Below are 57,671 nucleotides of genomic sequence, written 5' to 3'. Positions count from 1 at the left end.
TGTCTAGTACAGATACAGAAAAGTTCCAGGAAGTTATTGCAAGTATTCAGTCTAGCTTTAGTATTTTTTCTCAAGGCGGTACCTCGATTGGTGAGGGCCAGATGATATCATCAGGTATCAGTCAGCTTGAGATGTTTGACGACTATTTCAATAGTGTTCATGATGGTGATGATGAACAGTATGAAAAAGAAGGCGCAAGTGAAAATGAAAACGAGGGAGAACAATCAGAGGACGGCTCCGCTACAAATGAAGGGGATGTTAGTTCTAATGGAGTTTCTGTAGAGGAAGCTCAGGAAGCCCTTGAACAAGCTGGTGCAGGCGAAAGCGAATCAATCGCAGAAGAAATCGAGGCTCAGCTTAGTGAATATGGTCTTCAAGACCAGGTAGAAGTAGATTTTAATGCAAACTATGTAATGATTACCATTAATGGTGCATTACTGTTTGATTCAGGTAAGGCAGTTCTTACAGATGATGCCCTTACTATTGTAGATAATCTTTCAAAGATACTTGCTCAGTATGATAACAATATCATCGAGATAGAAGGTCATACAGATAATGTTCCAATGTCATCTGGAACTTATGAAAACAATGATGTGCTTTCAATGTATCGTGCACTTTATGTTGCAGATAGAATCAGAGAAGTCACAGATTTGAATCCAGCTTACATTAAATCGGCTGGACGAGGAGAGTATGTACCTATTGCTGACAATAGTACAGCAGAAGGACGCGCTAGAAATAGACGCGTTGAAATCAAAATATATAATTCATACTCGTCAGATATAGCCGAGTAGAAAGGCAAATCATGAAAAAGAATTTGATTACAGTAATTATACTGGCACTGGTTGTTGTGAATCTTGTTCTTACAGCGGTTCTTACAATTACTATTATTCCTGAGACACAAAAGGCCAACGAGCTGATCACAAAGGTGTGCTCTGCAATCGATTTGGATTTGCAAGCAGGAGATACAGCTGGATCTCTTAGTATTGATGTGGCTGATATGGTGGATTATCCTGTTAATGGTGGTGAGACACTTACAATCAACCTTGTTGATGGATATGCAGTGCTTGGTATATCATTATCACTTGATAGCACAAATGAAGATTACGCTACATATGCATCTGATGGAACTTTAACGGCTCAGGACAATATCATTAGTGATAAAATAAACTCAGTTATTAAAAAGCATACAGTTCAGGAAATGATAGATAATGAAGATGAAATCAAAGAAGAGATTCTTGAAGAGCTTCAGACCCTATTCAAATCTTCATTTATCGTTAGAGTGAACTTCTCTAGTGCTACTTATCAGAAACAGTAATCTGTAAGTAGAAATTATTGGGACGAATGGTGGTGAGAAAGCTTGGGAGACGTTCTTTCACAAAACGAAATAGATAATCTGCTTAATGCGTTAACCAGCGGTGAGCTTGACGCCGAGGAGATTAAAAACAATAAAGAAAAGCCTGTAAAGAACTACGATTTTGCTAGACCTTCTAAGTTTTCTAAGGAACACCTTAGAACAATGGAAATTATTTTTGAGCATTATGGCAGATTGTTATCAACAAACTTGCCTATATTCCTCAGAAAGAATATACAGGTAGAGGTTATGAACTCGGAAGCTGTTACATACATGGAGTTTTCAAACTCTCTATCAAATCCAGTTCTTTTAGGTATTGTAGATTTTTCTCCCCTTGAGGGAAATATTATCGTAGAAATGGCTTCTAATCTTGGCTTTGCCATGGTAGACAGAATGCTTGGCGGAGAGGGCGAACCTCTTGATAAGATTAGAGACTTTTCAGAAATAGAGCTTCTCATTATTGAGAGAGTAATGACATCATGCGTAGACTTGCTTAGGGAACCATGGGAAAACGTTTTGGATGTACATCCAAGACTTGAGCGAATTGAAACAAACTCACAGTTTGCTCAGATTATATCCCCTTCAGAGATGATTGCTATTGTTACAGTCAATATTAAAATTGGCGATGTAGAAGGTCTTATGAATATTTGTTTGCCTTTTATTACATTAGAGCCAGTTATGGACAAATTGAACACAAAGTTCTGGTATAGTAGTCAGAAGGAGAAAACAGGTGAAAGCTATTCAGATGCTGTGGAAGCTTTAATTAATCATGCTAAGATACCCGTAAAGGCAGTTCTTGGCAACAGCACAATTACCGTTGCGGATTTTTCACAGCTTCAGGTTGGAGATATAGTCAGACTTGATACAAAAGTCGACGATGAGTTGGATGTTTTCGTGGGAGATATTAAGAAGTTCCAAGCCCTTCCAGGAGCATCAGGCAAAGATTATGCGGTTAGAGTGACACAAATTATAAGGGAGGAACAGTAGAATGGGCGATGGTGTATTATCACAGGATGAGATAAATGCACTACTTAGTGGCGGAATCCCCGATGCCCCTGCCGGCGAGCCATCATCTGGTGGCGGAGAGCTTTCAGAGCAGGAAATCGATACAATCGGTGAAGTTGCCAACATAAGCATGGGAAGTGCGGCCACAACTTTATTTTCTCTTGTTAATCAAAAGGTTGAGATTTCAACACCAGTTGTTAGTGAAACAAACTGGCAGGAATTAGCAGCTGGTTACGACAACTCTTGTGTAGTTGTTCGTATTGGATATACAAAAGGTATTGATGGAAGCAACGTTCTTGTTTTAAAAGAAAATGATGTTAAGGTCATTACCGACCTAATGATGGGCGGAGATGGAACCAATACAGACGGTGAAATTTCTGATCTTCATTTATCAGCTATTTCAGAGGCGATGAATCAGATGATGGGAGCTAGTGCAACCTCACTTTCATCCATGCTGAATAAAATGGTAGATATTTCACCACCAACAGCGCAGCTTACAGACTTGGCTACAATAGACGGTGGAGAGATAGATGAATTCTTGAAAGGCAACTTCGTAAGAATTGCTTTCAAGATGGAAATTGGAACATTGGTAGACAGTGAGATGATGCAGTTGTATCCAATCTCACTTGCCAAGGAAATGTGTGGTTCTGTTCTGAATAACATGGAATCTGATTCCAATTCGACAGTTGATGACGGTGTTGCAGAAGCTGCACCTGCACCTGCTCCAGAACCAGCACCTGCACCACAGGCTGCTCCCCAAATGCAAGCTCCACCTCAAATGGACCCAAATATGATGCAAGGTCAGCCAATGCAGGGACAACCAATGATGCCATATATGTACGCACCTGGACCACAGGTAAATGTACAGCCGGCACAATTTACTCCGTTTGGACCAGGCTTCGCAGCTCAGTTCGCTCAGGAGAATATCGACTTGATTCTTGACGTGCCTTTGGAAGTTACAGTAGAATTAGGTCGTACAAACAAAACTATCCAAGATATTTTGGATTTTGCACCTGGTACCATCATCGAGCTAAATAAAATAGCCGGTGAACCAATAGATGTACTTGTTAATGGCAAGTATGTGGCAAAAGGCGAGGTAGTAGTTATCGAAGAGTCTTTTGGCGTACGAATAACAGAAATTATCAAAGAATAAATATATTTAAGGAGATGAAGACATGGCAAAAAACATTTTAATCTGTGATGACGCTGCTTTCATGAGAATGATGATTAAGGACATTCTCACAAAGAATGGCTACAACGTAGTCGGAGAGGCTGAGAACGGAAAGATTGCTGTTGAAAAGTATGCAGAACTTTCTCCAGATCTCGTTCTTCTTGACATCACAATGCCAGAAATGGATGGCATCGGGGCTCTTAAGGCAATCAAAGAAAAGGATCCTAATGCATGCGTTATCATGTGCTCTGCAATGGGACAGCAGGCTATGGTTATCGAGGCTATTCAGTCTGGTGCCAAGGATTTCATCGTTAAGCCATTCCAGGCTGAGCGTGTTCTTGAGGCTGTTAAGAAGGTTATCGGTTAATCATGCTATTTCTTTCAGCGGTTGGAGAGAGCATCTTTCAATTGATTTTTGCTTTAGTGGTATTCGTAGGAGTGCTTGCACTTACTGCGTTTGTCACTAAGTGGATTGCAGGCTATCAAAAGTCCCAGGGTCTCAATAGAAATCTTGAGATTGTAGAGGGCATCAGACTTGCAACCAATAAATATGTTCAGATTATTAGGGCAGGTGAGGATAGATACTTCGTCGTTGCAGTTGGCAAAGACGAAGTTACCCTTTTAGGGGAATTATCCTCATCTGAACTTAAAGAACTGGATACTACTGATACATCTGTACAGATGCCGGTAGATTTCAAATCGATTTTAGATAATCTTTCAAGAAAGAAAAATTAACTGATTGGGCAGAATGTTATGAGTAAATTCAAGAAGGCGTACGTAATCTTTAGCTTGGTCATCACAGCTATGATTGGTTGTTACGCCCTTTTTATGAGTAGTACAACTGTACATGCAACTGAATATAGTGCAGAATATGGGGCAGACAATGAGGATTACGGTGCAACAGAGAATGCACCAAATGCTTCAGACGAGGTTGTTGGAGGCGGAGGATTTACGCTTAGCTTTGATGGCGAAGATGGAAACTTTACGGCTACTCTTAGAATGCTGTTAGTTCTTACAATCATTACGTTATCCCCTTCGATTCTGATAATGCTAACATCCTTTACCAGATGCGTAATTGTTTTACATTTTGTCCGCGCTGCTATTGGAACCAATACAGCGCCTCCAAATCAGATATTGATTGGGTTGGCGTTGTTTTTAACTTTGTTCATTATGTCGCCAGTTCTTACACAGATTAAGACAGAAGCGATTGATCCATTTGATGCAGGAGAAATCACTCAGGACGAAGCAATAGACAATGCAATTGCACCTGTTAGGGAATTCATGTATGGTCAGACACAGACAAAGGATTTGGATTTGTTCTGTGATATTGCTGGCATTTCGTATGAAGTAGATGACTACGATTCTGTACCATTTACTATCGTTGTTCCAGCTTTTATTTTATCTGAGCTTAGAACAGCTTTTATAATTGGATTTCTAATTTATGTTCCATTCATTGTTATAGATATGGTTGTTGCATCGGTACTTATGTCAATGGGTATGATGATGCTTCCACCTACCACAATATCCCTACCTTTCAAGATATTGTTGTTTATATTGGTAGATGGATGGAATCTTGTTATTGGCGGGTTAGTCAAGACATTCTATTAGAATTATTAAGGAGAGAATAGGTTATGACTGAAGGACAGGTCTTGGACATTATCAGAAATGCTATATACATTCTTCTGATTACATCATTACCACTTTTACTAGTGTCTCTAGTAATCGGTCTTATAATCAGTATTTTTCAAACGGTCACATCTATTCAAGAGCAGACTCTCACCTTTATTCCAAAGATAGTAGGAGTTTTTGCTGCGCTTATGTTTTTCGGCCCATGGATGCTTACGGTTTTGACGGAATATATCACACAGTTATGGGCTAATTTTAGTATTTACTTAGGCTAGATGGATGTTTAGTATTGATTTTACATTACAAAATTTTGAATACTTTTTATTGCTCCTTACCCGCATATCCATGTTTGTAGTAGTGGCGCCTTTTTTCAACACACGTAATACGCCGGCCAGAGTAAAAATTGGTTTTTCGGCACTCGTATCACTGCTTCTTTATTTCGTAGTTGATTTTAGCGCTTTGGATTATTCTACTGTTACAGGATATGCTTTTTTAGTTGTTCAGGAAGCAATAACAGGGCTATTAATTGGATTCAGTACATATTGTTGCAATTTTATTATCCTGTTGGCTGGTAACATGATAGACATGAATATTGGTCTATCTATGGCTCAGGAGTACGACCCAACACTTCAGACAGAGGTTTCTGTTTCAGGTACCTTATACAACAATTTCATTATGATTTTTCTTGTATTGTCTGGAATGCATAGATATATCTTTAAGACATTTTGTGATGCGTACACACTGATTCCAATTGGTGGAACCATCTTTAGATGGGATTCCCTTCTTAGTTCTACCATTATGTTTATTACAGATATTTTTGTAATAGCATTTAGAATTATTCTTCCGGTATTTGCTGTAATTATGATACTTAATGCAATACTAGGAATTATGGTTAAGGTTGCTCCTCAGATTCATATGTTTTCTGTTGGTGCACAGCTTAAGATTATCGTTGGTTTTGTAGTATTGTTCTTAACAATTTTCCTATTACCAGACGTTGCTGCATTTATTTTCAAAGAAATGAAAAAGATGCAAACTCTATTTATTCAGGGGCTTTATTGATGAGGGATAATTATCAGGTTTTAATTCCATATAATCTTCAATTCTTTGCTCCAGATGGTGAAGGCGGAGAGAAGACTGAACAACCTACCAGTAAAAAGCTTTCTGATGCTAGAAAAGAAGGCAAGGTTGCAAAAAGTAAGGAAATTGTTAATGGTATTGCGTTGCTGGGATTCTTTTTGGGACTTAGATTGTTCCTTGGATTTGCCGGAACTCGTATAGAGGATATATTCGCTTGGATATATGCTATAATACCAGATATAGTATCTATGAATGGTGATGGTATGACTATTTCCACAATAAGTGGAATATTTAGAATCCTTGTAGCGAAGACTTTTATTGTTCTTTTACCATTTTTAGCTATAGGTTTTGTGACAGGATTTGTTGCTAATCTTGTGCAGGTAGGATGGAAGCCTACTATGAAACCATTGGAACCAAAGCTTAATAAATTTAATCCAGTCAGTGGATTTAAACGTATTTTTTCAAAGCAATCAATTGTTAATCTTTTGATGGCATTGGCAAAGATATTTTTAATAGTTTACATTGCTTATACTAGTATTAAGGATCAGGCTAATAACTTATTTATTTTATATGATGTTGCTTTAAAACAAGCGCTGAGCCTTATTTTCCAGATTATCGTGGATACTGGTATGAAGATTAGTATAGTTTATATAGTTCTTGGCTTTGCTGATTATGCATATCAACGTTGGAAATTCAATGATGATATGAAAATGACTAAGCAAGAAGTCAAAGATGAATATAAGAATTCCGAGGGAGATCCTCAGATTAAAGGACAGCAGAGACGTAGGATGATGGAAAGCTCGCAAAGGCGTATGATGCAAAACGTGCCTCAGGCTGATGTAGTTATTACAAACCCTACACACTTGGCTGTTGCAATTTTATATGACAATGAAAAGGATGAAGCTCCGAAAGTTGTTGCTAAAGGTGAAGATTATTTAGCAAAACGAATCAAAGAAGTGGCAGCAGAAAATGATGTCCCAATCATGGAAAACAAGCCGCTTGCCAGAGCATTATATGCAACGGTAGATGTGGATGAGGTTATTCCGCCAGAGCTATATCAGGCTGTTGCTGAAATCCTTGCAGTTGTATATACACAGCGAAATAAAGCTGTTTAGAAATAATTTTTGAGAAAGGGGGATGCTTATGGATTTAACTGCTTCAGTTAAAAAGGCTGACGTTGGTATTGCATTGTATTTGCTAGCTGCAGTTACATTCTTTGTAATTCCTATCCCCAATTTTATCCTTGATATAATGATTGCTTTCAACATTTCAATAGCACTCATTATATTGATGAATGTATTGTTTGTGCAGGAAGTTTTGGATATGTCATTCTTCCCTACACTTTTGCTTTTTACTACTATTTTTAGAATTTCACTTAACGTTTCATCTACCAGATTGATTCTTTCAACAGGTGATCCAGGAAACGTTGTATCAACATTCGGTAGTTTCGTAGGCGGTAATAACCTTGTCATTGGTGCCATCATTTTCCTTATTTTGATTATCATCCAGTTTATGGTTATCAATAAAGGTTCTGAGCGTGTAGCTGAAGTATCAGCACGATTCACTTTGGACGCTATGCCTGGTAAACAGATGGCTATCGATGCGGATTTGAATACCGGAGCCATTGATGATGCAGAGGCCAAAAGACGAAGAGACAAGATTCAAGAAGAATCAGCCTTCTTCGGAGCTATGGACGGTGCTACAAAGTACGTAAAAGGAGATGCTACAGCAGGTCTTATTATTACAGTTATCAACCTTGCTGGAGGTACAGTACTTGGAATTATTAACCAGGGCCTTCCATTTGCTGAGGCGATTCAGCAGTTTGGTATTCTTACAATCGGTGATGGCCTTGTATCGCAGATTCCTTCACTTTTGATATCTCTTTCAACAGGTATTCTTGTTACAAAGGGTTCAAAGGCAGCAGATTTCTCTGGCACTTTGGTAAAGCAGTTATTTGGAATACCAAAGGTTTTATATATCGTTGGTGGAGCTATGGTTTTCTTAGGAATAGCCACACCTCTTAACTGGGTATTGTTCATTGCATTTGGTGCAGTCTTTATTATCACAGGATATTCTATTTCAAAGACTCTCGGCGAGGAGGAGATAGAGCAGGAGGTTGCTGCAGAAGAAACAGAGGCAGAGGAAATTCGAAAGCCGGAAAATGTTGTTTCATTGCTTCAGGTTGATCCAATCGAGCTAGAGTTTGGTTACGGTATTATCCCACTTGCGGATGTTAATCAAGGTGGCGATTTGCTAGACCGAGTTGTTATGATTAGGCGACAGATTGCACTTGAATTAGGTACTGTAGTTCCTATTATTCGATTGCGAGATAATATTCAGCTTAATCCAAATCAATACATTATTAAGATTAAGGGTATACAGGTAACAGAAGGAGAAATCCTTTTTGATCATTACATGGCCATGAATCCAGGCTACGTTGAAGAGGAAATTACAGGTATTCCTACTTTTGAGCCTTCATTCCATCTTCCAGCTATTTGGATTACAGAAAGTCAGCGTGAAAGAGCAGAATCACTTGGATACACAGTAGTAGATCCACCATCAATTATTGCTACACACCTGACCGAAGTTATTAGAAGTCACATTGCAGAATTGCTTACTCGCCAGGATGTTCAAAATCTTATTGATAATCTTAAAGAGAGCAATCCAGTTATTGTTGAAGAGCTTATTCCTAAGCTGCTTGGATTGGGCGATGTTCAGAAGGTATTGCAGAATCTTCTTTCCGAAGGTGTTTCAATCAGAGATTTGCTTTCTATTTTCGAAGTATTGGCGGATCATGCAACAACTACTCATGACACAGACGTACTTACTGAGTATGTTCGTCAGGGATTGAAGCGAGCAATATCAGGCAGATATTTTGCACCTAATGAGGTCACTCAAGTAATTACAGTTGATCCTAAGGTTGAGCAGGATATTATGGCATCAATTAAACAGACGGAACAAGGAGCATATCTTACACTTGATCCAGAACGTATTAAAGCAATTATTGCTTCCCTTGAGGAAGAAATCAAAAAACTTGAGGATATGGGAAAAACACCTATTGTTGTTACATCTCCAATAGTTCGAATGTATTTCAAAGGTTTAACACAAGATTATGTAAAGGATCTTATCGTTGTTTCCTATAATGAAATTGATTCAAATGTTGAACTTTCATCTGTAGGCATGGTAACAGGGTAGAATAAATGACTATTAATAAGTATACGGGAAAAACTGAAGAAGAAGCTATGGAAAAGGTCCGCAAGGAGCTTGGAAGTGCGGCTGTCATAATGAATGTAAAGGTGGTAAAGCCTAAAGGACTAGGTGGTCTTTTTAAGGGAAACACGTATGAGGTTACAGCGGCTGTAGAAGACGATGGATTCTCAAATGAGGCAAAAGCTTTTGCAGTTCCTACTCAGCAAGAACCACAGGCGGAGGCTGCTGCGGAGCCTAAGACAAGTACCTTTGAGGCTGTAGCGGATGATGCAATCAAACTAAAGGATGCTTTTTCCGCGGTAAATGAAGTCCTTGAGAAACAGGAAGCTGCAAGTAAAGATTTTGAGCCACTTTTTGATACTGCACCTAGAGCTCAGGTTTTTGAACCTACTTACTCGAAGCCAGTAGGAGCGCGCCCAGTACAACCTCAACCAAAGCCTGCCGCATCTACTTATAGTGAACCAACTCCAAAGCCAACTGTAAAAAGTGAGGCTCCACAGAGAGCTGCGGTTAATGACTTTGATGATAGCATTCAGGTAAAGCATGGAAATTCAAAGCCATCTATTGATGGTGACAATCATGTATTTGTTAAGATGCTTTACAATGTCCTTCTCGAAAATGAGGTTCAGGAAAAATACATCAATCAAGTTCTTGAGGATATGGACAAGGTGCTACAAACAAGCCATTCTTTGGATAATTTGCTTTCAAATGTATATCAAAAAATGGTTCTGAAGCTTGGCACTCCAACAAAAATCGAGCCAGGAGAGAGAAGACCAAAGGTTGTATTCTTTATTGGTCCAACAGGTGTTGGTAAGACTACAACAATTGCTAAAATAGCTTCAAAGTTTAAGGTTGAAGAAGGCAAAAAGGTTGGACTTATCACAGCTGATACATATCGTATGGCTGCTGCAAATCAGCTTCAGACTTATGCAAATATTCTTGGTGTTCCTTTAAATGTTATTTACTCTGCTGATGAACTTCTTGATACAGTAAAAAAACAGAGCAGAGAATACGAGGACTTGGATGTTATTCTTGTTGATACTATTGGTTTTTCACACAAAAACGAAGAGCAACGACAGGATACAAGGAAGCTTATAAATGCACTTGATGGTTTCTATGATACAGAAGTATATCTTGTGCTTTCAGCCACAACAAAGCATAGAGATTTAATTGATATTGCCGATTCCTACATGGAATTTGCTGATTTTAACTTGATTTTTACTAAGCTTGACGAAACAAAGTGCCTTGGCAATATTTTCAACATGAAACAATATACAAAGGCTCAGTTATCTTATATTACTGTAGGACAAAATGTACCAGACGACATTGAAATCCTTAACACCCAGAAGCTGGTAAAACAGTTATTGGGAGGAAATTAAATGGATCAAGCCGAAAATTTACGAAATGTCATAAAAGCTCAAAACATACGAAGTGTTGAGAGAACTAAGGTTATTACCATCACATCTGGAAAAGGTGGCGTTGGCAAGTCCAATATGGCAGTTAATCTTGCAGTTCACTTTACACGTATGGGTAAGAGAGTAATAATTCTTGATGCAGACTTTGGCCTAGCCAATGTAGAGGTCATGTTTGGAACCTTGCCTAATTACAATCTATCAGATGTAATTTTCAAGGGAATGAGCATCCGAGACATTATAACCACTGGCCCAATGGGGATTGGTTTTGTATCAGGAGGTTCAGGAGTTGTGGGCCTAAACAACCTAAATCGTGAACAAATTGCGTTTTTAGTCCACAACCTATCACTTTTAAATGATTTATGTGATATTCTTATAATAGATACAGGTGCGGGGGTTTCAGATCAAGTTCTAGAATTTGTTCTTGCATCCCCAGAAGTGGTTTTAGTATCTACACCAGAACCAAGTTCACTTACCGATTCTTATTCTTTGATGAAGGCACTATACAAGAGCCCAAAATATTCAAAGGAAGGCACTAATGTTCATTTGGTTGCCAATAAAGTCGAAAGTGAAGCCGAGGCAAATGCGGTCTATACCAAATTGCGTTCAGTGGTTCAAAAGTTCCTGGGGGGAGATTTGGATTATCTAGGATATGTGCCTTACGATAATCAGCTGGAGAAGGCTGTTAGAAATCAAAAGGTGGTATCTCTTGAATATCCATCTTCAAGAGCTGCGAAGAATTTTGAATCATTGGCTGCGAAGCTATTGAAAAAGGATGACAGCACCCACTTTAGATGGGGTGTTTCTCATATATTTAACTCATTGTTGAAGGATAGGGCATAGCTTATGGAAATTATAGATCTAAGACCTGGCACACCTATTGAATTTTCAATTGCCAGCACAAATTCTGACATTGAAAACAATATCGAAGAGGATCGAAGTATTTATATCTCTAGTGTTTTTGGCGTTACTAAAAAAGGAGAAATAATATTTCACATTCCTACTCGAAAGGGACGCACTGTAACAATACCAATGAATGTCCCATTTAATGCAGTTTTCAATACCAAAAAAGGATTATTTCAGCTTTCCGGTGAAATTACAAAACGTGGAAGGCTTGAAAACTTTCCAGTATATGTTTTTGTTCCTAGCACTAAGCTTTCAAAGGTTCAAAGGCGTGACTTCTTCAGATTTCAGTGTCTGATTCCTGTAAAGGTTTTACCAATACCGCAGGATGTGGCAATTCTTCCAAACATGGATTTAGTAGAAGATGATTTGGAAAAATACGGTAATACATATGGAGCTCCAGTATCAGGAAATATTCTTGATTTAAGCGGCGGTGGAGCGAAAATCAGTGCAAAGACCGATATAAATACTGAAAGATATATGTATGTGTCTTTTAAACTTAAAACTCGCACGATAGACCAAACAATTAATGTTATAGCAAGACGCATCAAAACCGAAATAAAAAGCGATTCTGGTATGTACGAACATCGTATAGAATTTTTGTTCAAAGAGCCGGAAGATAGGGAGACTATAATAAAGTACATTTTTGACGAAGACCGACGTTTAAGAAAAAAAGATCAGGGGTAAAGAATGTATAAGATTTTAGTTGTTGATGACTCTGCACTCATGAGAAGGATTATCTGTGATATTATAAACGCGGATAATGATTTTCGTGTAATCGACGTTAGTGCAGACGGCGAGGACGCTTACAACAAAATAAAGAACAATTCTTACGATTTGGTTGTGTTGGATATGGTATTGCCAAAGCTTCCGGGTGTTGCACTACTTGAGAGGCTCTACAATGAAAAAGTAGCATGCAATGCTGTACTTATCAGCTCATCCTTGAAAGAGGATGCTGACAGCACGATGAAAGCAATGGAATATGGTGCTTTAGATTTTGTAGTTAAGCCTATTCGTTCTAGTGGTGAAACAAGAGAAATCTTTGGCAAACAATTAGTAGACTCTCTACATAATGTTATTAAATCTAGAGCTTTCAGACCAACGGCTTCAAAGACTGGGTTTGCATCAGCTACCCAGGCAGTTGGAGAATCAAGAAGGAATACTGTTGAAAGGCTTGCAGGAGTTCGTAGTAGACTAGCAGAGGCAAAAGGAGTTGGTAGTGCGCAAACCAATCCACCAGAGCCTAAAGCTCAGCCTATAGCAAAGCCATTAGTATCTAATGATAGACCAACAGTACCAAAGGGCACCGGAGTTAGAACCAAAAAGATTATAGCTTTGGCTTGCTCAACAGGAGGTCCACAGGCGCTACATACTTTTGTGCCAATGCTTCCTGCAAATCTGTCTGTACCGCTTGTTTTGGTTCAGCATATGCCAGAAGGCTTTACAGCTTCACTAGCTGCGAGACTTGACCAAATCTCCGGCATCAAAGTGAAAGAAGCGGAAGATGGAGAATTCTTTAAACCAGGTGTTGTTTATATCACTCCTGGAGGTAAGCACATGAAAATCTGCGAAGACGGAAGTCGAGCAGCTTATTGTCAGCTTGATGACAGTCCACCTGTAAATAGCTTGAAGCCATGTGCAGATGTAATGTATCAGTCATTGGCAAAATCAAGCTTTGATGAGATTATTTGTGTTGTGCTTACAGGTATGGGCGCAGATGGTTCAGAGGGTATTAGATATTTGAACCAGTACAAAAAGACTTACGTTATTTCGCAAGAAGCTTCCACATGTGTTGTGTATGGAATGCCGAAGGCGGTGGAACAGGGCGGATTATCAAATGAAGTTGTTCCACTGAAATCAGTAGCAAATTCAATAGTAAAGAAACTTGGAGGTTTGTAAGATGGATGTAAGTCAGTATTTAGATATCTTTATCGACGAGACAAGTGGTCATATTCAGAGCCTTTCCGACAATATTATGGAGTTGGAAAAGGAGCCAGATAACAAGGATGTTGTTAATGAAATCTTCCGTGCAGCTCACTCTTTAAAGGGTATGGCTGGTACAATGGGATTCAAGAGGATGCAGCATCTTACCCACGATATGGAAAACGTTTTCCAGGAAGTTAGAAACGATAATGTAAAGGTTAATTCTTCACTTATCGATATTCTTTTCAAGTGCTTGGATGCTATCGAAGCATACTTGGATACAGTTAAAGCAACATCTAATGAGGGTACAGAAGAAAATGAAGCCCTTATTAAGCTTTTAAATGATTACCTTACACAGGCTGAAGGTGGTGAAGCACCAGCAGATGCAGCTCCTGCAGAATCAGCAGAGCCAGCAGCTGAAGCATCATCAGACGCAGCAGATGGCCCATTATTCAAGCAAATTAAGCTTGATCCTGAGGCTATTGAAAAGTTAAAGGGTGAAAAGCAGTTATATGGATTCACAATCCATATCAACAAAGAGTGTTTGCTTAAGGCAGCTAGAGCTTTCCTTGTATTCAAAGCAGTTGAAGACTTTGGTACAATTATGGCCTTTGATCCTAGCTCTTCAGATATTGAAGATGAGAAATTCGAATTTGATTTCTCATTTATCTTATCTACAGAAGCAGAATTAGATCCAATTCTCGAGGCAGTTAAGGCTGTTTCTGAAATTGAATCTGTAGAGGCAGAAAAAGTAACACCTGAAATGTACGAAAAGAAGGAAGAGGAAGCAGCACCTGCAGAAGCAGCTCCAGCAGAGGCAGCAGCACCTGCAGCTCCAGCAGCACCTGCACCAGCACCAGCTGCTAAGCCAGCAGCACCTGCAGCTAAGGCAGGTGGCAAGAATCAGCCTGCTAACAAGCCAGTTACTTCTCGTACAATTCGTGTAGATATTGAAAAGCTTGACGCTTTGATGAACCAGGTATCCGAGCTTATTATTGCAAAGAACTCACTTGCTTCTCAAAGCAATGCATCTGGCGAGATTGATGGCCAGACATTACATGAGAATATCGAATACCTCGAGAGAATTACAACAAACCTTCACGAGTCAGTTATGAAGGTTCGAATGGTTCCAATCGAATCTGTAGTTGCTAAATTCCCTCGTATGATTCGTGACCTTGATAGAAAGCTCAATAAGCCAATGGAGCTTGTTATGACTGGTGAGGACACAGAGCTTGATAGAACTGTTGTTGATCAGCTTGGTGATCCACTTCAGCATTTACTTCGTAACTCTGCTGACCATGGTATTGAGTCTCCAGAGGATAGACGCGCAGCTGGCAAGCCAGAAAAAGGAACAATTTTCCTTAACGCTTTCCAGGAGGGCAACAACGTTATCATCGAAGTTGGTGATGATGGTGGCGGAATTAACACAGATAAGGTTCGTGATAAGGCTGTTGAACGTGGATTAGTTACACCAGAAGAAGCAGAGAACCTTTCACAGAAAGAGATTATCGACTTCCTGTTTATGCCTTCATTCTCTATGGCAAAGCAGATTACAGATATCTCTGGTCGAGGCGTTGGTCTTGACGTTGTTAAGAGTAATATCGAAGCACTTGGCGGTGATGTAACTGTTAAATCAGTTATGGGTGAGGGATCTACATTTACAGTTAGACTTCCACTTACACTTGCTATTATTCAGGCTCTTATGGTTGAAATCAGAGATGAAAAATATGCAATCGCACTTGCTTCAATTATGAACATTGAAAATATACCTAAGTCTGAAATCAAGTACGTTGAATCTAAGGAGGTTATCCACCTTAGAGGACAGGTTATTCCTCTTATTCACTTGGATAATATTCTTGATTTGGAGCCAAAGGAAAGCGACGAAGATACAATGACAGTTGTTATTTGTAAGAAGGGTGATACTCTTGGCGGTATTATCGTTGACAACCTTATTGGCCAGTTAGAAATCGTTATTAAGTCACTTGGTAAGCTTGACAACAATAAGCTCATCAGCGGTGCTACAATCCTTGGTGATGGTGAAATCGCTATGATTCTTGATGTCAATGCAGTTATTTAATAGGAGGTGAGACCATGTCAGATTTAGCTATGTATGATGTAGTTGAAAAAGAAAAAAAGCAATACATTGTAGTAAAAATAGGCGGCGAGCATTATGGTATCGACATTTCCTATATTGATAACATTGTTCGTATGAGTAAAATTACAAGAGTTCCAAAGGCTCCTTCTTACTACAGAGGAGTTATCAATCTTCGAGGCGAAGTTGTTCCTGTTATGAGCCTTCGTAGAAGAATGAATCTTGATGATGATGAGTTTACAGATGCATCTAGAATTATTATCCTTAAGCTTGATGGCGGCGGATTAATGGGTGTTATCGTAGACGAGGTTAAGGAAGTTCTTTCATTATCAGAGGATGATATTGAGGCTCCATCATCTACACTTAAGAGCAAGAACTCATTTATTAACGGTGTAGGAAAGAATGGAGATGAGCTTATTTCTATTTTCGAAATTAGCTCAATTATTGGGGAGAACGATGCTTCTTAAAGGGAGGTAAGTATGCTCACATTAGATGAGGTTAATTCAAAATATTTTGACGTTCTCAAAGAAATAGGTAATATTGGCGCTGGCAATGCAACAACTGCCATCGCCAATATGCTTGGCCTAAGAATCGATATGAGCGTTCCAGAGGTGGCTTTTTTGCCAGTTGAGGATTTAGGCTCAGCGATTGGAGCAGAGGACGAAATTATAGTAGGCATTATGCTTGGTGTTGAACAGGATATCGATGGTTCCATGATGTTCCTTATGGATATGGCATCAGCTCATCATATTGTTAATAAGCTTATGATGAGAGATGATAGCTATGCTGAGCCATTCGACGAGATGGATTTATCAGCTATTAAGGAAATCGGAAACATTATTGCAGGATCTTATTTGTCCGCACTTTCAGGACTTACAAATCTTACAATAGTTCCTTCAGTACCTTTTGTAGCAGTTGATATGGCAGCAGCCATTCTTTCTGTGCCTGCAGTACAATTCGGTATATTCGGAGATAATGCACTGATGATCAATACAGAATTCTCTGATGATTTGGGAATCAAGGGGCATTTTATTTTGATGCCAGAAGAAGATTCTTATGCAAAAATATTAACGGCACTTGGTGTACCAATCTAAGGAGAGTGAGAGTATGGGGCAGATGATTAAAGTCGGCATGGCCGATCTAAAAATATGTAAAGCTCCGGATGCACTGACTACTATTGGTCTCGGTTCGTGTATTGGAATTGCATTATATGATCCATCTACAAAGATTACTGGCTTGGCACATATAATGTTGCCTGATAGCACAGCTATTCGCAACAATTCAAATATTGCGAAGTTTGCAGATACAGGCATACAGAAGCTTTATGATGATATGCTTAAAGCTGGGGCAAATAAAATGAAGCTAGTAGCAAAAATAGCAGGGGGCGCTAAGATGTTTGAAATGCCTGGCGCGTCCGCTGCTGGCATTAATGTCGGGGAGAGAAATGCAGAGGCTTCAAAAGCGAAGCTAAAGGAGCTTGGAGTTAGGCTTGTAGCAGAAGACTGTGGTTTGAATTATGGTCGTACAGTTGAGATTTATAGCGAAACTGGAGAGTACTATATAAAAGCAGTTGGCAAAGAGCTTAAGATTATTTAAAATATATAATAAGTGGTTGGAGGAACAAATGAATACTAAGCCTATTCCTATAATAATTACGCTAGCAGCAGCGCTTATATCTTGTGTTGTTTCAATTGTACAAAGGGCTGGTTTTTCAGTTTTCCTCAGCCGTTTAGTTATTGTAGTTGCCATTTTTTTAGTAATGGGAACTATCATTAAAATTGTGCTTGATTATTCCTTCCGCACATTAGAACCACCGGCTTCCATTGATGATCAATTGGACGGCGTAGTTCCAGACGCAGGGGATATTGAGCAAACAGAAGAAATCGACACCACAGAGGACAACTCGTTAGAATCAGAGGAAGGCTAAATATTTCTGATTAAACGATACTAAAGGGGGCATAAATGAAGGCAGCTGACAAGGAAAAGCTTTGGGATAAATATAAGGTTAGCCCATCCCCAGAGCTTAGAGAGCAGTTAATACTTGAATATGCATCGCTTGTTAAAATTGTTGCAGGACGTCTTTGTATGTACTTGGGTAACACCGTTGAATACGAGGATTTATGCAGCTATGGTATCTTTGGCCTCATTGATGCGATTGATAAGTTTGACTTAGCGAAGGATGTTAAATTCGAAACATATGCAAGTCTTCGTATCAGAGGATCCATTTTAGATCAGATTCGTAAAATGGATTGGATTCCACGTACAATCAGACAGCGTCAGCGTATGATTGATGATGCAATCAAGACAATTGAAGCTCGCACTGGACACAGTGCTTCGGACGAGGAAGTCGCAGCAGAATTAAATATATCTTCTGATGAATTTTTGAAATGGCAATCACAGCTTAATGTTACTAATGTTGTTTCATTGAATGAATTTGTTGAAGCTGGAAATGAACCAGTTATGGAAGCAGAACACAATTCTCATTTTATTCAGCCAGAAGACAACATTTCTAAGCAGGAGCTTACTCAAAAGTTACAAGAGGCATTAGATAAACTTACAGAAAAAGAAAAACAAGTCATTCTTTTGTATTATTACGAAGATATGACTTTAAAAGAAATAAGTGCAGCTCTTGAGGTTTCGGAATCAAGAGTATCACAACTCCATACCAAGGCCCTTCAAAAGATGAGAGGATCTCTTGGAGAATACATGGGGATACTAATAAAATAGTGTTGGCAGTTTAATTGTGTGGTATTCCATAGGGAGGGAATGTTATGTCAATTAGTCCTATTAATTTTAACGGAATGATCCAAAACACCAACGAGATTAGCCATACAAAGGCTACTGAGGATCAAAAGCCAATGCTTCAGCAGGAAGTTTTGACGCAGACCGTCGAAAAGAAGCAGGAGCAGCAAGCCAAACAGGTCAATGATCTTTACAACGCAAAGCGTACTGAGGATAAATATGACCGTGAAGGCAATGGCAAAGGTTATGAAGGAAATAAAAAACGTAAACCCTCTAAGATTAAACAAGAAGAAAAGCTAGAAGGTGATGGAAAGGTATCTGAGAAACCTACACCTTCATTTGATATGAGAGTTTAACAGGGGGACTGAAATGACCGTTCTTGAAATTACACTCCTAATCATAGGCTTAGCCTTTTGTATTGGGAGTTTTTTTGTGTCTGAAAAGTTATCAAACAAAGACAAAGAAAATCTTCAAAAGCTTACAAAAGAGCAAATAGAAGAAATCATAAAGGACAAAATGGCTGATGCAAAGGTAGAAATGGAAGATAAGCTTTCTGCCACAATTGACGAGGCCATTGAAGAAATGGATCGTAAAACAGATAAAGAAACAAACGAGAAGATTATGCAAATCTCTCAGTATTCAGATACAGTTTTGGAATCTGTTGACAAGTCCCATAAAGAAGTTACATTCATGTATTCAATGCTTAATGAAAAGCAGCAGGATACAGTTGATATGACTAAAAAGCTTTCAGATTTAGAAGATACACTTGTTGCTTTGGATTCATCTATTGCTAAGAAGCTTGATTTACTTCGAGATAGAGAAATCGAAATATCCGAAGAAAAGCAAAAGCTAGAGCAGGCCAAAATCGAATTTGAGGCTCAATCTACTGAAAGCAAGGCAACTGAGCCGGTATCCTTTACTGAGGCTTTAGCAGAAAAATTTGCAGACGAAACAGTTCGTCCAAAACAAAATGACAATCTTGAAATCTTAACTCTTCACGACGAAGGTCTTAGCGAAGTTGAGATAGCTAAGAAGCTAGGTAGAGGTTTAGGCGAAGTTAAATTTGTTCTCGGATTATATCAGGAGGGCAAATAATGAGACTTAAATATTACATGAGAGGTATAGGCATAGGTGTTATTTTTGCAACACTTGTGCTTTCCATTAGTTTTTATTTTGGTAGAACTGATTTTTCTTCAAAGGAAATGACTGATGAAGAAATAATTGAAGAAGCTACAGAGCTTGGAATGGTTATGCCGGAGGATGAGGCATCTGAAGAGGAAACTAAGGATGAAACATCTGAAGAAGATGCAGCCGCTCCTGAGGAACAACCAACAGAAGAAGTAGCGCCTGAAGAGACAGAAGAGACTGATGCTGAAAATGAACCTGTTGTAGAAAGCTCTGAGTCTACAGTTAAATACATTCCGTTTACAGTAAACAGCGGAGAGTCATCAGATACAGTTGCAGCTAATCTTTATAAGGCAGGTTTAGTTGATTCTGCATCGGAATTCAACGACTACATGAATACGCTAGGGGTTGATAACAGAATTCAGTCCGGCACATTCTATGTAAGAGCGGATAGTACATACGATGATATTATTGTTTTACTTGTCAACAAAGATCATAGAACAACAACACCACCCACTGAGTAACACCTAATAATAGGTGTTGCATGGTGGGTTTTTTTATGGTAAACTTTTAGAGCTGTTGAAAATACACGCATAAGGACTGACATTGGTTCCCAACCTACAGTAGGCGGGGTGGTTGTCAGGAGGAATTATGCGGAAGAAACAAACCAGGAGGTATTAAAATGAGTGTTATTTCAATGAAGCAGTTACTCGAGGCAGGTGTTCACTTTGGACATCAGACACGTAGATGGAACCCTAAGATGGCTCCATACATCTACACAGAGCGTAATGGTATCCACATTATCGACCTTCAGAAGTCTGTAGGTATGGTAGACGATGCTTACGATGTTATCTTCGACATCGCACAGCAGGGTGGTACAATCCTTTTCGTAGGTACAAAGAAGCAGGCTCAGGATGCTATCGCTACAGAGGCAGAGCGTTGTGGTATGTTCTATGTAAACGAGAGATGGCTCGGTGGTATGCTTACAAACTTTAAGACAGTTCAGACAAGAATCGCTCGTCTTAAGGAAATCGAGAAGATGGAAGCAGACGGAACATTTGACCTTCTTCCAAAGAAGGAAGTTACTCAGCTCAAGAAGGAGCAGGAGAAGCTTACAAAGGTTCTCGGCGGTATCAAGGAAATGAACCGTATTCCAGATGCTATTTTTGTTATTGATCCTAAGAAGGAGCACATTTGTATCCAGGAAGCACACGCACTTGGTATTCCACTTGTAGGTGTTTGTGATACTAACTGTGATCCAGATGAGCTTGATTACGTTATCCCAGGTAACGATGATGCTATCCGTGCAGTTAAGCTTATCGTTGCTAAGATGGCAGACGCTGTTATCGAAGCAAAGCAGGGTGAAATGAATGAGGTTGCTGAGGAGTCAGCAGAAGCAGAAGAGGAGGCATAATTATGGCAGCTATTACAGCAGCAATGGTAAAAGACCTTCGCGAGCAGTCTGGCGCAGGTATGATGGATTGTAAGAAAGCACTCGCTGAGTGTGATGGTGATATGGATGCAGCTTTCGAGCTCCTTCGTAAGAACGGTGCTGCAAAGGCTGAAAAGAAAGCATCTCGTATCGCTGCAGAGGGTATTTGCAAAGTTGTAGTTGAAGGCAATACAGCTGTTGTTCTTGAGGTTAACTCAGAGACAGATTTCGTTGCTAAGAACGAGAAGTTCCAGGCATATGTTGAGAAGGTTGCTAACCAGATTCTTAAGTCTGATGTTACTACAATCGATGAGTTACTTGCTCAGCCATGGGCAGAGGATTCATCAAAGACAGTTAACGACGTACACGTTGAGATGGTAGCTACAATCGGCGAGAAGCTTTCACTTCGTCGTTTCGAGAAGGTAGTATCTGACGGATTCGTTGTTTCTTACACACACGGTGGTGGACGTATCGGCGTTATCGTTGATATGGCTGGCACTGAGAGTGATGCAGCTAAGGAAGCAGCTACAAATCTTGCTATGCAGATTGCAGCTCTTAATCCTAAGTATGTTAGCCGTGATGAAGTATCAGCTGATTACATTGCTCACGAGAAGGAAATCCTTCTTGCTCAGATCATGAACGATCCTAAGGAGTCACAGAAGCCTGAGAAGGTTATCAATGGTATGATTGAAGGTCGTGTATCTAAGGAGCTTAAGGAAATCTGCTTACTTGATCAGGTTTATGTTAAGGCTGAGGATGGAAAGCAGACAGTTGCTAAGTACTTAGAGCAGGTTTCTAAGGAGACAGGTTCTGAGCTCAACGTCAAGAGATTCGTTCGTTTTGAGACAGGCGAAGGTCTTGAGAAGAAGGTTGAGGATTTCGCAGCAGAAGTTGCAGCTCAGCTTTAATTAGTATTCCAAGCTAAGAAAATAATAAAAGAGTCCACATTTAGTGGGCTCTTTATTTTTTACCCCCTTTATATTGAGAAATCGTTGTGATAAAATAAAAGAGAAATTTTTATGGGGAGGATTTTGTTTTGGAGAGTTCATTTGAGGGGCTTGAGAGACAAAGGGCAAAGCGCAGACGCGTTGCCAGAATGAAAAAATTTATTGTCACTACTGTTTTAGTATTTATGCTACTTACAATTTCTGTAATGAGCTTCCTTTTGTTTGAGGTTTTCTCTTTGCAGAGGCAGTTGGATAGCCTTGCTAAGCAGGTTTATGTTACTACTGATGTAGAGAATGAAAACGAAATGGTGGATGACAGTATATTGGATGATGTCTACCAAGTCGATAACGTTGATAATATTGCTGAAGAGGGCGATATACCTATGGTGTATTTGACATTCGATGATGGCCCTAGCAGCAACACAGATGAAATATTAGATATTTTAGACGATTATAATGTAAAGGCTACATTCTTTGTTTGTGGCAAGGATTTAGAGCTTTACGGTGAACAATACAAACGCATCGTGGACGAAGGTCATACTATTGGTATGCACTCATATAGCCATAATTTTGGCGAGATATATGCGTCTGAGGATGCTTTTGCACAAGATTATAACAAAATTCATAATTTAATATTAGAAACTACTGGTGTTGACACTAAATATTATCGTTTCCCAGGAGGAAGCAGTAATAAGGTCAGCACTACAAGCATGTCTACATTCATTAATTACTTAAATAATCAGGGCGTTGTATACTACGATTGGAATGTTGCTTCGGGAGATGCTACATCTTCTGCGTTTACAACAGAACAGCTTATTGATAATGTAATGAAGGATGTGGTAAAATACAAAACGTCTGTAGTATTGTTGCATGACGCTTCAAATAAAAATGCGACAGTTGAGGCTTTACCTGGATTGATTGAATCTTTACAAGAGCAGGGGGCCATGATTTTACCAATCACAGATGAAACAACCGTTATACAGCACGTAAACGTTGTACAATAAAATGTTATGGAGGAATTGTAATGGGCTTTTTTAAGGATTTCAAAGAGGATTTTAATGACGCTTTAGACGAAATGGCTGGCGCAGAAGAGACATCTACAGAAGAAGTTATGGTTAATACCTTAGATGGCGATATTGACGTTGAGTCAGAGCTTAATAAGCTTGATGGTCTTTTAGAGCAGGTCACTAAAAAGGTTGAAACACCAGCTGAAAAGCAGGCAGAGGCTCCTGTTACTACAGAGCCAGTAGAGGAGAAAAAGTCTTTCTTCTCAGAGACAAAGAAAGAAACAAAGATGGAGGCACCAAGAACAATGGATGTTATGGGAAATGCTGCTGATACTAACAGAGCAGTTGCAGATGAGAATGCAGTTATTACAGCAGGAATGAAAGTTACAGGTAATGTAGAATCAATCGGTTCTATCGAAGTACAGGGAGAAATTGTAGGAGATGTTGCATGTAATGGCAAGCTTGTTGTTACAGGTAAGGTTAATGGTAACTCATCATCTTCAGAGTTCTTCGCTGACGCTGCAAAGATCGAAGGCGAAGTAGTTACAACTGGTACAGCAAAGGTTGGCGTTGGTTCAGTTATCATCGGTAACATTACAGCTACATCAGCAGTTATCGCAGGTGCTGTAAAGGGTGATATCGATGTTAATGGTCCAGTAGTTGTTGATACATCAGCTGTTGTTATGGGTAACATTAAGTCTCGTTCAGTACAGATTAACAATGGTGCTGTTATCGAAGGCTTCTGCTCACAGAGCTACTCAGATGTTGATGTAAACAGCGTATTCGCAATCTAATAGATAAAGGATTATTACAAATGAAGAGAGTATTACTTAAGCTTAGTGGAGAGGCACTTTCAGGTGATAAGGGGTTTGGATTTGACGAAGCTACATGTATGATGGTAGCAAAGCAGGTTAAGAAGCTTGTAGATGATGGTGTTCAGGTTGGTGTCGTTATCGGCGGCGGCAATTTCTGGAGAGGCCGTTCATCAGAGAATATTGATCGTACAAAGGCAGACCAGATTGGAATGCTTGCTACAGTTATGAACTGTATCTATGTATCTGAAATCTTCAGAGCAGCTGGTATGCGTACATCAGTACTTACACCTTTTGAGTGTGGCAATTGTTCAAAGCTTTATTCTAAGGACAGAGCAAACAAGTATTTCGAAAGAGGAATGGTTGTATTCTTTGCAGGTGGCACAGGTCATCCATATTTTTCAACAGATACAGCTACAGTTCTTCGTGCAGTAGAAATCGAAGCAGATGTTATTCTTCTTGCTAAGTCAATTGATGGCGTATATGACAGTGACCCAGCTAAGAATCCTGATGCAAAGCGTTATGATAAGGTTAGCATCCAGGAAGTTATTGATAAAAAGCTTCAGGTTGTTGATATGACTGCTTCAGTTATTGCGATGGAGCAGCAGATGCCAATGTATGTATTCTCTCTTAATGAAGAGGATTCTATAGTAAAAGCAATTTCAGGCAAATTTAATGGCACAGTTGTGTGTGTTAAGGAGGATTAATGGATAATATACTTTCAACTTACGAGGAGAAAATGACAAAGAGCTACAACAATCTCGAAAGCGAGTTTACTACTATTCGAGCAGGTAGAGCTAATCCACATATTCTTGACAAGATTACTGTTGATTATTATGGAGCTCCAACTCCACTTCAGCAGGTTGCAAATATCTCTGTTCCTGAGCCTAGACTTATTCAGATTCAGCCTTGGGAGCCATCATTGGTTAAAGAGATTGAAAAGGCAATTAATATGTCTGATATTGGTATCAATCCTACAAACGATGGTAAGCTTATTCGTTTGGTTTTCCCAGAGCTTACAGAAGAGCGTCGTAAGGAAATTGCCAAAGATGTTAAAAAGCATGGCGAAGATGCAAAGGTTGCTATTCGTAACATCCGTAGAGATGCTATCGACCAGTTAAAGAAGCATTCAAAGGTTGAAGGCGTTTCTGAGGATGAGATAAAGGACCTTGAGGATAAGTGCCAAAAGATGACTGACAAGTTCATCGCTGAGGTAGATAAAGCTGTTGAGGCTAAGACAAAAGAGATTATGACAGTTTAAACTAGTCTATTTATGGGGCACAGTTATTGTGCCCTTTTTCATTATATTTTATTTTGGAGGTGCTATGAACGTACCAGAGCATATAGCTATAATACTAGATGGAAATGGCAGATGGGCCAAATCAAAAGGAATGCCTCGTACATACGGACACACTGTAGGGGCAAAAAATGTCGAAACCATTTGTAGAGCGGCACATGATTTAGGAGTAAAATATGTTACTATGTACGCTTTCTCTACTGAAAACTGGTCTAGACCTGACGATGAAGTTAAAGCTCTTATGAAGCTTTTAGGGGAATATATAAAGACTTGTATGAAGACCGCCAAAAAGGATAACTTACGCGTTAGATTTATTGGCGATTTGACAAAGCTGGATGAAAAACTTAGAGCAGCTATTGCTGAGCTTACAGAGTATTCATCACAGTTTACAGGTCTTACACTTACTATTGCTATAAATTATGGTAGTAGAGACGAAATGACTAGAGCAATTCGAAAGGTTGCCGAGGATGTTAAAGCTGGAAATATCAATTCAGAAGATATTACAGAGGATGTATTTTCAGGCTACTTAGACACTAAGGATATCCCTGATCCTGATTTTATGATTAGAACATCTGGCGAGCAGCGTCTTTCAAACTATCTATTATGGCAATTAGCATATTCTGAGTTCTACTTTACACCTGTTCCATGGCCAGAGTTCACACCAGAGGAGCTTAAAAAGGCAGTAGAGGAATATGATAAGAGAAACCGTAGATTCGGTGGTATATAGGAAGGATTATATATGTTTATTACTAGATTAATTAGTGGAATTATTCTTGTAGCTCTTGCACTTTTATTTATTTGCACAGGTGGAGATGTTCTTTTAGCAGTAATGCTAGTTTTGTCTCTTATCGGCATGTTCGAGCTATACAGAATCTTTAAAGTTGAAAAGAGTCTACCTGGAATACTAGGGTATCTCGCTTGTATTACATACTATTTAGATTTAAGATTTCAATTTTGCCAGGATGTTATGGTAATTGTCCTTGCATTTTTGATTCTGCTTTTAGCTGTATTCGTGTTTAGTTATCCAAAGTTCCATAGTCATCAGATTATGGCAGCATTCTTTGGCTTATTCTACGTAGGAGTGATGCTTTCATTCCTCTACCAGACACGAATGCTTACAAATGGCCAGTTTATTGTATGGCTTATTTTCCTTTGTTCTTGGGGATGCGATACATCTGCATACTGTGTAGGCGTATTGTTTGGAAAGCACAAGATGTCTCCAATTCTTTCTCCTAAGAAATCTATCGAAGGAGCAGTTGGTGGAGTAGTTGGTGCAATGTTATTTACAGCGATTTACTGCTACGTTATTTCAGCAGTATTCAAGATGGATGACTTTGCAATCCTTCCACTTGTAATTATTTCTGGAGTTGGCGCTTTAATTTCCATGATAGGCGATTTAGCTGCTTCAGCCATTAAGCGCAATTTCGAAATAAAAGATTATGGAAAATTGATTCCAGGGCATGGTGGAGTGCTTGATAGATTTGATAGCGTAATTATCACAGCACCAATTATTTTCTTCTTGGCTTATTATTTTTACGTATAAAGAGGTAGTAAAATGTCACAGAAGTTAGCTTTACTTGGTTCAACTGGTTCTATTGGAACCCAGACATTGGACATAGTTTCACAAAATCCGGAGGATTTGCAGGTGGTTGCAATGTCCTGCGGAAAGAATCTAGATTTGTTTGAAAAGCAAATCAGAAAGTATCATCCTACACTTGTTTCTGTGGGAACAGAGGAGCTTGCAAAGGATTTAAAGACAAGACTTTCTGATATGGATATAGATATTCATTTTGGAATGGAAGGACTTATTGCTGTTGCCACTTGTGAAGAGGCTGACACTGTAGTTACTGCCGTAGTTGGAATGATTGGAGTTCAGCCTACTATTGCAGCTATCAATGCCAAAAAGACAATTGCTTTAGCAAACAAAGAGACACTTGTTACTGCAGGTCATATCATTATGCCTCTTGCAAAGGAAAAGGGTGTTTCTATTCTCCCGGTTGATAGCGAACACAGTGCTATTTTCCAATCATTAAATGGAGAAAGACATAATAAAATTTCAAAGATTCTTCTTACTGCTTCAGGCGGTCCTTTCAGAGGAAAGACTCTTGAACAGTTAGAGAATGTTAGAGTAGAAGATGCATTGAAGCATCCAAACTGGTCTATGGGCGCAAAAATCACTATCGATTCTGCCACAATGATCAACAAAGGTTTGGAAGTTATGGAAGCTAAGTGGCTATTCGATGTAAATCTTAGCCAGGTTGAGGTTGTGGTGCATCCACAGAGCGTGCTTCATTCTGCTGTTGAATTTATGGATGGAGCGGTAATTGGCCAGATGGGCACACCAGATATGAGATTGCCAATCCTTTATGCTCTATTTTATCCAAACCGTAAGACTCTTTACGCAGAGCCTTTAGATTTATTCAAAGTAGGTTCACTTACATTTGAAAAGCCAGATATGGAAACATTCTATGGCCTTTCTTTGGCTTATGACGCAATGGATGCAGGTGGAAATGTTCCTACTGTCTTCAATGCTGCCAATGAAAGAGCAGTTGCAAAGTTTTTAAATAATAAAATCAAGTTTTTGGAGATACCAGAAATCGTATCAGAAGCAATGATTAATGTTGATTTCATTGAGAATCCTACAATCGAACAGGTTCTTGAAACTGAAAAGATGACTTACGATTTCATTGAGAGCAGGTGGTAAAAATGAAGATTATTCTAGCTATACTAATTTTCAGTTTCATTATTATTTTTCATGAGCTAGGACATTTTCTTTTTGCAAAGAAGTGCGGGGTTAAGGTTAATGAATTTACTTTGGGTCTTGGCCCAACTCTGATTTCTTGGGGTAAAGGCGAAACAAAATATTGTTTAAAGCTTCTTCCATTCGGTGGTTCTTGCGTTATGGAAGGAGAGGATGAAGAAAGCGACAGCGATAGAGCGTTCAATAAGAAATCCCTATGGGAGAGATTCCAAATCGTTTTCGCTGGTCCTTTATTTAACTTTATTTTGGCTTATATACTTTCTGTTGTTTACATAGCAGCTTTAGGTGTAAATGACGCTACCATATCTGATGTTATGGACGGCTATGCAGCCGAGGAAGCAGGCATGGAGGCTGGTGATACAATCATTAGTATTAATGGATATAATGTTCATTTTTACAATGAAATTAGCATCTATACATTCTTACATCCAAACGCAGAAAGTTATGACATTGTTTATTCACGTGATGGTGAAAAGTATGAGACTGAGTTAGTGCCAACATACTCTGAAGAAACCGGCAGAAAAATGATTGGCATTATCAAGAACGCGGAATACAAAAAAGTATCACCAATTGGTGTTTTAAAATACGCAGCTTACGAAATCAAATATCAGATTTACGTTACATTATCTAGCTTAAAGATGTTATTTACAGGTCAGATTTCTGTAAATGAAGTATCAGGTCCTGTGGGAGTTGTTACTACCATTTCTGATGTTTATGATCAATCAATAAGCAGTGGCTTGTTTTACGTATTTATCAATCTATTATCAATCGCAATTCTTCTTACTGCCAACCTTGGCGTTATGAACCTATTGCCATTCCCAGCCCTTGACGGTGGAAGAATTCTTTTGTTTATCATCGAAGGAATTAGAGGCAAGAAGATGAAGCCTGAGATTGAGAACGGTATCAATCTGGTGGGATTTGCATTGTTAATGGTTTTAATGGTTGTTGTTATGTACAACGATATTCTTAAGCTTATGTAGAGGTAATATTATGAAGACTACTGAAGTTAAAATTGGAAATAGAGTTATAGGTGGAGGAAATCCAATTCTTATCCAGTCTATGACAAATACAAAAACACAGGATGTAGAGGCAACAGTTGCACAGATTCTTCAGCTCGAAAAGGCTGGTTGTGATATTATTCGTTGCGCTGTACCTGACATGGAAGCGGCAAAGGCTCTTGGCAAAATCAAAGAGCAGATTCACATCCCTCTTGTTGCAGACATTCACTTTGATTACAGACTTGCTATTGCTGCAATTGAAAATGGAGCTGATAAGATTCGTATTAATCCTGGAAACATTGGAAGCGAAGATCGTATTAAGGCTGTTGTTGATGCTGCAAAAGCAAAGAATATTCCTATTCGAGTTGGTGTTAATTCAGGATCTCTCGAAAAGAATCTTGTTGAAAAATATGGCGGAGTTACAGCTGAAGGCCTTGTAGAATCAGCCCTTGATAAGGTGGCTATTATTGAACGCCTTGGATATTACAATCTTGTAATCAGTATCAAATCGTCTGATGTTATGATGTGTGTTAAGGCTCACGAATTAATTGCAGACAAGACAACACATCCACTTCATGTTGGTATTACAGAAGCTGGCACAATTAAAGCCGGAAATATCAAGAGTGCATGCGGCTTATCAATGATTCTTTCACAGGGAATTGGCGATACTATCCGTGTTTCACTTACAGGTGACCCTATCGAAGAAATTAAGACAGCAAAGCTTATTCTTCGTACACTTGGTCTTAGAAAGGGCGGAATCGAAGTTGTATCATGCCCAACATGCGGACGTACACAGATAGATTTAATTGGACTTGCAAATAAAGTAGAGAATCTTGTTGAAGAGTTCTCAGATTTAGATATAAAAGTAGCTGTTATGGGCTGCGTAGTTAATGGACCAGGAGAGGCTAAGGAAGCTGATTTAGGTGTTGCTGGAGGCATTGGAGAAGGCCTTCTTATAAAGCATGGCGAAGTCGTTCGCAAGATGCCTGAGAGCGAGCTTCTTGATGCATTACGTGAGGAGCTTACAAACTGGCCACGGAGATAATGATATGGATCAAATGAGTTTTTATGAAGTTTTCCCTAATATGGAAGCGGGGAATGATTTGGATACAGCCCTTAGTGACGCCACTGTCACTAAGGTAAGTACCGGTCGTTCGAAGGATGATATTCGTATATACGTTACATTCAATACCCTTATTCCTAAGCGCCGTATCTGGCATTTGGAAAAATCTATTAAAAAACAATTCTTCCCTAATAATGGTGTTACAATTCGAATCCTTGAAGAATTCGATTTATCAAGTCAGTACACACCTGAAAATCTTTTAAATTCATATAATGATAGTATTTTAGAGGAGCTAGAGGATAGAAGTGCTCTTCTTTTTAACATATATAAAAAAGCAGATTTAGACTTTACTGAAGACGGTCATCTTAAAGTAACTATCGAAGATACGATAATTGCCCGCGAGAAAGAGCATGAGCTGTTTGATATTCTTCATTCCATTCTTTGTCGCAGATGTCATCAGAATATTGTTATTGATTTCGATTATAAAGAGCCTGTTAAAAGCAAGTATCTTGAGAATGCAATTCTCGAAATCGAAAACAAAATTGCTGCAATTAATGCGCAGAGCGTTAGTCATGAATCATCTGACGATGATAATTCTGGTTCTGATAATTCCGACAAGAAAAAGGATGCAGATAATAAGAAGCCACAGGAGGCTGAGACAAAGGTTATTAAGCCGCTAACAAAATCTGACGATCCTGATTGTATTTACGGCAATGAAATCTTCGATAATGCAACTCCAATGGAGGATATTAACGGAGAGCTTCTTGGACCAATCATTATACGTGGACAGCTTACAGCTCTTGAGTTTAGAGAGACAAAGAAGGGCGGATATTTTGGAACTGGTGCTATGACTGACTTTACCGACTCTATCTCTATCAAGCTTTTCTTCAGTGATGCAGATCAGGGACGTGAGCTTGAAAAAGCACTTAAAGTTGGAGAGTTCTATAAGATAGCAGGTAAGCTTGATGAAGATATTTATTCAAAGGAGCTTACTGTCGGTCGAATCAATTCTATCAACAGAATTCGTGACTTCAGGGTTACCAGACAGGATACTGCAGTAGATAAGCGTGTTGAGCTCCACTGCCATACAAAGATGTCGGATTTCGATGGTGTATCCGAAATCACCACAATTATCAGTAGGGCAAAGGAGTGGGGACACAAGGCGCTTGCCATTACAGACCATGGTGTTGTGCAGGCATTCTGTGATGCGGATCATATGAAGGGCCTTGGAGATTTCAAGGTTATCTACGGATGCGAAATTTATCTTGTAGATGATACAAAGCTTATTGTTACCAACGATAAGGGCCAGACTTTACGAGATGAGTTTGTTGTTTTTGATATTGAGACTACAGGTTTCAATCCTAAGACATGCAAGATAATTGAAATTGGTGCTGTTAAGTTTGTAAATGGAGAAATCGTTGATAGATTTTCTGAGTTCGTAAACCCACAGGTGCCAATCCCATTCAACATAACAGAGCTCACTTCGATTAAGGACGAAATGGTAGAGGATGCCCCTACAATCGATGTGATTCTTCCAAAGTTTATGGAGTTCTGTAAAGGTTCTGTTTTAGTTGCACACAACGCTGGATTTGACACAAGCTTCATTAGATACAACTGTAAGCAGCTGGGACTTGAATATGACTACACCCATGTAGACACAGTTGAGGTTGCAAGATACTTACATCCAAATATGGCTAGGTTCAACCTTGATGCTGTATGTAAGGCCGAAAATATTGTAAACGAGCATCATCACCGTGCAGTAGATGACGCAGAGGCTACAGCAAAGGTATTTGAAAAGTTCATTACAAAGCTTGAAAATGAAAAGATTTTCACTTTATCAGAGCTTAACGATCATAGTAAACCAGGCCCAGAGCAGATAAAGAAAATGCGTGCAAATCACTGTATTGTTCTTGCAAAGAACGATTTAGGTCGTATTAATCTTTATAGATTGGTTTCAGAATCACACCTTTATTACTTCAGCAGATATCCTAGAGTTCCAAAGAGCTTGCTGATGGAGTGCAGAGAGGGACTGATTATTGGTTCTGCCTGCGAGGCTGGTGAATTATACGACGCCATCGTTGATGGCAGAGATGAATCGGAGATTATGCGTATTGCTAATTTCTATGATTATCTTGAGATACAGCCTGTTGGCAACAACGAATTCATGATTCGTTCTGATAAACGTAAATACGAAAACATCAATTCTGTAAAGGATTTGCAGGAGATTAATAAGCAGATTGTTGCATTAGGAGACGAGCTTAAAAAGCCTGTTGTTGCTACCTGCGATGTGCATTTCCTTGATCCTGAGGACGAAGTATATCGTCGTATTATTATGGCCAATAAGGGCTTTGATGATGCTGACCAGCAGGCACCTCTATATCTTCATACAACTGATGAGATGCTTGAGGAATTTGCTTATCTGGGACTGGCTAAGGCGCATGAAGTAGTTGTAGAAAATACTAATATGATTGCTGATATGGTGGAGCGTATTCACCCGGTTCGTCCTGATAAATGTCCACCTGTAATCGAGCATTCAGAGGAAGATTTGCGTCGTATTTGCGAAACAAGAGCACATGAGGTTTATGGACCTGAGCTTCCTGAAATAGTAGCAGCGCGACTTGAGCGAGAGCTTAATTCTATTATCGGTAATGGATATTCCGTTATGTACATTATCGCTCAGAAGCTGGTTTGGAAGTCAAACGAGGATGGCTATCTGGTAGGCTCCCGTGGTTCCGTAGGTTCTTCCTTTGCAGCTACAATGGCTGGTATTACAGAGGTTAACCCATTGCCACCTCACTACAGATGTCCTAATTGCTATTATGTAGATTTTGATGGTCCAGAGGTGCAGGAGATTGTTAACCAGGGACTTTCTGGAGTAGATATGCCAGATAAAATCTGTCCTAAATGTGGCAAGCCTCTTGCTAAGGATGGATTTGATATTCCATTCGAAACCTTCCTTGGATTCAAGGGTGATAAGGAGCCTGATATCGATTTGAACTTCTCCAACGAATATCAGTCAAAGGCTCATAAATATACAGAAGTTATTTTTGGTGATGGCCAGACCTTCAAGGCCGGTACAGTTTCTACACTTGCGGATAAGAACGCAGTTGGCTATGTTTTAAAATATTTCGAAAAGCGTGATATAAGAAAGCGTCGTGCTGAAAACGAACGTATTGCAAAGGGTGTTGAAGGTGTTAAATCTACAACGGGTCAGCATCCTGGTGGTGTAGTAGTTCTTCCAAACGGTGAGGATATCTATTCCTTTACTCCAGTTCAGCATCCTGCTAATAAAGATACAGATATTGTTACAACCCACTTTGATTACCATAAGATTGATGCCAACCTGCTGAAGCTTGATATCTTAGGACATTTGGATCCTACCATGATTAAGCGACTGGAGGATTTGACTGGCATTAACGCCACAGAAATTCCGCTGGACGACAAGGATGTTATGTCCCTGTTCCAAAGCACAAAGGCTCTTGGTATCACTCCTGATGATATTATGGGCACACCTCTTGGTACACTTGGTATCCCAGAGTTTGGTACTGATTTTGCCATGCAGATGCTTGTTGAGGCTAAGCCTCAATACTTCACTGACTTAGTTCGAATCGCCGGACTTGCCCATGGTACTGACGTATGGTTAGGTAATGCTCAGGACCTTATTCTTAGTGGAACTGCCACTATCACCGAGGCTATTTGTACCCGTGATGATATCATGGTTTACCTTATTCATAAGGGCCTTGACCCAGCGGAATCTTTCACTATCATGGAACGAGTTCGTAAGGGTGTTGTTGCTAAAGGAAAATGTGATGAATGGCCAACCTACAAGCAGCACATGCAAGAGCATGGCGTGCCAGACTGGTACATTGGTTCCTGTGAAAAAATTAAATACATGTTCCCTAAAGCCCATGCTGCCGCTTATGTTATGATGGCTTGGCGTGTTGCTTACTGTAAAATAAATTATCCTTTAGCATACTATGCAGCATTCTTCTCAATCAGAGCCGGTGGTTTTGATTATGAAAAGTGTTGTCAGGGTAAGGCTAGATGTGAGCAGGAGATTAAGTACTACAAATCTCAGCCAGATTTATCAGCTACCGATAAGGATATTTTGATTGCACTTAGATTGTGTCAGGAGATGTATGCCCGTGGATTTGAATTTTTACCTATGGACCTATACCAATCTGACTCAAGATACTTTAAAATAGTAGATGGGAAGCTTCTTCCACCATTCAATGTTATTTCCGGAATGGGTGATAAGGCTGCTGAGCAGCTACAGATTGCTGCCAGCCAAGGAAAGTTCTTATCACAAGACGAGATTCGCGATAGAGGAAAGGTATCACAGACTATTCTTGATAAAATGGTTGAGCTTGGAATCGTAAAAGATCTTCCAAAATCAAATCAGCTTTCACTATCAGACTTTTTTAATTTTTAATTTTGGGGAGGGCAGTTGAATGAAGGTATTAAAAAGAATCATCGTTTTAGTTGTAGCTATTGCCATTGTTGCTGGCCTAGGATTTTACAAGTATATCAATACTGTAACCTACTATAATGACCCAGGGACAAATGGAAATACTATTGGCAACCTATATGGAAATGGATTGTTCTGTGAAACAGATGGAGTAGTTTATTTTTCTAATCCAAATGATAAAGGCAGAATTTATAAAATGAATCCAGATGAATCTGATATAGAAATTGTCGCAGATGATAGCGTTTATTTTATTAACGCCGATTCACATTACCTTTATTACAGTCGTAATCACAACGATAATGCAGATTTCGTGCTTGATGTAAACACAGAAAGCTTGTGTAGAATGACAAAGAAGAATAAAAAGGTCATTATTCTTGATCAGGCAAACTGTAATGCGGCTGCTCTCGCTGGAAATAGAGTTGTATATTTTCACTATGATTCCGAAGATGCCACATCTCTTTACATGGTTGGTATCGACGGTGAAGAAAGAGTCCAGCTTTCAAAAGCTCCAATTGATCCACGATGCATGGTAGGCGAAAAACTTTACTATTCAGGTGTGGAACGTGATCACAATCTCCATAGTATGAATCTTGATACAAAGGATTCTACTTATGTTTCATCTGAGAATTTGTGGCTTCCAATCATCGATGGTAACACTTTGTACTACATGAACCTGGATGAAAACAATCGAGTTTTCAGAAGTACTCTTTCTGGCGACAACAAAACAGGTATAACCACATACGGTACATCAGGATACAATATCTCTGGCAATTACCTGTACTATCAATCCATCAAGGGAAATCCTGATGGTATTTATAGGGTTGATTTGACTACAGGTGCCGAGGTTCTTCTTGCTGAAGGTGAATTTAACAACATCAATGTAACTAGCAAATATGTATATTTTGCTGATTACTATTCAGGTACAACGTTCCATGTGGCAAATGGTAGCACAGAAGTTGGGCTATTCAATCCACCAATTTTAGCATTAGACAAGTAACAGAATAGGAGTAACATGAGAGACTTAGGAGACATCAGGGTAGAAATCGATCAGGTAGACAAGGAGATTCTCAATCTTTTCAACAAGAGAATGGAGCTTGCCTGCCAGGTAGCTGAGTACAAAATTGCTACAGGTAAAAAGGTTTACGACAAAGAGCGTGAGGATGCAAAACTTGAAAAGCTTTCATCCTATGTTGATGATGATTTTAGCGAGCAGGCTGTCAAAGAGCTATACACACAGATAATGTCCATCAGCCGCAAAAAGCAATTTGCTATTTTGCAAGAGCGAGGAGTATCTTTTGATACAGGCTTTACTCAGGTAGATAAATTCGATTTTTCTGATGCAATCGTTTGCTTTCAGGGAGTTCAAGGGGCTTATTCCCAGCTGGCAATGCTGGCGTTTTTTGACGACGAAATGAAAGACAGCTTTCATGTTGATTTATGGCGTGATGCCATGGAGGCAATCAGCACAGGCAAGGCGGACTATGCTGTTCTTCCAATAGAAAATAGCTTGGCTGGTTCTATTGAGGAGAACTTTGATTTACTTTCTGAATACAATGTTGCCATTATTGGCGAGCAGATTCTCAAGGTTGATCATGCTTTGCTTGGTGTAAAAGGTGCCACAATAAATGATATTAAAACAGTATACTCTCATCCTAAGGCGATAGCCCAGTGTGAAAATTACATTCGTAAGTATCACATTGATTGGGATGTTAAAAACCTACGAAATACAGCTATGAGTGCCCAGAAAATCCAGGATGACGGAGACAAGACTCAGGCTGCTATTGGTAGCAAATATAATGCAGTTTTGTATAATCTTGATATTCTCGAAGAGTCTATTCAGGATGATAAAAACAATGAGACACGTTTCATCATTGTTTCAAAGGATAAAAAATATAAAAAATCTGCAGATAAAATTAGTCTTTGCTTAGAGATTTCTCACGAACCAGGAAGTCTTTACAGGATTCTTTCAAACCTTATTTTCAATGGTATCAATATGAATCGAATTGAATCTAGACCAATTAAAGGCGTTAATTGGCAGTATAGATTCTTTATCGACATAGATGGCAATCTCAACGATGAGGCAGTTAGAAATGCACTTACTGGTCTAAAAGAGGAATGCGTAAGCATTAGAGTTTTAGGAAACTATTAATTTCGTATTGGGGGGAACATGAAATTATTTGCAAGCATTTACATTGGCTCTTATGAGACTACAATGAAAGTTTTTGAAGTTAGTAAGCAGAAGGGGATTAAGACTGTCGATACTCTTAAAATCCCTTCTGATATTATCAGAGATGTGCTTGAGCATGGCCGTATCTTACCTCAGACTACGGACAAGCTTTGTCATGTTTTAAATGATATGCGTCGCACTATGGAAGGCTACAAAGTGGACAGCTTTTCTGTAGTGGCAGGTCCTAATATTAGACAGGCTGAAAATGCTATCATCTTTCTTGAGCAAATAAAAATGCATACCGGATTTACGGTAAATGTTCTTTCAAATTCTGAGCAGCGATTCTTAGGATACGAAGCAGTTGCATCCACAGAGGGCTTCGAAGAGCTCATTAACGAATCCGCTGTTCTTGTTGATGTGGGTGGTGTCTCACTTCAAATCACTCTATTCTCAAAAGGGAAAATCGTTACAACTCAACATTTATCAATGGGTACAGTTTCCATAAGTGAGAATCTTAGGAAACTAGGCACTATATCAAATAATTCTTTTGAGCAAACCTACGAGATGATGTACAAGGAACTGGAAGTCTTCAAGACTATGTTCTTGAGAGATATGGTTCCAAAGTACATGATTCTTTTGGGGGTGCAGGTTAGTACCATTGCAGAGAGAATATCTAATTTTTCCTCAAAACAGATTAAAACAAAGGACTACCTTGAATTCTTAAACAAGATTAATAAAAACTATATTAAAGCATTCGAGCTTAAGCATGATGTTTATCTGGATAACGAAAATCTTATCGAGCCAATGGTAATGCTTTATAAAGTATTGGCTGAAACACTGGCTCCTGAAATCGTGTATGCTCCGGGAGTGTCTGTAAGTGAGGGCGTTGCGTATAATTATAGCTATTCCAAGAAATGGCTTACATCATCCCACGATTTTGATAACGATATTATTTCAGCAGCTTGGGCTATTGCCAAACGATATGATAGCTATCAGCCACATTTAAAGGCTTTGTTCAAGCTTTCCAGTGAAATATTTGATGCTATGAAAAAATATCACGGGCTAGGCAAAAGACAGAGAGTTCTTATGCAATGTATAGCTATTCTTCATGACTGTGGAAAGTATATTTCTCTATCAGAAGCATCAAGCTGTTCATATACCATTATTATGTCTTCTGAAATCCTTGGACTTAGTCACAAGGAGAGGGAGATAATTGCCACTACTGTTGAGTTTAACAGAAAGCCTGTTGAACCATATGAGAACCTTTCGGACAAGTTTACCCAGGAAGAGTACGTAACTATTCTGAAGCTACTTGCAATTTTAAAGGTTGCCAATGCTCTTGATAGATCGCATAAGCAGAAGATTAAAAATGTTTCAATGAGAGTAAAAGATAGAGAGCTTGTTATTTCTATAGAGGCTAACAGCTCACTTGCTCTTGAAAAGGGATTATTCAAAAAGAATGCAGATTATTTCGAGGAAATCTTTTCTATAAAACCAGTTCTTAGAGAAAACTAGATTTTTTAGGAGGCGTTATGGGAAGCAAAATCAATATTTCAGACGCAAAATACTATGATAATAGAGAACTTAGCTGGTTAAAGTTCGAGCTAAGAGTATTGAATGAAGCTATGGTTAAAGAGCTTCCTATTTTGGAGCGCATTAAATTCGTAAGTATAACTTCGTCCAATTTGGATGAATTCTTCATGGTTCGTGTAGCTTCTCTTAAAGATATGGAGCATGCAGGCTACACAAAGCCTGACATTGCAGGAATGACACCTACAGAGCAACTCATTGCAATCAACGAAAAGACAAGAGAGCTAGTAGAGCTTCAGTACAACATTTGGGGCAAGCATCTCAACCCGGCATTAAAGGAAAACGGAATCATCCTCTATGATAAATACGAGGATTTAAATGAAGAACAGTTGAAATTCGTGGATTCATTTTTTATGAGCCAGGTTTATCCCGTTCTTACTCCAATGGCCTTTGATGCATCTAGACCATTTCCACTTATAAGAAACAAATCTCTAAATATTGCAGCGTTGATTGAAAAGAAAAAGGGGTCTACAGTAGCAGGTAACGACAGTGATGATGTTGAGTTTGCCACTGTTCAGGTTCCATCAGTTTTACCTCGATTTGTATCCCTTCCATCAGACGAAAAACATCACGATTGCTTTATTCTTTTGGAACAGATTATCGAGCGCAACATGGACAAGCTTTTCTTAAACTACAATGTGGTTGCAGCCTCTCCATATCGAATCATGAGAAATGCCGATTTTTCAATTGATGAAGAGGGCGCAGAAGATTTGCTTTTAGAAATCGAGAAACAAATTAAATCACGACAATGGGGCGAAGTAATTCGTCTCGAGGTGGAATCTACTATTAATAAAAAGCTTCTTTCAATTTTAAAGAAAAATTTAGGTGTAAATGAGATAGATATTTATAAAATCAAGGGACCTATTGATTTAACCTATCTTATGAAGCTTTATGGAATTGAAGGCCATGGCGAGCTTAGAGCTCCAAGCTTTAAGCCTCAGAACAATCCACGCCTTAAACCAGGTGAAAAGCTGTTTGATGAGATTAAAAAGGGAGACATTTTCCTCCATCATCCATATGAAAGCTTTGACCCTGTTGTTGATTTTATTGCGCAGGCAGCCTTTGATCCACAGGTGCTTGCCATTAAGCAGACTTTATACAGAGTTAGCGGTAATTCACCTATCATAGCAAGTCTTGCCCACGCTGCGGAGAATGGAAAGCAGGTTACAGTACTTGTTGAATTAAAGGCTCGTTTTGACGAGGAGAATAATATCATCTGGGCAAAGAAGCTTGAGAAAGCTGGATGTCATGTAATTTATGGTTTAGTGGGATTAAAGACTCACTGCAAGATTGCTCTTGTTGTTAGAAGAGAAGATGATGGCATCCGCCGCTATGTTCATCTTGGTACTGGAAATTACAACGACTCTACAGCTAAGCTATACACCGATTGCGGTATGTTTACCTGTAATGAAAAATATGGCGAAGATGCTACCGCTGTATTTAATATGCTTTCCGGATACTCAGAGCCAGCAAGCTGGAATAAGCTTGTTGTAGCCCCACTTTGGCTAAGGGACACTTTCGTTACTTTGATCAATAGAGAGATTCGTCATGCCAAAGAAGGAAAGGAAGCTCGCATTATTGCTAAGATGAACTCCCTTTGTGACAAAGAAATAATCGAAAAGCTTTACGAGGCAAGCAATGCCGGCGTTAAGATAAATCTTATTGTTCGAGGAATCTGCTGCCTTAGAACTGGTATCCCTGGCGTAAGCGAGAATATTCATGTGTCATCAATTGTTGGCACATACCTTGAGCATGCACGTATTTTCTACTTCTACAACAATGGGTTAGAAGATATATACATGGGTTCAGCGGACTGGATGCCTCGTAATTTGGATAGACGTGTTGAAATTATTTTCCCAGTTGAGGATGTTATTTTAAAGAATAAAGTTAAGCATATTTTGGATGTTCAGCTTGGAGATACCCTAAAGGCTTATGAGATGACAGAGGATGGAAACTATGTTAGAATAAAGCCTGTTCGCGGCAAGAAGCCTGTGGGAGCACAGGAAACCTTCTGTCGAGAGGCAAAGAAAAATAACGAGCCAGAGATTGATTATTTCAAAAAGCGTACCTTTACGCCTATCTTTGGCAATGAGGTTTAAAATGAACAGAAAAATACTTGCAGTTGATTTGGACGACACAACTTTCGATGACAATAAGGACATCTGTAAGGCTAATCTTGATGCTTTAAATGCAATGCTTGATGCAGGACATGTGCTTGCTGTAGATACAGGCCGTCCTATACACGTCATGAAAAAGCTTTTAAAGCGATTTGAAGTTTTTGATAGAGAAAATGTTTATCTTTTAGGTTACCAGGGAACCGTTGGTACTAGAGCCACCGATGATGAAGTATTATTTGGACATTTCCTTGATAATGAAGCAGCAATAAAGCTTATGACTTATTCAAAAAACGCTGGCTTAACCACCATTATTTTTGAATTTGGTCAGATTTATTCTTTTTCGTTAAATGAAGATACAGACAGATATTCTGAGATTTCAAAGGAGCCAATTACTGTAATTGAATCACCTGAGGATCTCAGGGGCCATAATCTTACAAAGATGATGGTAGTTAATTTCGAAGACCATGAAAAGCTGTTCCAGTTTGAGGAAGCTCATAAGGCCGAAATGGAAGATTCATTTGTCAGCATGTTTTCAAATGTTGCTTTTCTTGAGTATGTTGGAAAGGATTCTAGCAAAGGTGCAGGGCTTGCAGAGCTTGCATCTATCCTTGATATAGATATGCAAGATACAGTGGCATGTGGCGATGAAAGAAACGATATCAGTATGGTTCAGGCTGCCGGTGTAGGAGTTGCTGTGGCAAATGCCAGAGATGAGCTTAAGGCAGTTGCAGACTATATTACAGTTTTAGATAATAATAATGGAGCTGTAGCAGAGGCAATCAACAAATTTATTCTTAATTCGTAGAAAATTGTTGACTCTGTGGGGGTTACGTGATATATTATTCATGTTGTGAAAACAAAGTAGAGTATCCACTCTCACCTTAGCACGTATATTTACAGTGACTTGGGTCTTATATTTCACACAAACCTTGTTTGTGATGATTTATGGTGGATATTCTGTATCCACTATTTTTTTTATTATTTGGAGGTAGTACCATTAGCGAATTAATGATTAATGAGCAGATTCGCGACAAAGAAGTTCGTGTAATTGGCTCTGATGGGGAACAGCTTGGCATTATGTCAGCACGAGAGGCACAGAAGCTTGCCGATGATGAAGGATTAGATCTTGTAAAGATTTCACCAAAGGCTAATCCACCAGTGTGCAAGATTGTTGATTACGGTAAATACCGTTATGAGCAGGCACGCCGTGAAAAGGAAGCTAAGAAAAAGCAGCATGTTGTTGAGGTAAAAGAGATTCGTATGTCTCCAAACATTGATGCTAATGATATGAACACAAAGGTAAATGCAGCTAAGAAGTTCATTTCAAAGGGCGATAAGGTTAAGGTAACACTTCGTTTCCGTGGCCGTGAAATGGCTCACATGCAGTCATCAAAGCATATCCTTGATGATTTTGCTGAGGCACTTGCTGATGTTGCAGTAGTGGAAAAGGCACCAAAGATTGAGGGTCGTAGTATGAGCCTGGTGCTTACAGAAAAGAAATCGTAATACAGGAGGAAATTTATCATGCCAAAGATGAAGACAAGAAGAGCAGCTGCAAAGCGCTTTAAGGTAACAGGAACAGGAAAGCTTAAGAGAAACAAGGCATACAAGAGCCACATCTTAACCAAGAAGACTACAAAGAGAAAGAGAAATCTTCGTCAGTCAGCAATCGTTGATTCAACAAACGTAAAGAACATGAAGAAAGTACTTCCATATCTCTAAAATAGATTTGGAAATGTTATTTATTTGGTTAGGAGGAATTTAAAATGGCAAGAGTTAAAGGCGGATTAAACGCTAAGAAAAGACATAATAGAACATTAAAGTTAGCAAAGGGTTACAGAGGCGCTAGAAGCAAGCAGTATCGTGTTGCAAAGCAGTCAGTTATGCGTGCCCTTACATCATCATACGCTGGTAGAAAGCAGAAGAAGAGACAGTTCAGACAGCTTTGGATCGCTCGTATCAACGCTGCTGCACGTATCAATGGACTTTCATATTCTAAGTTCATGTACGGTCTTAAGCTCGCTGGTGTTGAGATGAACAGAAAGATGCTCGCTGAGCTCGCTGTTAACGATGCAGAAGGTTTTGCTAAGCTTGTTGAAGTTGCAAAGTCTAAGGTAGCTTAATTTCAAAACAAACGATTAAAAGTCCTAGGATTATTCCTAGGACTTTTTGTTTGTTATGAAATTAAACTAATATGCAAGAAATATAATAGAAAACTACTTTAACATTTTCTAGTATTCTGTTAATCTATTATGTGGTAACGAACTTTAAGGAGGTGCTTTTATGGCAATATTAGTTACGGGTGGTGCTGGTTTTATTGGTAGCCACACATGTGTAGAGCTTCAGCAGGCAGGCTATGATGTAGTTGTATATGACAATCTTAGCAATGCATCTGAAAAGTCACTTGAGAGAGTAGAAGCTATTACAGGAAAGCCAGTTAAGTTTTACAAAGGCGATATCTTAGATAGAGATAGATTAAACGAAGTATTTGCAAACGAAAAAATCGATTCATGTATTCATTTCGCAGGTCTTAAGGCTGTTGGTGAGTCAGTTCAGAAGCCTTGGGAATACTATGAGAATAATATCGCAGGTACACTTACACTTGTTGATGTAATGAGACAGCACAACTGCAAGAACATTATTTTCTCATCTTCAGCAACTGTTTACGGTGATCCAGCAGAGATACCTATCACAGAAAACTGCCCTAAGGGACAGTGCACAAACCCATACGGATGGACAAAGTCAATGCTTGAGCAGATTCTTTCAGATATGCAGAAGGCTGATAATGAATGGAACGTAGTTCTTCTTCGTTATTTCAATCCAATTGGTGCTCATCAGTCTGGTACAATGGGAGAGAATCCAAACGGTATTCCAAACAACCTTATGCCATACATTACACAGGTTGCAGTTGGAAAACTTCCAGAGCTTGGTGTATTTGGTGATGATTACGATACTCCAGATGGTACTGGTGTACGTGATTACATCCATGTCGTTGATCTTGCAAAGGGACATGTTAAGGCTCTCAAGAAAATCGAGGAGAATGCAGGTCTCAAGATTTACAACCTTGGTACAGGAGTAGGATACTCAGTTCTTGATATTGTAAAGAACTTTGAGGAAGCTACTGGAGTAAAGATTCCATATTCTATTAAGCCACGTCGTGCTGGTGACATTGCTACATGCTACTCAGATGCTTCAAAGGCTAAGGAAGAACTTGGCTGGACAGCAGAGTTTGGCATCAAGGAAATGTGCGCAGATTCATGGAGATGGCAGAAGAATAATCCAAATGGATACGAAGATTAAAAAAAGTGCTTGACTTATGTCTGGCTACATAGTAATATATGTCTTGTCGCTGATAGCGGCAAGGCAATATGGTTCCTTGGTCAAGCGGTTAAGACGTCGCCCTCTCACGGCGAAAACAGCGGTTCGATTCCGCTAGGAACTGCTAAAGAAAGACACCTGATTTCAGGTGTCTTTTTTGTTATTCTTATATATTTACTAAGTCAAATTTACGAGTATATTCCGTAGGATATGCATTGCCTGTTTTTGATGTCAGGATAGTGCGGTAAATATCACTGGAAATAATATCGTATTTATTAATTGTTTCATTTGGTGCTGTAAGTAAAGGAGCAGATGATGCTTCTTTTATTTTACTAAGAAGGATACTTCCGTCTTTACTGAATCCTAACATTCGTATATACGATATATATCCGGCTTCCTTTGCGGTTTTGAAATCTTTTTCTGCAATACCCAATAGGATATGGCATAGCACACGGCTGATTCTGGAATATTCAAAGTTTTTGGTTTTTAAAACTTCGCAGAATTGACTAAAGGAAACAAATTCAGGCAACTTATTTTTGATTCTATCTGAAAGGTCGTTGTTGCAATCTAAATATTGCTCGAAGCTTTCTGTGGTAAGAAGCTTGTAATGAAGCAATTCTGAAATATCATCGGAAGTCACAAATGGACTGCTGTTATATAAATTTATTACTTCTTCAGGTACTGCTTCAAAAGATTTTGATAGCTTGTAATGCTGGCGTATTGAGCTGGCAGAGCTAAGCTGTCCAGATAAGCTTAAATCATTGTATTCGTTGCCCTGTCGCTTCATTACTTCTATATTCATATCCAGGTTATTAGCGAATATATACCTGCAGTATTCAATTCCTAAAATATTATTAGGAGAGGAGATAATATCTTCAGCTAAAAAAGCTTTTAAAGCCTTTGCTCTGGCAGTGGCAAAGCTAATTCCCTGAGATACGAGTGCATTTATTTCGTTGTTGATTTCACCGGAATTTTCAAGCTCCACCAGTTTTTTGCTTTCTTCAATAAACAGGCTTCTGCGGTCGCATTCTGCTGAAAATAGAATAGTGTCAACAACACCAGTGGCATTAAGCAAAGCAACTCCTGCTGACGCATATTCTCTTGCAGAGCTGGTGGCGAAAATGGTAGGGATTTCAAGAACTACATCGGCACCACAAAGAAGAGCGGCCTTGGCTCTTGAATATTTGTCGAAGCATGCGATTTCACCACGCTGAGTAAAACTGCCTGACATAGCTATAATTATTTGATCAGCGCCTAATACATTTCTTGCGTATTCAATCTGAAGCTTGTGGCCATTGTGAAAGGGATTATATTCCGCAACTATACCAATTACCATTTTGTTCCTCCGAAAATACTTTTACATGGGTATTATACATTAAAATTTGGTTGAGAAGACAAATTTTAGTGATATAATTAAAATGTTGTTTAAGAATACAATTATTAAAGAAAGAAAACATATAAAGAAAGGAACTTTATTATTATGAAGATCTTAGTTATCAACTGTGGTAGCTCATCTCTTAAGTATCAGGTTATTGATTCAGAGAGCGAGCAGGTACTTTGCAAGGGACTTTGCGAGAGAATCGGCATTGATGGACGTATCGTTTATCAGAAGGCTGGTCTTGATAAGGAAATCACAGAAATCCCTATGCCTACACACAAGGAGGCTGTTGCAGCTGTAATCAACGCTATTACAAACGAAGCTACAGGTGCTCTTAAGTCTCTTGACGAAATCGATGCAGTAGGTCACAGAGTCGTTCATGGTGGTGAGAAGTTCGCAGCTTCTGCACTTATCACAGACGAGATGATCAAGGTTGTAGAAGAGTGCAACGATCTTGCTCCACTTCACAACCCAGCAAATATCATCGGTATCAATGCATGCCGCGAGCTTATGCCAGGTAAGCCACAGGTTGGTGTATTTGATACAGCATTCCATCAGACAATGCCTAAGGAAGCATACATGTATGCAGTTCCTTACAAATATTATGAGCAGTACGGCGTACGTCGTTACGGTTTCCACGGTACATCACACAGCTATGTTTCAAAGCGTGTAGCTGAGATGGACGGATGCGACCTTAAGAACTCAAAAATCATCGTTTGCCACATTGGTAACGGCGCATCTTGCTGTGCAGTTCTCAATGGTGAGTCAGTAGATACATCAATGGGTCTTTCTCCACTTGAAGGACTTGTTATGGGTACACGTTCAGGAGATATCGATCCTTCAGCTGTTGAATTCATGGCAAAGAAGGAAGGTCTTGATTTTGCAGGCGTTATGAACGTACTTAACAAGGAATCTGGTGCACTTGGTGTTTCTGGTATTTCTTCAGACTTCCGTGATCTTATTGCTGCTTCAGCAGAAGGCAACGAGAGAGCAAAGCTTGCTATGGATATGATTGCATACCGCATCGCTAAGTATGTTGGTGCTTATGCAGCTGCTATGAACGGTGCAGATATCATCTGCTTCACAGCTGGTCTTGGAGAGAACAATGCAGGCCTTAGAAAGGCTGTATGTAGCCATCTTGGTTTCATGGGCGTTGAAATCGATGACGCTAGAAACGACGTAGCTGGCGAGGAGAGACTTGTTTCTTCTGACTCTTCAAAGGTTAAGGTATACGTTGTACCTACAAACGAGGAAGTTATGATTGCAAGAGATACAGCAGCTATCGTATCTGGCAAATAATTTCATCAAATTTTTGTAAAATTAATGCACTTTTTTCTTAAAAGTGTTTGACAAGCATATTAAAGCTTAGTATAATTGGCAAAGTGTGGATAGGAGATTTTATATGAAGATTTCTATTAAGGATATCACTTCATTACCTGATCAAAATAAGAAGTTTACTGGAACTTGCGACATACATGATTTTTCTTATCTTGGCAGTAAGTTTACTATCAATCGCACAGAGCCATTTGATGTAGTTTTGTCTATGATTGGTTCTGGAAAGCTTCATATCACTTTTACTACTAGTGCTAATATCACTGGTTCATGTGACAGATGCTTGACAGATGTTTCATTTGATGTACCTGTGGCTGTTGATGAAACTGTTGAGGTTTCAGAAGGGCAGGTAGTTCCAGATGAAGAAATAGGTCCTTACTCATTTGTTGATGGTGAGGAAATAGTTGTAGATGAACTCATATTAAACGAGATCTTAGTGAATTTCCCGGCAAAGATATTGTGCCAGGACGACTGCAAGGGTATTTGCCCAGTCTGTGGCAAGAATCGTAATATCGAGTCTTGTGGATGTGACGACACAGTCTTAGATCCTAGAATGGCACAATTTTTAGATGTCTTTAATAGCTTTAAGGAGGTGAAATAGCATGTCTATTTGTCCAAAGAACAAATCTTCTAAGGGAAGAAGAGATAAAAGAAGAGCAAACTGGAAAATGAGCAAACCAACACTCGTTAAGTGCAGCAAGTGTGGAGAGCTTATGGTACCACATAGAGTTTGCAAGAACTGTGGATCATACAACAAAAAAGAAATCATCGCAGTTGATTAATTTTAAAAACCTTTCGGAGTTTCCGAAAGGTTTTTTTATTTGAAATAATGCCTAATTTAAAGTATAATCTCTAAAGTATGTATGAAAGGATATTATCATGAGTGATTATACTATAGTTGCACTTGATGCAATGGGCGGAGATAACGCACCATCAGCAATGGTACAGGGCGCTGTTGATGCTGTTAATGCAAACAAAGCTATTAAAGTTATTCTTGTTGGTAAGGAAGATGTTATCAAAACAGAGCTTTCATCTTACACATACCCACAGGACCAGATTGAAATAAAAAATGCTACAGAGGTTATCGAGACAGCTGAGCATCCAGTAGCTGCTATCAAAAGAAAAAAGGATTCTTCCATGGTAGTAGGCCTTCACCTTGTAAAGGATGGTGAGGCAGATGCATTTGTTTCAGCAGGCAATTCCGGAGCTCTTCTTACAGGTGGTCTCGGTATTGTTGGTCGTATTCGTGGCATTGAGCGTGCACCATTTGGCACACTTTTCCCAGTAAAGACCGGCGTTGCTCTTTTGGCAGACAGCGGAGCAAATGTTGATTGTCGTCCTAGCCACTTGGTACAGTTTGCCAAGATGGGTAGCATCTACATGGAAAAGGTTGTAGGAGTTAAAAATCCTCGTGTTGCCATTGTCAATGTTGGTGCCGAAGAAGAAAAGGGTAATGCTCTCGTAAAAGAGACTATGCCACTTTTAAAGGAATGCGAAGATATTAATTTCATCGGTAGCATTGAGGCTAGAAACATTCCTAACGGCGATGCAGATGTTATTATCTGCGATGGATTCGTTGGTAATGTTATTCTTAAATTATACGAAGGTTTGGCAGGTACACTTATCACTGTTATCAAGGGTGGTTTGATGAGTACCCTCAGATCAAAAATTGGCGCTGCACTTGCGCTTCCAGCTTTAAAGAAGACTCTTAAAAAGTTCGATGCCAGTGAATACGGCGGAGCTCCACTCCTTGGATTAAAGGGCCTTGTTGTTAAGACTCACGGTAGTGCAAAGGCCGGAGAGGTTAGAAACACTATTTTCCAGTGTGTAACCTTCAAAGAGCAGCAGATTAACGAGTTTATTAGAGATAATATTGTTATAGAAAAGAAAAAGGAGGACTAGATAATGGAATTCGATTTACTCAAAGAGATTATTGCAGAGGTATTAAACGTTGATGCCGCTGAAATCACAACAGAGACTACTTTTGTTGATGATCTTGGTGCAGATTCACTTGATGTATTCCAGATTATCATGGGTGTTGAGGAAAAGCTTAACATCGAAGTTGATACAGAGGCAGCTGAGAAGCTTTCTACTGTAGGTGATGCAGTTGAGCTTATCAAGAAGACAGTTGCAAATAAGTAATTATATGTGTAAATGCGGCCTATTATAGGGCCGCAACAATTACACGTTTAGTGTCCACTTTCAGTGGACACTATTTTAAACTCAGGAGGTAGTATTTTGAATAGTTTAAAGGAATTTCAAAAGATTATCGGTTATGAGTTTAGAGACGAAAGCTTACTACAACAGGCTTTGACACATAGTTCATATGCAAATGAAAACCATATGCCAAAGCTTAGCGACAACGAGAGACTTGAGTTCCTTGGGGATGCAGTGCTTGAAATCGTTTCGAGTGAGTTTTTGTATCTAAATTATACCGAATTAAATGAAGGTAAATTATCTAGACTTAGAGCTAGCATAGTTTGTGAGCCTACTCTGGCTTACATTTGCAAGGAAATAAACCTTGGAGACTATGTTCGTCTATCTAAAGGTGAGGACATGACAGGCGGTCGAAATAGAAAGTCTATTCTTTCTGACGCCTTTGAGGCTACAATCGGCGCTATCTTTTTGGATGGTGGAATGGAGCCCGCTTCTGAATATATCCACAGGTTTGTCTTAAACGACATAGAACACAAGCAGCTATTTTACGATAGCAAGACCAGATTGCAGGAAGTTGTTCAGGCTAATTTTAAAGAACCACTTACATATCAGCTAATTTCTGAAACTGGTCCAGACCACGCTAAGGAATTTAAGGTTGAAGCCTTAGTTGGGGATAGAGTTCTTGGCTCAGGTGTTGGTAGCACCAAAAAGGCTGCTGAGCAGGAAGCTGCTTATGAAGGCTTGATGCGCCTCCACAAAGAAGACTCTATCAAGATTATATAATTAATTAGGGAGAATTTAATGTATCTTAAAAGTATTGAATTATACGGATTTAAATCTTTTGCACACAAGATGAAATTCGAATTCCATAATGGTATCACAGGTATCGTTGGTCCTAACGGTTCCGGTAAAAGTAACGTTGCTGATGCTGTTCGCTGGGTTCTCGGTGAGCAGTCTGCAAAGCAGCTTCGTGGTGCCAGCATGCAGGATGTTATCTTTGCAGGAACAGAGGCAAGAAAGCCTCTTTCATATGCATATGTAGCACTTACAATGGACAACTCTGACCATGTGCTTCCAGTAGACTACGAGGAAGTTACAATTGCTCGTCGTGTTTATCGTTCAGGCGAAAGCGAGTATCTTCTCAATGGTACACCATGCCGTTTGAAGGATGTGTCAGAGCTTTTCTATGATACTGGTGTCGGTAAGGAAGGATATTCTATCATCGGACAGGGCCAAATCGAAAAGATTTTGTCTGGTAAGCCAGAGGATAGACGTGAGCTTTTCGATGAAGCTGTTGGTATCGTAAAGTACAAAAAGCGTAAGGCAGCATCTGTAAAGAAGCTTGAAAGCGAGAGAGAGAATCTTGTTCGTGTAAATGATATTCTTTCTGAGCAGGAGCGTCGTATCGGACCTTTGGAAAAGCAGTCTGAGGATGCAAAGCAATACTTAAAATACAAAGAAGAGCTTAAGCGTATCGACGTAAACTCTTTCATGCTTGAGGTTGATAGACTTCAGGCTAATTTAGATGAGGTTGAAAAGAATGCAAATCTTGCTAGAGAACACATGGAAGAAAGCAAGACAGCTCAGGAGGAGATTCGTACAAAATACGACTCTTTGGAGCAGCAGATCAACGACCTTGATGTTGAAATCGAAACCTTAAAGAAGAATCAGTCTGATTCTACTCTTATGAAGGGCAAACTGGAAAACGAAATTGCTCTTTTAGAGGAGCAGATTCGTTCTGCTAATGCCACAGATGAAAATATGGCAAGCCGTATCGCTGAAATCGAGACAGATAAGGCAGATAAAGAAAGCCAGTTAGCAGATTTCAAGGCTGAAAAGGAAAATCTTGATAAGACATTGGAGGAAGCTGTAGAACGTCTCAATTCTGTTAAGACTAACTACAGTGAGCTCCAGGTTGCAATCACTTCGAATAACGAAAAAATTGAGCAGGACAACAAAGCTATCATGGAACTGCTCAACAATCGTGCTTCAATCAAGTCTAAGGAGCAGCGTCTTGAGACTATGCTTGAGCAGACAAACATCCGTAAGGCAAAGCTTAATCAGCGTCTCCTTGAAAGAAAGACTCGTGAAGAGGATTTGGATGTTGCTGTTGCCCTTGCAGAGGATGAGTTTAAGAATGCACAGTCACTTCTTCTTGAGCTTCAGGAAAAGGACAAGGAATTCACTGAAAAGGCAGCTGAATGGAAAAAGAAGAGCCGTGAGAATTCTACTGCATTACAGGCAAAGAAAGATGAGTTCGCTCGTGTTCAGACTAGATTAGAGTCAATCAAGAACATTGCAGAGCGCTATGAGGGATACGGTAATTCGACTCGTAAAATCATGGAGCAGAAGGGCAGAATCGATGGTATCGAGGGCGTTATTTCTGACCTTATCCATGTTGAAAAGAAATACGAAATGGCTATCGAGACAGCTCTCGGTGGAAACATTCAAAATATCGTTACAGCAGACGAAGCTTGCGCAAAGAAGCTTATCAGCTACTTAAAGGAAAACAAGCTTGGTCGTGCCACATTCCTTCCTTTGACATCTGTTGATGGAAGAGGCAATTTCAAGAAGACAGAAGTCCTTAATGACAAGGGAGTTCTTGGTCTTGCATCAGAGCTTGTTACATGTGATAGCAAGTTTGATGGTGTTGTAGCTTATCTTCTTGGTAGAGTTGTAGTTGCTGACAATATCGATTCAGCTATCGCTCTTGCAAAGAAAAACAACTACAGCATCCATATCGTTACACTTGATGGTGAATACCTTGCACCAGGTGGTTCAATGGCCGGTGGTCACTTCAAGAACAAATCAAATCTTCTCGGTAGAAATCGTGAGATTGAGGAGCTTGAAGGCAAGCTTGATGTTATCTCTAAGGAGATGGATGAGCTCAAGAACCGTGAGGGTGAGATTGAGACAGCTGTTGCACTTCTTGAAAGCGACAGAGATGACAACACTACAAAGCTGAATGAAGCAGCTATTGCTTTAAATACAGCAAAGCTTGGCTTAGACAGAGCAAATGAGCAGAAGAAGGAAAGCTTAACTGCTTACGAAGGTCTTTCTAAGGAAAGCGAAGAGCTTGAAACACAGCTCACTGAAATCGCTGCAGGCAAGAAGGAAATCGAGTCCGAAAAGCAGGAATCAGAAGATAAAGAAGCAGAGCTCAAAGCTGAGATCCAAAAGCTTTCAGACGAAGTTGATGAGAAGACTTACATGGAGACTTCTGTTAACAGAACAATGTCTGAGGTTCAGATTGAGGAGGCTAATGCTAGACAGAAGGTTGATTTCGTTCAGCAGAACTTAGACCGTATCACATCTGAAATCGAAAAGTGTGTTGCTGATATTGCAGTTATCAAAGAAAATGCTCAGTCTACAAAAGAAGAGACAGAAGCAAAGAAAGCCCGAATCGACGAGATTAAGGCTACAATCTCTGCATCTGACGAATCCTTTGGAAAGCTTGAGGAAGAAATCAAAGAAGCTGTTGCAAGAAAAGAAGAGCTTAATAACTCACACAAGAACTTCTTTGAACAGCGACAGGAAATCACAGATAGAATCTCTGAATTAGACAAGGAAATCTATCGTCTGGATTCACAGAGAGAGAAAATCAGCGATGCTATTTCATATCAAAACAACTACATGTGGAATGAATATGAGCTTACATATCATTCAGCAGAAGAATTAAAGGATCCAGAGTATAACGATTTGGATCAGATGAAGAAGGATGCTTCTAAAATCAAGAATGCTATCCGAGCTATGGGAAATGTTAATGTAAACGCTATCGAGGAATTCAAAGAGCTTTCTGAGCGTTACAACTTCCTTAAGGGACAGCACGATGATTTGGTTGAGGCAGAGGCTTCTCTTGTTCGTATTATCGATGAGCTTGATGAAGGAATGAGAAAGCAGTTTGCTGAAGGATTCAAGGACATCCAGGTGCAGTTCGACAAGGCATTCAAGGAATTGTTCGGTGGTGGACATGGTACACTTGAGCTTGTTGACAGTGAGGACTTACTTGAGACAGGTATTATTATCAATGCCCAGCCACCAGGAAAGAAGCTTATCAATATGATGCAGATGTCCGGTGGTGAGAAATCACTTACTGCAATCGCATTATTGTTTGCTATTCAGAACCTTAAGCCATCTCCATTCTGTCTCTTGGACGAGATTGAGGCGGCTCTTGATGATGCAAACGTAGATAGATTTGCTGGATACTTACACAAGCTTACAAAGAATACACAGTTCATCGTTATCACTCACCGTCGTGGTACTATGAACGCAGCAGACAGATTATTCGGTATCACAATGCAGGAGAAGGGTGTTTCTGCTCTTGTTTCTGTAAATCTTATCGAAGCACAGTTGGATGATTAATCCTTAGCTGGAGGTTATATGGCAGAAAAAATCAGCTTCTGGCAGCGCCTTATAAAGGGCCTGACCAAAACAAGAGACAATTTTATAAAGTCGATGGATTACATTTTCAACGGCTTTTCAAATATCGATGAGGACTTCTACGAGGAGCTTGAAGAAGTCCTTATCATGGGTGACATTGGTGTGCGCACTACAGAGACTATCCTCGACGATTTAAGAGAGGCAGTAAAAAAGGAGCACATCAAGGAGCCTGCCGAGTGCAAGCAGTTTCTTATCAACGAAATTAAAGAGCAGATGGCTCTCGATGAGACATCATTTGATTTTGAAAAGAAGACATCTGTTGTTTTAGTAATCGGTGTAAATGGAGTTGGAAAAACAACCACAATCGGAAAGCTTGCTGGAAAGCTTCAGGCTGCTGGTAAAAAGGTTATGGTTGCTGGCGCTGATACATTCCGCGCAGCTGCTTCTGATCAGCTTAAGGAATGGGCAGACAGAGCATCAGTAGATTTTATCGGTGGTCCAGAGGGCTCAGATCCAGCGGCAGTTGTTTATGATGCTGTTCACGCAGCAAAGGCTAGAAATGTAGATGTTCTCCTTGTGGACACTGCAGGTAGATTACACAACAAAAAGAATCTTATGAACGAACTTTCTAAGATTAACAGCACTATCTCAAAAGAATTCCCAGAGGCATATCGCGAGACACTTATTGTGTTAGACGGTACAACAGGCCAGAATGCCCTTGTTCAGGCTAGAGAATTCTCTGAGGTTACAGATATATCTGGTATTGTTATTACAAAATTAGATGGAACTGCAAAAGGCGGTATTGCAATTGCTATCCAATCTGAGTTAAAATTGCCAGTAAAATATATTGGTGTTGGAGAAACAATTGACGACTTAGAAAAGTTCAACGCAGATGAATTTGTTGATGCATTATTCTACGCTGAACAATAGTAAGCCACACAAGAGGGAGACTAATTATGCTTACATTGGACAAATTTGAAGAAGCCTCAAAGATTGTCACTGAGGTAACACACGAGACAAAGCTGGTTTACAGCGATTATTTTAGTGAGAAGTGTGGAAATATGGTTTACCTTAAGCCAGAGAATATGCAGCTTACTGGTGCATATAAGCTTAGGGGTGCATATTACAAAATAAGCACTCTTACAGATGAGGAGAGAGCAAAGGGACTTATTACAGCATCTGCTGGTAATCACGCCCAGGGTGTTGCATATGCAGCCAGCAAATATGGCGTAAAGGCAACAATCGTTATGCCTACAACAACTCCTCTCATCAAGGTCAACCGTACAAAGAGCTACGGTGCCGATGTTGTTTTATATGGTGATGTATATGATGAGGCATGTGAGTATGCTTACAAGCTTGCTGATGAGCATGGCTACACATTCATTCATCCTTTCGATGATTTAGCAGTTGCAACTGGTCAGGGTACTATTGCAATGGAAATCTTCAAGGAGTTGCCTCTTGTTGAGTATATTCTTGTTCCAATCGGTGGCGGCGGACTTGCAACAGGTGTATCTACACTTGCAAAGCTTCTTAATCCAAAGATTAAAGTAATCGGTGTTGAGCCTAGTGGAGCTGCTTCACTTCAGGCATCATTTGCAAAGGGAGAGGTTACAACACTTCCTTCTGTAAACACTATTGCTGATGGTACTGCAGTAAAGACACCAGGTTCAAACATTTTCCCTTATCTTCAGGAAAATATCGATGAGATTATCACGGTAGACGATGATGAGCTTATCGTTGCATTCCTCGATATGGTAGAGAATCACAAGATGGTAGTTGAAAACTCAGGACTTCTTACAGTTGCTGCATTGAACCATCTTGGTTTCAAAGATAAGAGAGTTGTATCTGTACTTTCTGGTGGAAATATGGACGTTATCACAATGTCTTCAGTAGTTCAGCAGGGTCTTATCTTTAGAGACAGAATCTTCACAGTATCTGTACTTCTTCCTGATAAGCCAGGTATGCTTGCAAAGGTATCACAGCTTATTGCAGATCAGCAGGGCAATGTTATCAAGCTTGAGCACAATCAGTTTGTTACAACAAATCGTTCTGCAGCTGTAGAGCTTCGCATCACTCTTGAAGCTTTCGGTACAGACCACAAGGAGCAGATCCTCAAGGCTTTGGATGAAGGCGGTTACAGACCAAAGATAGTTAGAACTTCACTTTAATAATATTAGAGGTGTAAAGTATTTATACTTGACACCTCTATTTTATTATAGTATATTATTTAAGGTCGCTAAAAGGAGAGATATGGAAGACAAGATTAAATCTGGTTATTTATATGATTTTTATGGTGAGCTTTTAACAGAGCATCAGCGTAGCGTATACGAGATGAGCATCAATGATGACTTATCCCTTGCAGAAATAGCAGATTCACTTTCCATTTCCCGTCAGGCGGTGCACGATATTTTAAAGAGATGCGACAAGCTTTTACAGGATTATGAATCTAGGCTCCATCTCGTAGAAAAGTTTATGAACATTAGAGGAGATGTCATTCGTATAAACGAATTGACAGAAGGAAATCCTAGCGAAGCTACTTTATCAGAGATTTCCCGATTATCTCAGTTGATTTTAGAGGAACTATAATTTATGGCTTTTGATTCACTTTCAGAAAAGCTTCAAGGCGTATTTAAGAATCTAAGAAGCAAGGGCAGACTTACAGAAGCTGACGTTAAGGCTGCTTTAAAGGAAGTTAAGATGGCACTTCTTGAGGCCGATGTTAACTTCAAGGTTGTAAAGCAATTTACAAACACTGTCACAGAGCGAGCAATTGGTTCAGATGTTATGAACGGCTTGAATCCCGGGCAGATGGTTATAAAGATTGTAAACGAAGAGCTTGTTAATTTAATGGGCTCAGAAGTTACAGATATCACTTTTGGCACAGGCGGCGCCATCACCACAATCATGATGGTTGGTCTTCAGGGTGCCGGTAAAACAACTACCACAGCAAAGCTTGCTGGCAAGGTAAAACAAAAGGGCAAAAAGCCTTTATTGGTAGCTTGTGATATTTATCGTCCTGCAGCTATAGAGCAGTTACAGATAAACGGTAAAAAGCAGGATGTTGAGGTTTTCTCTTTAGGAGATAAAGAAAAGCCTGTAAAGATTGCCAAAGAGGCAATGGCTTACGCTAAAAAGAACGGCTTCGATGTTGTTATCTTCGATACAGCCGGTCGTCTTCACATAGACGAGGATATGATGAATGAGCTCGCAGCTATAAAGAGCAATATCGATATCCTCAATACCATTTTGGTAGTTGATGCCATGACAGGTCAGGATGCAGTTAATGTTTCAGCTACATTCGATGAAAAGATTGGCATTGATGGAGTAATCATCACAAAGCTTGATGGTGATACTCGAGGCGGTGCAGCCCTTTCTATTAAGGCTGTCACAGGAAAGCCGATTCTTTACGCTGGTATGGGTGAAAAGCTTTCAGATTTGGAGCAGTTCCATCCAGACAGAATGGCGAGCCGAATCCTTGGCATGGGTGATGTACTTTCACTCATCGAAAAGGCGGAGGCAGAAATCGATAAGGATGCAGCAATGCAGCTTTCAAAGAAAGTAAAGAAAGCATCATTCGATTTCAACGATTATCTCACTTCTATGGAGCAGATGAAAAAGCTTGGTGGCCTTTCATCCATCCTTGGAATGATGCCTGGTATCAATTCTAGCCAGTTGGCTCAGATTGAAGGGGCTGTGGATGATAAAAAGCTTGCACACATCGAAGCTATCATCCTTTCCATGACTCCTGCAGAGCGTGAGAATCCAAAATTACTAAATCCTAGCAGAAAGCACAGAATTGCTGCTGGAGCTGGTTTAGATATAGCAGAGGTTAATCGCTTCGTTAAACAATTCGAACAATCAAAGAAGATGATGAAGCAGATGCCAAATATGATGGGCAAGGGACGCCGCGGAATGCGCTTCCCATTTTAGCCAAGACCATTTAGTTTTATTATTTAGGAGGAATTAAAAATGGCAGTAAAGATTAGATTAAAGAGAATGGGTCAGAAGAAGAGACCAATCTACAGAATCGTAGTAGCAGATGCAAGAGCACCTCGTGACGGTAGAAACATCGATGAGATCGGTACATACGATCCTAACCAGGAGCCAGCAGCAGTTACAGTTGATGCTGAGGCAGCTAAGAAGTGGATCTCAAACGGCGCAAAGCCAACAGAGACAGTTGCTAGACTTTTCAAGCAGGCAGGCGTTCAGTAAACACTCGAAAGGAATGAATAGTGATGAAAGAATTAGTTGAAGTAATTGCTAAGTCACTTGTAGACAATCCTGAGGAGGTTGTAGTTTCAGAGAAGGAAGACGCTAAATCAATCGTTGTTGAGCTTCGCGTTGCACCATCTGATATGGGTAAGGTTATTGGAAAGCAGGGCAGAATTGCCAAGGCTATCCGCGCTGTAGTAAAGGCTGCAGCCTCAAAGATTGACAAGAAAGTTATCGTTGATATTGTTGACGTTGACTAATGTTGTAGGAACCTGAGTTTTGATATGTACCCAGAATCCTGGACACATATTTATGAACTAGGCTAAACACATGGATGCTACCCTGTATTGTACAGGTGGCATCCATTTTGTTTTTGCCTGAATTCTTTTGTTATTATAGTAATCTATATATTCTTCAACTGCTTTTGAGAATTCTTCAAAAGAAGAATAATCTTTCTCATAGCCATAATACATCTCATTTTTTAATCTTCCAAAGAATGTCTCCATAATACAATTATCATAGCAGTTACCTTTACGAGACATGGATTGGATAATACCATGCTCCTTTAAAGCAGTTCTATAGTAAGTATGTTGATACT

General features: G+C 39.5%; 60 protein-coding genes and 1 tRNA gene (1 of these 61 running past the window's edge). 59 read left to right on the top strand and 2 right to left on the bottom strand.

Features of this window, described 5'->3' with window-relative positions; genetic code table 11:
- The 46 genes from CRN97_RS11455 to CRN97_RS11230 form a co-directional block, all read left to right on the top strand.
- On the top strand, positions 1 to 791 hold the 3' portion of the coding sequence (locus CRN97_RS11455) for an OmpA/MotB family protein (RefSeq protein WP_097076972.1). Its footprint begins 112 nt before the window's first position; only the last 791 of its 903 coding nucleotides appear in the window; its start codon lies off the left edge, out of view; the stop codon is at positions 789 to 791.
- An 11-nt stretch (positions 792 to 802) separates the two neighbouring features.
- Positions 803 to 1,315 (top strand): SPFH domain-containing protein, encoded by a 513-nt coding sequence (locus CRN97_RS11450; protein ID WP_074790383.1) that lies wholly within the window; start codon positions 803 to 805, stop codon positions 1,313 to 1,315.
- A gap of 42 nt (positions 1,316 to 1,357) precedes the next feature.
- Positions 1,358 to 2,338: a flagellar motor switch protein FliM gene (gene fliM, locus CRN97_RS11445; protein WP_033153980.1), complete on the top strand. Its 981-nt coding sequence runs from the start codon at positions 1,358 to 1,360 to the stop codon at positions 2,336 to 2,338.
- Between the two features lies 1 nt (position 2,339).
- The gene (gene fliY, locus CRN97_RS11440) at positions 2,340 to 3,509 is read left to right on the top strand and encodes a flagellar motor switch phosphatase FliY (RefSeq protein WP_097076971.1); all 1,170 of its coding nucleotides are present in this window, start codon (positions 2,340 to 2,342) and stop codon (positions 3,507 to 3,509) included.
- Positions 3,510 to 3,531: 22 nt separating this feature from the next.
- Positions 3,532 to 3,894 carry a response regulator gene (locus CRN97_RS11435; RefSeq protein WP_097076970.1) on the top strand — a complete coding sequence of 121 codons (363 nt, stop codon included), beginning with the start codon at positions 3,532 to 3,534 and terminating at the stop codon, positions 3,892 to 3,894.
- Positions 3,895 to 3,935: 41 nt separating this feature from the next.
- Complete coding sequence (locus tag CRN97_RS11430; RefSeq protein ID WP_177175702.1) at positions 3,936 to 4,262, top strand: flagellar biosynthetic protein FliO; 327 nt, start codon at positions 3,936 to 3,938, stop codon at positions 4,260 to 4,262.
- A gap of 18 nt (positions 4,263 to 4,280) precedes the next feature.
- Positions 4,281 to 5,135 (top strand): flagellar type III secretion system pore protein FliP, encoded by an 855-nt coding sequence (gene fliP / locus CRN97_RS11425; RefSeq protein ID WP_033153983.1) that lies wholly within the window; start codon positions 4,281 to 4,283, stop codon positions 5,133 to 5,135.
- 23 nt (positions 5,136 to 5,158) lie between these two features.
- Positions 5,159 to 5,428 carry a flagellar biosynthesis protein FliQ gene (fliQ, locus tag CRN97_RS11420; RefSeq protein WP_044934142.1) on the top strand — a complete coding sequence of 90 codons (270 nt, stop codon included), beginning with the start codon at positions 5,159 to 5,161 and terminating at the stop codon, positions 5,426 to 5,428.
- 4 nt (positions 5,429 to 5,432) lie between these two features.
- Positions 5,433 to 6,212 (top strand): flagellar biosynthetic protein FliR, encoded by a 780-nt coding sequence (locus tag CRN97_RS11415; RefSeq protein ID WP_097076969.1) that lies wholly within the window; start codon positions 5,433 to 5,435, stop codon positions 6,210 to 6,212.
- Positions 6,212 to 7,345: a flagellar biosynthesis protein FlhB gene (gene flhB, locus CRN97_RS11410; RefSeq protein WP_097076968.1), complete on the top strand. Its 1,134-nt coding sequence runs from the start codon at positions 6,212 to 6,214 to the stop codon at positions 7,343 to 7,345. Before CRN97_RS11415 ends, flhB begins: the two co-directional genes overlap by 1 nt.
- Before the next feature lie 28 nt (positions 7,346 to 7,373).
- Complete coding sequence (gene flhA / locus CRN97_RS11405; protein WP_097076967.1) at positions 7,374 to 9,425, top strand: flagellar biosynthesis protein FlhA; 2,052 nt, start codon at positions 7,374 to 7,376, stop codon at positions 9,423 to 9,425.
- 5 nt (positions 9,426 to 9,430) lie between these two features.
- Positions 9,431 to 10,819, top strand: coding sequence for a flagellar biosynthesis protein FlhF (gene flhF, locus CRN97_RS11400; RefSeq protein WP_097076966.1), 1,389 nt, complete (start codon positions 9,431 to 9,433; stop codon positions 10,817 to 10,819).
- A complete protein-coding gene (locus CRN97_RS11395; protein ID WP_074790393.1) occupies positions 10,820 to 11,695 on the top strand; it encodes a MinD/ParA family protein in 876 nt (291 codons plus the stop codon).
- A 3-nt stretch (positions 11,696 to 11,698) separates the two neighbouring features.
- Positions 11,699 to 12,442, top strand: coding sequence for a flagellar brake protein (locus CRN97_RS11390; RefSeq protein WP_097076965.1), 744 nt, complete (start codon positions 11,699 to 11,701; stop codon positions 12,440 to 12,442).
- Positions 12,443 to 12,445: 3 nt separating this feature from the next.
- Entirely contained in the window at positions 12,446 to 13,654 is a 1,209-nt protein-coding gene (cheB, locus tag CRN97_RS11385) for a chemotaxis-specific protein-glutamate methyltransferase CheB (RefSeq protein WP_097076964.1), read from the top strand.
- 1 nt (position 13,655) lies between these two features.
- A complete protein-coding gene (locus tag CRN97_RS11380; RefSeq protein ID WP_090394025.1) occupies positions 13,656 to 15,755 on the top strand; it encodes a chemotaxis protein CheA in 2,100 nt (699 codons plus the stop codon).
- Positions 15,756 to 15,769: 14 nt separating this feature from the next.
- Positions 15,770 to 16,237, top strand: a complete 468-nt coding sequence (locus CRN97_RS11375; protein ID WP_044934166.1) for a chemotaxis protein CheW — start codon at positions 15,770 to 15,772, stop codon at positions 16,235 to 16,237.
- A 12-nt stretch (positions 16,238 to 16,249) separates the two neighbouring features.
- Complete coding sequence (locus CRN97_RS11370) at positions 16,250 to 16,864, top strand: chemotaxis protein CheC (protein ID WP_044934169.1); 615 nt, start codon at positions 16,250 to 16,252, stop codon at positions 16,862 to 16,864.
- Positions 16,865 to 16,877: 13 nt separating this feature from the next.
- The gene (locus CRN97_RS11365; RefSeq protein ID WP_074790400.1) at positions 16,878 to 17,366 is read left to right on the top strand and encodes a chemotaxis protein CheD; all 489 of its coding nucleotides are present in this window, start codon (positions 16,878 to 16,880) and stop codon (positions 17,364 to 17,366) included.
- A gap of 28 nt (positions 17,367 to 17,394) precedes the next feature.
- Positions 17,395 to 17,697: a hypothetical protein gene (locus CRN97_RS11360; protein ID WP_074790402.1), complete on the top strand. Its 303-nt coding sequence runs from the start codon at positions 17,395 to 17,397 to the stop codon at positions 17,695 to 17,697.
- Positions 17,698 to 17,732: 35 nt separating this feature from the next.
- Positions 17,733 to 18,497 carry a FliA/WhiG family RNA polymerase sigma factor gene (locus CRN97_RS11355; RefSeq protein ID WP_033153997.1) on the top strand — a complete coding sequence of 255 codons (765 nt, stop codon included), beginning with the start codon at positions 17,733 to 17,735 and terminating at the stop codon, positions 18,495 to 18,497.
- Positions 18,498 to 18,541: 44 nt separating this feature from the next.
- The gene (locus CRN97_RS11350; protein WP_044934180.1) at positions 18,542 to 18,868 is read left to right on the top strand and encodes a hypothetical protein; all 327 of its coding nucleotides are present in this window, start codon (positions 18,542 to 18,544) and stop codon (positions 18,866 to 18,868) included.
- 76 nt (positions 18,869 to 18,944) lie between these two features.
- Complete coding sequence (locus CRN97_RS11345) at positions 18,945 to 19,607, top strand: DUF6115 domain-containing protein (RefSeq protein ID WP_143483265.1); 663 nt, start codon at positions 18,945 to 18,947, stop codon at positions 19,605 to 19,607.
- Positions 19,607 to 20,161 carry an endolytic transglycosylase MltG gene (locus tag CRN97_RS11340; RefSeq protein WP_097076962.1) on the top strand — a complete coding sequence of 185 codons (555 nt, stop codon included), beginning with the start codon at positions 19,607 to 19,609 and terminating at the stop codon, positions 20,159 to 20,161. Before CRN97_RS11345 ends, CRN97_RS11340 begins: the two co-directional genes overlap by 1 nt.
- 158 nt (positions 20,162 to 20,319) lie before the next feature.
- Positions 20,320 to 21,051, top strand: coding sequence for a 30S ribosomal protein S2 (gene rpsB, locus CRN97_RS11335; RefSeq protein ID WP_033154000.1), 732 nt, complete (start codon positions 20,320 to 20,322; stop codon positions 21,049 to 21,051).
- Positions 21,052 to 21,053: 2 nt separating this feature from the next.
- Positions 21,054 to 21,977 (top strand): translation elongation factor Ts, encoded by a 924-nt coding sequence (tsf, locus tag CRN97_RS11330; protein WP_097076961.1) that lies wholly within the window; start codon positions 21,054 to 21,056, stop codon positions 21,975 to 21,977.
- Positions 21,978 to 22,105: 128 nt separating this feature from the next.
- Positions 22,106 to 23,020, top strand: coding sequence for a polysaccharide deacetylase family protein (locus tag CRN97_RS11325; protein ID WP_242962089.1), 915 nt, complete (start codon positions 22,106 to 22,108; stop codon positions 23,018 to 23,020).
- Between the two features lie 20 nt (positions 23,021 to 23,040).
- Entirely contained in the window at positions 23,041 to 23,817 is a 777-nt protein-coding gene (locus tag CRN97_RS11320; protein WP_044934191.1) for a polymer-forming cytoskeletal protein, read from the top strand.
- A gap of 20 nt (positions 23,818 to 23,837) precedes the next feature.
- Entirely contained in the window at positions 23,838 to 24,542 is a 705-nt protein-coding gene (pyrH, locus tag CRN97_RS11315) for a UMP kinase (protein WP_074790414.1), read from the top strand.
- Positions 24,542 to 25,096, top strand: coding sequence for a ribosome recycling factor (frr, locus tag CRN97_RS11310; RefSeq protein WP_097076960.1), 555 nt, complete (start codon positions 24,542 to 24,544; stop codon positions 25,094 to 25,096). Before pyrH ends, frr begins: the two co-directional genes overlap by 1 nt.
- Positions 25,097 to 25,160: 64 nt before the next feature.
- Positions 25,161 to 25,859, top strand: coding sequence for an isoprenyl transferase (locus tag CRN97_RS11305; RefSeq protein ID WP_097076959.1), 699 nt, complete (start codon positions 25,161 to 25,163; stop codon positions 25,857 to 25,859).
- 12 nt (positions 25,860 to 25,871) lie between these two features.
- Complete coding sequence (locus CRN97_RS11300) at positions 25,872 to 26,675, top strand: phosphatidate cytidylyltransferase (RefSeq protein WP_097076958.1); 804 nt, start codon at positions 25,872 to 25,874, stop codon at positions 26,673 to 26,675.
- A gap of 12 nt (positions 26,676 to 26,687) precedes the next feature.
- A complete protein-coding gene (locus tag CRN97_RS11295) occupies positions 26,688 to 27,836 on the top strand; it encodes a 1-deoxy-D-xylulose-5-phosphate reductoisomerase (RefSeq protein WP_044934206.1) in 1,149 nt (382 codons plus the stop codon).
- Positions 27,837 to 27,838: 2 nt separating this feature from the next.
- On the top strand, positions 27,839 to 28,873 hold the full coding sequence (gene rseP / locus CRN97_RS11290) for an RIP metalloprotease RseP (protein WP_097076957.1): 1,035 nt from the start codon (positions 27,839 to 27,841) through the stop codon (positions 28,871 to 28,873).
- Positions 28,874 to 28,883: 10 nt separating this feature from the next.
- Positions 28,884 to 29,936 carry a flavodoxin-dependent (E)-4-hydroxy-3-methylbut-2-enyl-diphosphate synthase gene (gene ispG / locus CRN97_RS11285; RefSeq protein WP_097076956.1) on the top strand — a complete coding sequence of 351 codons (1,053 nt, stop codon included), beginning with the start codon at positions 28,884 to 28,886 and terminating at the stop codon, positions 29,934 to 29,936.
- Positions 29,937 to 29,940: 4 nt separating this feature from the next.
- Complete coding sequence (locus CRN97_RS11280; protein ID WP_097076955.1) at positions 29,941 to 34,386, top strand: PolC-type DNA polymerase III; 4,446 nt, start codon at positions 29,941 to 29,943, stop codon at positions 34,384 to 34,386.
- 19 nt (positions 34,387 to 34,405) lie between these two features.
- Positions 34,406 to 35,419 carry a DUF5050 domain-containing protein gene (locus tag CRN97_RS11275; protein WP_097076954.1) on the top strand — a complete coding sequence of 338 codons (1,014 nt, stop codon included), beginning with the start codon at positions 34,406 to 34,408 and terminating at the stop codon, positions 35,417 to 35,419.
- A gap of 15 nt (positions 35,420 to 35,434) precedes the next feature.
- Entirely contained in the window at positions 35,435 to 36,571 is a 1,137-nt protein-coding gene (gene pheA / locus CRN97_RS11270; protein WP_090394016.1) for a prephenate dehydratase, read from the top strand.
- 18 nt (positions 36,572 to 36,589) lie between these two features.
- The gene (locus CRN97_RS11265; protein WP_044934222.1) at positions 36,590 to 38,104 is read left to right on the top strand and encodes a Ppx/GppA phosphatase family protein; all 1,515 of its coding nucleotides are present in this window, start codon (positions 36,590 to 36,592) and stop codon (positions 38,102 to 38,104) included.
- A 17-nt stretch (positions 38,105 to 38,121) separates the two neighbouring features.
- A complete protein-coding gene (locus CRN97_RS11260; protein WP_097076953.1) occupies positions 38,122 to 40,278 on the top strand; it encodes an RNA degradosome polyphosphate kinase in 2,157 nt (718 codons plus the stop codon).
- Between the two features lies 1 nt (position 40,279).
- Positions 40,280 to 41,101: a Cof-type HAD-IIB family hydrolase gene (locus CRN97_RS11255; protein WP_179670745.1), complete on the top strand. Its 822-nt coding sequence runs from the start codon at positions 40,280 to 40,282 to the stop codon at positions 41,099 to 41,101.
- 203 nt (positions 41,102 to 41,304) lie between these two features.
- Positions 41,305 to 41,802: a translation initiation factor IF-3 gene (gene infC, locus CRN97_RS11250; RefSeq protein ID WP_033154017.1), complete on the top strand. Its 498-nt coding sequence runs from the start codon at positions 41,305 to 41,307 to the stop codon at positions 41,800 to 41,802.
- A gap of 18 nt (positions 41,803 to 41,820) precedes the next feature.
- Positions 41,821 to 42,018, top strand: a complete 198-nt coding sequence (gene rpmI, locus CRN97_RS11245; RefSeq protein WP_028236330.1) for a 50S ribosomal protein L35 — start codon at positions 41,821 to 41,823, stop codon at positions 42,016 to 42,018.
- Positions 42,019 to 42,062: 44 nt separating this feature from the next.
- Complete coding sequence (rplT, locus tag CRN97_RS11240) at positions 42,063 to 42,419, top strand: 50S ribosomal protein L20 (protein WP_033154018.1); 357 nt, start codon at positions 42,063 to 42,065, stop codon at positions 42,417 to 42,419.
- Positions 42,420 to 42,579: 160 nt separating this feature from the next.
- Complete coding sequence (galE, locus tag CRN97_RS11235) at positions 42,580 to 43,596, top strand: UDP-glucose 4-epimerase GalE (protein ID WP_097076951.1); 1,017 nt, start codon at positions 42,580 to 42,582, stop codon at positions 43,594 to 43,596.
- Positions 43,597 to 43,666: 70 nt separating this feature from the next.
- Positions 43,667 to 43,738: transfer RNA gene (locus tag CRN97_RS11230), tRNA-Glu, on the top strand.
- A 42-nt stretch (positions 43,739 to 43,780) separates the two neighbouring features.
- Here CRN97_RS11230 and CRN97_RS11225 read toward each other — a convergent pair.
- Positions 43,781 to 44,950 (bottom strand): tRNA(Met) cytidine acetate ligase, encoded by a 1,170-nt coding sequence (locus CRN97_RS11225; protein WP_097076950.1) that lies wholly within the window; start codon positions 44,948 to 44,950, stop codon positions 43,781 to 43,783.
- A 144-nt stretch (positions 44,951 to 45,094) separates the two neighbouring features.
- Here CRN97_RS11225 and CRN97_RS11220 point away from each other — a divergent pair, with 144 nt between their 5' ends.
- The 13 genes from CRN97_RS11220 (at position 45,095) to CRN97_RS11160 (ending at position 57,333) form a co-directional block, all read left to right on the top strand.
- A complete protein-coding gene (locus CRN97_RS11220) occupies positions 45,095 to 46,291 on the top strand; it encodes an acetate/propionate family kinase (protein WP_044934233.1) in 1,197 nt (398 codons plus the stop codon).
- 103 nt (positions 46,292 to 46,394) lie between these two features.
- Positions 46,395 to 46,925, top strand: a complete 531-nt coding sequence (locus CRN97_RS11215; RefSeq protein ID WP_049960241.1) for a YceD family protein — start codon at positions 46,395 to 46,397, stop codon at positions 46,923 to 46,925.
- 1 nt (position 46,926) lies between these two features.
- Positions 46,927 to 47,106 (top strand): 50S ribosomal protein L32, encoded by a 180-nt coding sequence (gene rpmF, locus CRN97_RS11210; protein WP_033154022.1) that lies wholly within the window; start codon positions 46,927 to 46,929, stop codon positions 47,104 to 47,106.
- A 97-nt stretch (positions 47,107 to 47,203) separates the two neighbouring features.
- A complete protein-coding gene (gene plsX / locus CRN97_RS11205; RefSeq protein WP_097076949.1) occupies positions 47,204 to 48,226 on the top strand; it encodes a phosphate acyltransferase PlsX in 1,023 nt (340 codons plus the stop codon).
- Between the two features lie 3 nt (positions 48,227 to 48,229).
- Positions 48,230 to 48,466 carry an acyl carrier protein gene (gene acpP / locus CRN97_RS11200; RefSeq protein WP_033154024.1) on the top strand — a complete coding sequence of 79 codons (237 nt, stop codon included), beginning with the start codon at positions 48,230 to 48,232 and terminating at the stop codon, positions 48,464 to 48,466.
- Between the two features lie 96 nt (positions 48,467 to 48,562).
- Entirely contained in the window at positions 48,563 to 49,264 is a 702-nt protein-coding gene (gene rnc / locus CRN97_RS11195; RefSeq protein WP_044934237.1) for a ribonuclease III, read from the top strand.
- A gap of 18 nt (positions 49,265 to 49,282) precedes the next feature.
- Positions 49,283 to 52,843 (top strand): chromosome segregation protein SMC, encoded by a 3,561-nt coding sequence (gene smc / locus CRN97_RS11190; RefSeq protein WP_097076948.1) that lies wholly within the window; start codon positions 49,283 to 49,285, stop codon positions 52,841 to 52,843.
- Between the two features lie 18 nt (positions 52,844 to 52,861).
- Positions 52,862 to 53,791: a signal recognition particle-docking protein FtsY gene (gene ftsY / locus CRN97_RS11185; RefSeq protein ID WP_033154027.1), complete on the top strand. Its 930-nt coding sequence runs from the start codon at positions 52,862 to 52,864 to the stop codon at positions 53,789 to 53,791.
- 26 nt (positions 53,792 to 53,817) lie between these two features.
- Positions 53,818 to 55,029, top strand: coding sequence for a threonine ammonia-lyase (gene ilvA / locus CRN97_RS11180; RefSeq protein WP_090394010.1), 1,212 nt, complete (start codon positions 53,818 to 53,820; stop codon positions 55,027 to 55,029).
- Between the two features lie 82 nt (positions 55,030 to 55,111).
- Positions 55,112 to 55,447: a YlxM family DNA-binding protein gene (ylxM, locus tag CRN97_RS11175; RefSeq protein WP_033154029.1), complete on the top strand. Its 336-nt coding sequence runs from the start codon at positions 55,112 to 55,114 to the stop codon at positions 55,445 to 55,447.
- 3 nt (positions 55,448 to 55,450) lie between these two features.
- A complete protein-coding gene (gene ffh, locus CRN97_RS11170; protein WP_033154030.1) occupies positions 55,451 to 56,791 on the top strand; it encodes a signal recognition particle protein in 1,341 nt (446 codons plus the stop codon).
- Positions 56,792 to 56,830: 39 nt separating this feature from the next.
- Complete coding sequence (gene rpsP, locus CRN97_RS11165) at positions 56,831 to 57,073, top strand: 30S ribosomal protein S16 (RefSeq protein WP_033154031.1); 243 nt, start codon at positions 56,831 to 56,833, stop codon at positions 57,071 to 57,073.
- 23 nt (positions 57,074 to 57,096) lie between these two features.
- Positions 57,097 to 57,333: a KH domain-containing protein gene (locus tag CRN97_RS11160; RefSeq protein WP_033154032.1), complete on the top strand. Its 237-nt coding sequence runs from the start codon at positions 57,097 to 57,099 to the stop codon at positions 57,331 to 57,333.
- A 57-nt stretch (positions 57,334 to 57,390) separates the two neighbouring features.
- Here CRN97_RS11160 and CRN97_RS11155 read toward each other — a convergent pair.
- A partial coding sequence (locus tag CRN97_RS11155; RefSeq protein WP_143483228.1) for an IS3 family transposase occupies positions 57,391 to 57,671 on the bottom strand: 281 nt, incomplete at its 5' end.

It is taken from the genome of Pseudobutyrivibrio ruminis DSM 9787 (assembly GCF_900218035.1).
Taxonomy (GTDB): domain Bacteria; phylum Bacillota; class Clostridia; order Lachnospirales; family Lachnospiraceae; genus Pseudobutyrivibrio; species Pseudobutyrivibrio ruminis.
Note: the sequence above shows the minus strand (reverse complement) of the source record. Positions and strands in the feature narration are given on the sequence as shown.

What these genes read in the sequence shown, in the direction of transcription:
- ylxM (WP_033154029.1), top strand. Translation starts at nt 55,112, where the DNA reads ATGGAAGACAAGATTAAATCTGGTTATTTATATGATTTTTATGGTGAG.
- CRN97_RS11295 (WP_044934206.1), top strand. Translation starts at nt 26,688, where the DNA reads ATGTCACAGAAGTTAGCTTTACTTGGTTCAACTGGTTCTATTGGAACC.
- CRN97_RS11355 (WP_033153997.1), top strand. Translation starts at nt 17,733, where the DNA reads ATGAAGGCAGCTGACAAGGAAAAGCTTTGGGATAAATATAAGGTTAGC.
- CRN97_RS11350 (WP_044934180.1), top strand. Translation starts at nt 18,542, where the DNA reads ATGTCAATTAGTCCTATTAATTTTAACGGAATGATCCAAAACACCAAC.
- galE (WP_097076951.1), top strand. Translation starts at nt 42,580, where the DNA reads ATGGCAATATTAGTTACGGGTGGTGCTGGTTTTATTGGTAGCCACACA.
- CRN97_RS11340 (WP_097076962.1), top strand. Translation starts at nt 19,607, where the DNA reads ATGAGACTTAAATATTACATGAGAGGTATAGGCATAGGTGTTATTTTT.
- CRN97_RS11280 (WP_097076955.1), top strand. Translation starts at nt 29,941, where the DNA reads ATGGATCAAATGAGTTTTTATGAAGTTTTCCCTAATATGGAAGCGGGG.
- flhF (WP_097076966.1), top strand. Translation starts at nt 9,431, where the DNA reads ATGACTATTAATAAGTATACGGGAAAAACTGAAGAAGAAGCTATGGAA.
- CRN97_RS11415 (WP_097076969.1), top strand. Translation starts at nt 5,433, where the DNA reads ATGTTTAGTATTGATTTTACATTACAAAATTTTGAATACTTTTTATTG.
- CRN97_RS11300 (WP_097076958.1), top strand. Translation starts at nt 25,872, where the DNA reads ATGTTTATTACTAGATTAATTAGTGGAATTATTCTTGTAGCTCTTGCA.
- CRN97_RS11275 (WP_097076954.1), top strand. Translation starts at nt 34,406, where the DNA reads ATGAAGGTATTAAAAAGAATCATCGTTTTAGTTGTAGCTATTGCCATT.
- CRN97_RS11215 (WP_049960241.1), top strand. Translation starts at nt 46,395, where the DNA reads ATGAAGATTTCTATTAAGGATATCACTTCATTACCTGATCAAAATAAG.
- pyrH (WP_074790414.1), top strand. Translation starts at nt 23,838, where the DNA reads ATGAAGAGAGTATTACTTAAGCTTAGTGGAGAGGCACTTTCAGGTGAT.
- CRN97_RS11390 (WP_097076965.1), top strand. Translation starts at nt 11,699, where the DNA reads ATGGAAATTATAGATCTAAGACCTGGCACACCTATTGAATTTTCAATT.
- ftsY (WP_033154027.1), top strand. Translation starts at nt 52,862, where the DNA reads ATGGCAGAAAAAATCAGCTTCTGGCAGCGCCTTATAAAGGGCCTGACC.
- CRN97_RS11365 (WP_074790400.1), top strand. Translation starts at nt 16,878, where the DNA reads ATGGGGCAGATGATTAAAGTCGGCATGGCCGATCTAAAAATATGTAAA.
- flhB (WP_097076968.1), top strand. Translation starts at nt 6,212, where the DNA reads ATGAGGGATAATTATCAGGTTTTAATTCCATATAATCTTCAATTCTTT.
- CRN97_RS11265 (WP_044934222.1), top strand. Translation starts at nt 36,590, where the DNA reads ATGAAATTATTTGCAAGCATTTACATTGGCTCTTATGAGACTACAATG.
- ilvA (WP_090394010.1), top strand. Translation starts at nt 53,818, where the DNA reads ATGCTTACATTGGACAAATTTGAAGAAGCCTCAAAGATTGTCACTGAG.
- CRN97_RS11260 (WP_097076953.1), top strand. Translation starts at nt 38,122, where the DNA reads ATGGGAAGCAAAATCAATATTTCAGACGCAAAATACTATGATAATAGA.
- rpsP (WP_033154031.1), top strand. Translation starts at nt 56,831, where the DNA reads ATGGCAGTAAAGATTAGATTAAAGAGAATGGGTCAGAAGAAGAGACCA.
- CRN97_RS11435 (WP_097076970.1), top strand. Translation starts at nt 3,532, where the DNA reads ATGGCAAAAAACATTTTAATCTGTGATGACGCTGCTTTCATGAGAATG.
- CRN97_RS11450 (WP_074790383.1), top strand. Translation starts at nt 803, where the DNA reads ATGAAAAAGAATTTGATTACAGTAATTATACTGGCACTGGTTGTTGTG.
- CRN97_RS11320 (WP_044934191.1), top strand. Translation starts at nt 23,041, where the DNA reads ATGGGCTTTTTTAAGGATTTCAAAGAGGATTTTAATGACGCTTTAGAC.
- plsX (WP_097076949.1), top strand. Translation starts at nt 47,204, where the DNA reads ATGAGTGATTATACTATAGTTGCACTTGATGCAATGGGCGGAGATAAC.
- pheA (WP_090394016.1), top strand. Translation starts at nt 35,435, where the DNA reads ATGAGAGACTTAGGAGACATCAGGGTAGAAATCGATCAGGTAGACAAG.
- rpmI (WP_028236330.1), top strand. Translation starts at nt 41,821, where the DNA reads ATGCCAAAGATGAAGACAAGAAGAGCAGCTGCAAAGCGCTTTAAGGTA.
- smc (WP_097076948.1), top strand. Translation starts at nt 49,283, where the DNA reads ATGTATCTTAAAAGTATTGAATTATACGGATTTAAATCTTTTGCACAC.
- ffh (WP_033154030.1), top strand. Translation starts at nt 55,451, where the DNA reads ATGGCTTTTGATTCACTTTCAGAAAAGCTTCAAGGCGTATTTAAGAAT.
- cheB (WP_097076964.1), top strand. Translation starts at nt 12,446, where the DNA reads ATGTATAAGATTTTAGTTGTTGATGACTCTGCACTCATGAGAAGGATT.
- CRN97_RS11160 (WP_033154032.1), top strand. Translation starts at nt 57,097, where the DNA reads ATGAAAGAATTAGTTGAAGTAATTGCTAAGTCACTTGTAGACAATCCT.
- CRN97_RS11255 (WP_179670745.1), top strand. Translation starts at nt 40,280, where the DNA reads ATGAACAGAAAAATACTTGCAGTTGATTTGGACGACACAACTTTCGAT.
- acpP (WP_033154024.1), top strand. Translation starts at nt 48,230, where the DNA reads ATGGAATTCGATTTACTCAAAGAGATTATTGCAGAGGTATTAAACGTT.
- flhA (WP_097076967.1), top strand. Translation starts at nt 7,374, where the DNA reads ATGGATTTAACTGCTTCAGTTAAAAAGGCTGACGTTGGTATTGCATTG.
- ispG (WP_097076956.1), top strand. Translation starts at nt 28,884, where the DNA reads ATGAAGACTACTGAAGTTAAAATTGGAAATAGAGTTATAGGTGGAGGA.
- CRN97_RS11395 (WP_074790393.1), top strand. Translation starts at nt 10,820, where the DNA reads ATGGATCAAGCCGAAAATTTACGAAATGTCATAAAAGCTCAAAACATA.
- tsf (WP_097076961.1), top strand. Translation starts at nt 21,054, where the DNA reads ATGGCAGCTATTACAGCAGCAATGGTAAAAGACCTTCGCGAGCAGTCT.
- CRN97_RS11305 (WP_097076959.1), top strand. Translation starts at nt 25,161, where the DNA reads ATGAACGTACCAGAGCATATAGCTATAATACTAGATGGAAATGGCAGA.
- CRN97_RS11380 (WP_090394025.1), top strand. Translation starts at nt 13,656, where the DNA reads ATGGATGTAAGTCAGTATTTAGATATCTTTATCGACGAGACAAGTGGT.
- fliP (WP_033153983.1), top strand. Translation starts at nt 4,281, where the DNA reads ATGAGTAAATTCAAGAAGGCGTACGTAATCTTTAGCTTGGTCATCACA.
- fliY (WP_097076971.1), top strand. Translation starts at nt 2,340, where the DNA reads ATGGGCGATGGTGTATTATCACAGGATGAGATAAATGCACTACTTAGT.
- frr (WP_097076960.1), top strand. Translation starts at nt 24,542, where the DNA reads ATGGATAATATACTTTCAACTTACGAGGAGAAAATGACAAAGAGCTAC.
- rplT (WP_033154018.1), top strand. Translation starts at nt 42,063, where the DNA reads ATGGCAAGAGTTAAAGGCGGATTAAACGCTAAGAAAAGACATAATAGA.
- rpmF (WP_033154022.1), top strand. Translation starts at nt 46,927, where the DNA reads ATGTCTATTTGTCCAAAGAACAAATCTTCTAAGGGAAGAAGAGATAAA.
- infC (WP_033154017.1), top strand. Translation starts at nt 41,305, where the DNA reads ATGATTAATGAGCAGATTCGCGACAAAGAAGTTCGTGTAATTGGCTCT.
- CRN97_RS11220 (WP_044934233.1), top strand. Translation starts at nt 45,095, where the DNA reads ATGAAGATCTTAGTTATCAACTGTGGTAGCTCATCTCTTAAGTATCAG.
- rseP (WP_097076957.1), top strand. Translation starts at nt 27,839, where the DNA reads ATGAAGATTATTCTAGCTATACTAATTTTCAGTTTCATTATTATTTTT.
- CRN97_RS11375 (WP_044934166.1), top strand. Translation starts at nt 15,770, where the DNA reads ATGTCAGATTTAGCTATGTATGATGTAGTTGAAAAAGAAAAAAAGCAA.
- CRN97_RS11360 (WP_074790402.1), top strand. Translation starts at nt 17,395, where the DNA reads ATGAATACTAAGCCTATTCCTATAATAATTACGCTAGCAGCAGCGCTT.
- rpsB (WP_033154000.1), top strand. Translation starts at nt 20,320, where the DNA reads ATGAGTGTTATTTCAATGAAGCAGTTACTCGAGGCAGGTGTTCACTTT.
- fliQ (WP_044934142.1), top strand. Translation starts at nt 5,159, where the DNA reads ATGACTGAAGGACAGGTCTTGGACATTATCAGAAATGCTATATACATT.
- CRN97_RS11370 (WP_044934169.1), top strand. Translation starts at nt 16,250, where the DNA reads ATGCTCACATTAGATGAGGTTAATTCAAAATATTTTGACGTTCTCAAA.
- CRN97_RS11225 (WP_097076950.1), bottom strand. Translation starts at nt 44,950, where the DNA reads ATGGTAATTGGTATAGTTGCGGAATATAATCCCTTTCACAATGGCCAC.